The following is a 57,475-nucleotide window of genomic DNA, read 5'->3' as shown; positions in this document are numbered from 1 at the left end:
GCTCGCCCTGAGCGATACCGGTATAGAAGTTTTCCGCTCCAACCAGCTCGCGCAGCGCAAAGTTGCTTTCGATGCTGGCACGCGGGGAGCCGATACCGATCACTTTCTTCGACTGGCGCAGAATATCTGCCGCGCCCTGCATCGCCTGCTCAGCGTTCAGGGTAATGAAGTCGTCGCCACGGCGCTGAACCGGCTGACGCGGACGGTCCTTCAGGTTCACATAGCCATAGCCGAAACGACCGCGGTCGCAGAGGAAGTAGTGGTTAACGGTACCGTTGTAACGGTTTTCGATACGACGCAGCTCGCCGTAACGCTCACCCGGGCTGGTGTTACAGCCGAGGGAACACTGCTGGCAGATGCTTGGCGCAAACTGCATGTCCCATTTACGGTTGTAACGCTCGGAGTGGGTTTTATCGGTGAATACGCCTGTCGGGCAGATTTCTACCAGGTTACCGGAGAATTCGCTTTCCAGCACGCCGTCTTCCGGACGACCGAAGTAGACGTTATCGTGCGCGCCATACACGCCCAGATCCTGACCGTCTGCGTAATCTTTGTAGTAACGCACGCAGCGGTAGCAGGCGATGCAGCGGTTCATTTCGTGAGAGATGAACGGCCCCAGGTCCTGGTTACGGTGGGTACGCTTGGTAAAGCGATAGCGACGGAAGCTGTGGCCGGTCATCACGGTCATATCCTGAAGGTGGCAGTTACCGCCCTCTTCACAGACCGGACAGTCGTGCGGGTGGTTGGTCATCAACCATTCCACAACGCTTTCGCGGAACTGTTTAGCTTCTTCGTCATCAATCGAAATAAAAGTGCCTTCGGTGGCTGGCGTCATACAGGACATCACCAGGCGACCACGCGTGTCTTCCGCGTTTTGATATTGCTTCACCGCACACTGGCGGCAAGCACCGACGCTGCCCAGCGCCGGATGCCAGCAAAAGTACGGAATATCGAGGCCAAGAGACAGACAAGCTTCCAGCAGGTTGTCCGCCCCGTTGACTTCGTATTCTTTGCCGTCTACATGAATCGTAGCCATTAGCATGCTTCCAGTTGGCTCGGTCGAAACCGAGCGTTAATCAAAATTCTTGTCGTTACCAGCGCGCTTTAAGCAGGTTCGGCTGAATCCCATTGATGGCATGGGTATTGCTGAACGGCTGCTTGATGCCTGCTTCGAACTCGTCGCGGAAATATTTGATCGCGCTCTGCAGAGGTTCGACGGCACCCGGTGCGTGGGCACAGAAGGTTTTACCCGGGCCTAAGAATCGACACAGTTGCTCAAGCGTCTCGATATCCCCAGGCTGGCCTTCACCACGTTCGATTGCACGCAGGATCTTCACGCTCCACGGCAGGCCATCACGGCACGGTGTGCACCAGCCGCAGGACTCGCGGGCGAAGAACTCTTCCAGGTTACGCACCAGCGAGACCATGCCGATCTCGTGGTCGACGGCCATCGCCAGCGCCGTACCCAGACGGCTGCCTGCTTTACCAATGCTTTCGAATTCCATTGGCAGGTCAAGATGGGCTTCGGTCAGGAAGTCGGTCCCTGCCCCACCCGGCTGCCAGGCTTTGAATTTCAGGCCATCGCGCATGCCGCCAGCGTAGTCCTCAAGAATTTCACGTGCGGTGGTACCGAACGGCAGTTCCCAGACGCCAGGATTTTTAACGCGACCAGAGAAGCCCATCAGCTTGGTACCGGCATCTTTGCTTGAGGAGATGCCCTGATACCACTCCACGCCGTTGGCGAGGATAGCCGGAACGTTACACAGGGTTTCAACGTTGTTTACGCAGGTCGGTTTACCCCATACGCCGGAGCTTGCCGGGAACGGTGGCTTGGAACGCGGGTTCGCGCGGCGGCCTTCCAGGGAGTTAATCAGCGCGGTTTCTTCACCGCAGATATAACGCCCTGCGCCGGTGTGCACGAACAGTTCAAAGTCAAAGCCGGTGCCCAGGATGTTTTTACCCAGCAGGCCCGCTTCGGTGGCTTCGGCAATCGCGCGACGCAGGTTTTCCGCTGCTTCGATGTACTCACCGCGCAGGAAGATGTAGCCACGGTACGCTTTCAGCGCAAACGCGGAGATCAGCATGCCTTCCACCAGCAGGTGCGGCAGCTGTTCCATCAGCAGGCGGTCTTTATAGGTGCCCGGCTCCATTTCATCGGCGTTACACAGCAGGTAACGGATGTTCATGGATTCGTCTTTCGGCATCAGGCTCCACTTCAGACCGGTGGAGAAGCCCGCACCGCCGCGCCCTTTCAGGCCGGAGTCTTTCACCGCGTTAACGATGTCGTCCGGCGCCATGTCGCCAAGGGCTTTACGCGCGCCGGCATAGCCGTTTTTGCTCTGGTATTCGTCGAGCCATACCGGCTGTTTGTCATCGCGCAGACGCCAGGTCAGCGGATGCGTCTCAGCAGTACGAATTACAGTTTTCATTTGTACTGCTCCAGCAGGTCAGGAATCGCTTCCGGCGTCAGATGGCTGTGAGTGTCCTCATCAATCATCATGGTCGGCCCCTTGTCGCAGTTACCCAGGCAGCAGGTTGGCAGCAGGGTAAAGCGTCCATCGAACGTGGTCTGGCCCGGCTTGATATTGAGTTTTTTCTCAATCGCAGCCTGAATACCCTGATAACCGGTAATGTGGCAGACAACGCTGTCACAGTAGCGGATCACGTGGCGGCCTACCGGCTGACGGAAGATCTGGCTGTAGAACGTGGCTACGCCCTCTACGTCACTTGCTGGAATACCCAGCACTTTCGCGATCTCATAGATCGCCCCATCCGGCACCCAACCACGCTGTTTCTGTACGATTTTCAGCGCTTCAATGGACGCCGCACGCGGGTCTTCGTAGTGGTGCATCTCGTGCTCAATCGCGGCACGTTCTGCTTCACTCAGCTCAAAAGCCTCGGTTTGTGGTTGTTGATTCTCGTGCATAATTAGCGGTCCACATCTGACATAACAAAATCGATACTACCCAGATACACAATCAGGTCGGAGACCAGACTGCCGCGGATGGCGGACGGGATCTGCTGCAGGTGCGCAAAGCTCGGCGTACGCACGCGGGTACGGTAGCTCATGGTGCTGCCGTCACTGGTCAGGTAGTAACTGTTAATACCCTTGGTCGCTTCAATCATCTGGAAGGATTCTTGCGCCGGCATGACCGGACCCCAGGAAACCTGCAAGAAGTGGGTGATCAGGGTTTCGATATGCTGCAGCGTGCGCTCTTTCGGTGGCGGCGTCGTCAGCGGGTGATCCGCCTTGAACGGGCCTTCCGGCATGTTGTTGAGGCACTGCTCAAGGATGCGCAGACTCTGGCGCAGCTCTTCCACTTTCAGCATCACGCGGGTGTAGCAGTCGGAAACACCGCCGCCCACCGGGACTTCAAAGTCGAAGTTCTCGTAGCCAGAGTAAGGACGGGCTTTACGCACGTCGAAATCAATACCGGTCGCACGCAGACCTGCACCTGTCGTACCCCACTCCAGCGCTTCTTTCGCGCCGTAGGCAGCAACGCCCTGGGAACGGCCTTTCAGGATGGTGTTACGCAGCGCGGCTTTCTCATAAGACGCCAGACGTTTTGGCATCCAGTCGAGGAATTCACGCAGCAGACGGTCCCAGCCGCGCGGCAGATCGTGTGCCACGCCGCCGATACGGAACCAGGCCGGGTGCATACGGAAACCGGTAATCGCTTCCACCAGATCGTAGATTTTCTGACGGTCGGTAAAGGCGAAGAAGACCGGGGTCATCGCGCCGACGTCCTGAATGAACGTGGAGATGTACAGCAGGTGGCTGTTGATACGGAACAGTTCTGACAGCATAACGCGAATCACGTTAACGCGATCCGGCGTAACGATACCCGCCAGTTTCTCAACGGCCAGCACGTATGGCATTTCGTTGACGCAGCCGCCGAGGTACTCGATACGATCGGTATACGGAATGTAGCTGTGCCAGGACTGACGCTCGCCCATCTTCTCAGCACCACGGTGGTGGTAGCCGATGTCCGGAACGCAGTCGACAATCTCTTCGCCATCAAGCTGGAGGATAATACGGAATGCACCGTGCGCAGACGGGTGGTTTGGACCGAGGTTGAGGAACATGAAGTCCTCGTTGTCGGTACCGCGCTTCATGCCCCAGTCTTCCGGTTTGAAGGTCAGCGCTTCCATCTCCAGATCCTGCTTGGCTTTGGTCAGCTCAAACGGATCGAATTCGGTTGCACGCGCAGGGTAGTCTTTACGCAGCGGGTGGCCGGTCCAGGTCTGCGGCATCATGATGCGCGTCAGATGCGGGTGGCCGTTGAAGGTCATGCCGAACATTTCCCAGGTTTCACGCTCATACCAGTTCGCGTTCGGGAAAAGTTTGGTGATCGTCGGCAGATGCATGTCGTTTTCAGACAATGCCACCTTGAGCATGATATCCGTATTACGGTCTATTGAGATCAGGTGGTAGAAAACGGAAAAATCCGCAGCAGGGAGACCCTGGCGGTGGGTACGCAGACGTTCATCCATGCCGTGTAAGTCAAACAGCATGACGTACGGTTTTGGCAATTTCTTAAGGAAATCGACAACTTCCAGCAATTGCTCACGCTTCACCCAAACAACGGGTACCCCGGTGCGGGTAGCCTGAACAGTAAAGGCATCCGGCCCAAAACGGTTGCGCAGTTCGCCAATGACTGGGTCATCCAGATGATCCCGGGTCTGCCAGGCGGCTTCTTGCGCGGTTAAGTCGGTCATATTGTTCACCATTGCAAATGGTCCGTGGTGACTGTTGAGCCTGGCTTCGCGCTATTTGAGTAGTGATATGCGAAGGTGTTCTCCAGGCCTACAGGCGCAAATTAAATTTCGTCAGGCGTACGCAGATTGGTGACGGCAATACGTTCACCACGTTTACGCTCGCGCTCAGACTGCATGTTCGCGCGATACACACCCTGATCGCCAACAACCCACGACAGTGGGCGACGTTCTTTACCAATAGATTCCTGCAGCAGCATCAGCGCCTGCATGTAGGCTTCCGGACGTGGCGGACAACCCGGGATGTACACATCCACTGGGATAAATTTATCTACGCCCTGCACGACGGAATAAATGTCGTACATACCGCCAGAGTTTGCACATGCGCCCATGGAGATAACCCATTTTGGCTCCAGCATCTGGTCATACAGACGCTGAATAACCGGGGCCATCTTGGTAAAGCACGTACCGGCAACCACCATCAGGTCAGCCTGACGCGGGGAAGCACGGAGTACCTCGGCCCCAAAACGCGCAACGTCATGCACCGCAGTGAATGACGTCACCATTTCAACGTAGCAGCAAGAAAGGCCAAAGTTGTAAGGCCAGATGGAGTTCTTACGACCCCAGTTGACCATATCGTGCATGGCATGTTCGAGTTTGCCCATGTACACGCTTTTATTGACTTCTTGCTCCAGGGGGTCGGTTACGATCTCCTGTTTTTGCAGGGGGTAACGGTCATTCTCACCGTTAGGATCTATGCGGGTGAGCGTATAATCCATCTTATTGCCTCGCTGTTACTGCTGACGATTAGAGATACTGTTTTCCGGGTTGATGTGTTCACGACGTGAACGCGCAGGCGTCCAGTCAAGCGCGCCAATACGCACCAGATAAACCAGACCGGCCAGTAGCACTAAAATGAAAATTGCGGCCTCGACAAAGCCCACCCAACCACTTTCGCGGATGGACGTTGACCATGCGAAAAGGTAAAGCGCTTCCACGTCGAAGATGACGAAGAACATGGCTACCAGATAGAACTTGGCAGACAGGCGTAAGCGAGCGGAACCTACTGAATCAATACCTGATTCGAAAGGTGTGTTTTTGTGCCTTGCACGGGCGCGACCGCCCAGGAACCAGCCGCCGACTAACATCAGGCAGCACAGGCCAATGGCTACAATAAGAAAGATTGCGAATGCCCAGTGATGAGCGATGACTTCTGTGGATGTTGACATACTCATTGCTTACTCATCAAAAGTGATACCAACGACACTGCTCTTGCTGGCAGATGGGCATCACATCGATTCATGGGGAGGAACAAATAACCTTACACTAACTGTCAGAAATGAGACGTAGACAGCAAAATGATGGGGTTTTTTACTCCTTTCTATAACCTATTGTCAACTTTAACAAAGGTTTCTTCACATTAAATTACATCGAGCGATTCTCATTAACATTTGGTGCCCTTTAACCCTGGTGGGTGCATGACTTTCCGTCAAATGTATGTTGTTGAATCGTGTCCGTTTCGGAAGTAAAAAAAATAACCCTCCTATTTTGACAGGATTTGCCAACGATTCCTCCCCCCAAATAGGAGTATTTTCTTGATCTGCGACACGCTTTTGTTAATTCAACATGGAAAACGGCAACATATTTCCTGTTTTTTTAACATGAGAGGGATATGGGCGAAGTTAGAACGGAAAACGGACAAGTTTTAAGCAAAAGTATTCAGCTTATTGATAAATAAGAGAGTATCCTGAAAACCCTTGCGCCATAAGCGGGTATTATTGCGTAAAAAAAGCCACTGCATGTGAAAATCACACGAGTGGCTGTTTTTTACACTTACATTTTGTTACCAGAATATTGAGCTATCGATCACTCAAAATCCCCTTCGACGATCAGGGAGTCATCCCCCCCTTCGGAGGTAACGCGCTCGAATTGCCACGGGTTATGGTAGTTTTCCATCGCCTCGAACACCACTTTGGCCAACTCGTTATGGCTGGACGAATTGTGGCAGAGCAGATACTCCGTATCCGGCAGCGCAGGAAGACCGTCGGATTTCCCCAGAACGCGCAGATCGGGGCTCATCATCTCTACCGGACGGGCCGTTACGCCCAGACCGGCCTTCACGGCGGCACGAACCGCTGGCAGCGTGGAAGCCACATACGCCAGACGCCACGGAATGTTGGCCTCATTCAGCGCCGTGAGCACCATATCGCGGAACGGGCTCGGGTCATCCAGCAAGACCAGCGGAACCGGCTCCCCTTTTTGCAGCACGTACTCGGCTGCGCAATACCAGTGTGTAGGTGATGTGCGCAGCGTCAGGCAATCAAACTGCCCGGGACGATGCGTCGTCACCACAAGGTCGACTTTGTGCTCATTTAACATCTCAACCATAAAGGCATTACGTTTTACGCTAACGTCCAGCGCAAGCTTCGGATAAACCGAACTAATACGGTTGAGAAGAAACGGCAATATAGTATCCGCTGACTCATCAGATGCACCTAACGTTAGCACCCCTTGAAGGTTGCTAAACATTAATGACATACATGCTTCATCATTAAAGCGAAGAATTTTCCTGGCATAACCCAGTAGCTGAATACCGTGTTCCGTTAAGAGCTTATTACGCCCGTGACGTGCAAAAAGCTCTTTACCAACCAGTTGCTCCAGCCGCTGCATTTGCTGGCTAACGGCGGACTGAGTTCGGCAAACGGCGGCAGCAGCTGCTGCAAAAGTGTTGAGATCGGCGACCGCAACAAACGTTCTCAGCAGATCGAGGTCGAGATTCATTATCGGACGATTTGCATTTATCATATCTATTCACTTTCAGGTTGCTCGTGCGGAGCTGCCCGGGTTGAAGCTGTGTGTAACAGTTAAGCAATTCCCTCTGAAGGTTTTCCCTCGCATCCCGGCCCGGCAGACTGCCTGACAGATAGTTATTGTGCTGCTTTATATCAACAGTCAGAAAGCACGTTTCATGACGTTATTTTTATTCTCTTAAACGTTCAGGATATTTAGATGTTCGCAGGTTTATGTAAATTACATTAAAGGTATAACACCTTTTCTGCCATCTTTATCGCAGCGCTGTCAACGTAGCAGGAGATGTGCGACACATTCCAGCCAGAGATAACTCCAACAATAACAATCAATTAATTCGAAAAGTCAGTGCCAGATATACAAAATTTTTGCATCTGTCCTCTGCTTTCCTGAAAGACATCTTAACCCAAATCCACTTTATTTATAAGTCTTATTGCAATATTGAGGATTAAAGAAGAATGTTAAGCTTCTAAACTAATTTTATTAAAATTAACTAAAGTTGCATTTTATAGGTTAATAATAAATAAATTTTAATTTAGATTAAGACCATTCATTAATGGCACTTAACATTAATTTCACATGAGTAACTTTTAGCCACATTATGCTTTTACAGGAACATTTATCAAGCATTCAGGTTTTACGAAAAGTCACGCAGGGTGATTGCTACCGTTGTCAGGTTCAACACTTATTTTTACCAGCACAATATACAGAATTCTGACAAATGAATAGCACATTTAACCTATCATCGTGCCATGCGCACAACTTTAAGACAGTAAAAAAGCTAACGCACAGCGAAAAAGATTTATCAAAATTTTGCTCCAGGCACAAAATCTTCTACTGCACACCCTTCAAAACGAAGCGAGGGGGGAGTACATTATTCCGTGCTGACTTCCACGGCAGGGAGCGGCAATAATAGCGAAAAGGTTAAAGGTTCATGTCCCCTATCGAAAAATCCAGCAAGCTAGATAACGTCTGTTATGACATCCGCGGCCCGGTTCTGAAAGAGGCAAAACGCCTTGAAGAGGAAGGCAATAAGGTTCTGAAACTCAACATTGGTAACCCTGCGCCATTTGGTTTTGAAGCGCCGGATGAAATTCTGGTTGATGTGATCCGCAACCTTCCAACTGCACAAGGCTATTGCGATTCAAAAGGACTTTACTCCGCACGTAAAGCCATCATGCAGCACTACCAGGCACGCGGTATGCGCGATGTTACCGTTGAAGATATCTATATCGGCAACGGCGTTTCCGAACTGATCGTGCAGGCGATGCAGGCGCTGCTGAACAGCGGGGACGAAATGCTGGTGCCCGCGCCGGACTATCCGCTGTGGACGGCTGCCGTATCACTGTCGAGCGGGAAAGCCGTGCACTATCTGTGCGACGAGTCCTCCGACTGGTTCCCGGACCTCGATGATATTCGCGCAAAAATCACGCCCCGCACGCGCGGCATCGTGATCATTAACCCGAACAACCCGACGGGTGCAGTGTACTCAAAAGAGCTGCTGATGGAGATCGTCGAGCTCGCCCGCCAGCACAACCTGATCATCTTTGCCGACGAAATTTACGACAAGATCCTGTACGACGCGGCACAGCACCACTCAATCGCTGCGCTGGCACCGGATCTGCTGACCGTCACCTTTAACGGCCTGTCTAAAACCTACCGCGTGGCCGGTTTCCGTCAGGGCTGGATGGTACTGAACGGCCCGAAAAAGCACGCCAAAGGCTATATCGAAGGGCTGGAGATGCTGGCCTCGATGCGTTTATGCGCCAACGTGCCGGCGCAGCACGCAATCCAGACGGCGCTGGGTGGTTATCAGAGCATTAGCGAGTTCATCGTTCCCGGTGGTCGCCTGTACGAACAGCGCAACCGCGCGTGGGAGCTGATCAACGATATCCCAGGCGTCTCCTGCGTGAAGCCGAATGGCGCGCTCTATATGTTCCCGAAAATTGACGCGAAGCGCTTTAATATTCACGACGACCAGAAAATGGTGCTCGATTTCCTGCTTCAGGAAAAAGTGCTGCTGGTTCAGGGGACGGCGTTTAACTGGCCGTGGCCGGATCACGTGCGCATCGTGACGCTGCCGCGCGAAGATGACCTCGAAATGGCCATCAGCCGCTTCGGGCGCTTCCTCTCCGGATACCATCAGTAATCTTAAAATCAGGCTACTTCGGTAGCCTGATTTGCATCTTCCCTCCCCTCCCCGCACAATGAACGCCTGTCGCAGTGAAGACAAAAGGTAACCTATGAGTCAGAGTCATTTCTTCGCCCACCTCTCCCGCCTGAAACTCATCAACCGCTGGCCGCTGATGCGCAACGTGCGCACTGAGAACGTGTCAGAGCACAGTCTGCAGGTTGCCATGGTTGCTCATGCGCTCGCCGCCATTAAAAACCGCAAATTCAACGGCCAGGTTAATCCAGAGCGCATCGCCCTGCTGGCGATGTACCACGATGCGTCAGAAGTGCTGACCGGCGACCTGCCCACGCCGGTGAAATATTTCAACTCGCAAATTGCGCAGGAATATAAGGCCATCGAGAAAATTGCCCAGCAGAAGCTGATTGACATGGTGCCGGATGAGTTGCGCGACATTTTTGAGCCGCTCATCGATGAGCATCAGTACACGGAAGATGAAAAGTCTCTGGTCAAGCAGGCCGACGCGCTCTGCGCCTATCTGAAGTGTCTGGAAGAGCTGTCCGCGGGGAATAACGAATTTTTACTGGCGAAAACGCGTCTGGAAAAAACGCTGGAATCCCGCCGCAGCGAAGAGATGGACTATTTTATGCAGGTGTTTGTGCCAAGCTTCCATCTGTCGCTGGATGAGATTAGCCAGGATTCACCGTTATAATCTGTTTGCCCAGCGGCGCTGCGCTTGCAGGGCCTTCGGGTAGTAGGCCGGGTAAGGCGCAGCCGCCGCCCGGCAAAATTATCAGAACGGGAACAGGACCGGTATCAATACCACGCACACCACCATCACCAGCACGGTGAACGGCACGCCCAGCTTCACGAAATCACTGAACTTATAATTCCCGGGCCCCAGCACCAGCGTATTCACCGGTGAAGAGACCGGCGTCATAAATGCCGCGGAGGCCGCCATTGCGACCATCATCGCAAAGGGATACGGCGACACGCCCATGGATTTGGCCATCGCCAGCGCAATCGGCGCCATCAGTACCGCCGTCGCGGTATTCGAGATAAACAGACCGATGGTGGCGCACATGATGAACAGACAGACCAGCATCATGTACGGCCCATACCCGCCGCCAACGTCCATTAAGCCTTTAACAATCAGATCCACCCCGCCGGTTTTTTGCAGCGCCAGGGCAAAAGGCATCATCCCGACAATGAGGATAATGCTCGGCCAGTGAATGGCTTTATAGGCGCTTTCGGCGTCAATGCAGCGGAATTTGCCCATCAGAAGGCAGGCGATAATAGCCGCGACCGGATTGGGGATTTCATCGGTCAGCATCAGCGCCACCATCAGCACCAGACAAAAAATCGCGTGGGGCGCCTGGCTGTGCGCAGGCGACGCGTCGCTCTCCTCGACAGGCATGTTGAGCACCACAAAATCGCGCCCTTTTTGCCCGAGCTGGCTAATCAGCTTCCAGTTACCGACAACCAGGAAGATATCGCCCAGCAGGATCGGCTCATCCACCACCGCCCCTTCCATCGCTACGCCATCGCGCTTCAGCCCCACGACATTAAGGCCATAACGGGTTCGGAATCCCATTTCCCGCACGGTTTTACCCAGCAATTCCGATTCCGGGATCAGCGATACTTCGGCCATGCCGACATCCAGCGCCTGATCGGAGAAATACTCCCCGCGCAGCACCATCGGTTCCAGCAGCTGTTCGCTGCAAAACTCGCGCAGATCCACGTCCGCGGTGGACATATCAATCAGCAGGACATCCCGCGCGCGGAATTCCGACACCCCGTTAACGTTGACAATCACCCGGCGAAAACGACGCCAGCGCTCAACGCCGATCACGTTCGCGCCATAGCGCTCACGCAGCTTCAGGTCGTCAAGACGCTGTCCCACCATCGGCGAGCCGGGACGAATAGCCAGACGGCGCGCGCGCCCGGTGAGACGGTACTCTTTAATCAGATCGCGGAAGGTGCGTCGCTTCCATCCTTCTTTATTTTTGTCCTGTTTTTCACCTTTCAGGGCAAACCGGGTCAGCAGCATGTAGACCACGCCCAACACCAGAATGACCAGCCCAAGCGGGGTGACGCTGAAAAAACTGAAGCCCTGGAATCCTTCCCGGATCAGCTCGCTGTTGACGACCAGGTTCGGCGGCGTTGCTACCAGCGTCATCATTCCGCTGATCAAACCGGCAAAACTCAAGGGCATCATCAGGCGCGACGGCGAGATCTGCATCCGCATGGAGACGCTCAGCACCACCGGGATAAAGATGGCGACCACGCCCGTTGAGCTCATAAACGCTCCCAGCCCGGCGACGGTCACCATCAGGTAGATCAGCATTTTGGTTTCGCTGCTGCCCGCCACCTTCACCAGCCACGACCCCATGATGGTCGCCACGCCGGTACGCACCAGCCCATCACCAATAATAAACAGGGCGGCAATCAGGATAACGTTAGGATCGCTAAACCCGGAGAAGGCTTCCGGCAGCGTGAGCGTACCGCTCAGCACAAACGCGACGATGACAAACAAGGCGACGGCGTCCATGCGTACCTTGCCCGTTGCAAAAAGAAGGATGGCGATTAAAAGCAGGCTCAGGACCCAAATCAGTTCACCGTTCACAACATGTCCTTGTCAGTGGGAGATGAGGAATTTTGCCATAAAAAAGCCCCAGCAATGTGGGGCTATATCATGTGATTACATTTTTAGCGAGACGGTTACAACCCCGTCAGAGGCTTTCGAAACAGCCAGCGCCGTCAGTGAATCCAGCACAAAGTCTGCCTCCTCCAGGCGGGGAGATCCCGCCGGAACATTCACCGCAATAACGTGGCTTCCGGCGTTCAGCCCGGCCAGTACGCCAGCGGCCGCGTCTTCCACCACCACGCACTCTTCAGGGGCGAGGCCCAGCAGTTCAGCGCCCAGTAAAAACGCGTCGGGCTCCGGTTTACCGCGCTTTACGAGCTCCGCCGTGATAAACACTTCTGGCGTCGGCAGACCAGCCGCCTTGTGACGGGCGTGGGCGACGGGAATGGAGCCTGAGGTAACGATAGCCCACGGGATCTGCGCTTCGTTCAGATGCTCAAGCAGCTCGCGCGCGCCCGGTAAGGCTGTGATGCCGTCCGTATCCGTGGCTTCAATATGTTCCAGGTATTTGAACTCCGCCTGAATTTCGTCCTCAGAGCGTCCGGCCAGGAAGTGCCGTAGCGAGGTGATGGCCTGTTTGCCATGGATAAAATTCAGCACGTCCTGATGGTCGATGCCATGTCTGTCAGCCCAATGGCACCAGGAACGCTCCACAACCGGCAGCGAATCCACCAGCGTACCGTCCAGATCAAACAGAAAACCTCTACACTGCACACGCACCTCCGTCAGGCATTAATGATTTGTTGAATTTCGTTGCTGCTTAAATGGTACTGACGCGGGCAGGCGTGCCACGCGCTTAGCATTCGCTGATATTTATCCCACATAGGGGTCTGCGCGTTGAAGCCGTGGGTGCCCGCGTCAAAGTGGGTATAGCGCCCTTCTGTATTCACCATAAAGCGAACATAGCTCAGATAACGCGCTTCCGTTGCGGCATCAAAGCCTAAGAAGGTCACGCGGCGCTCGTCGATGGACTGCTGATCTTTGAGATTCGTCCAGGACACGTGCAGGGCGTGATACATCTCCATAATGTCGATCACGATGCGACAGGTTTCTTCTTTCAGCTCGCCAAACTCGCGGTCCAGTTCGCGCATTTGCAAACCAAAACCGCGTTCGACGATGGTTTGCAGGCGGCTGTAGCGCGCAGCGTTATCGGGATCAAGCATAGTCATCATCTTGTACTGGTTGGACAAAATCAGACGTTGAGCATGGGTCATTTCCATCTTTCGACTCCTGTAGCGCATTGCACTTAAAAAAAAGACACGGTAACTGATTGTTACTGTGCCTTCTTTTCGTCGTCGTTTCGATGATCAATCACAAATCATCGAGGAATGTTTTATCCAGTTGCTTAAAAGCGCGCTTTAACGTGTCCGCCAGCGCCTGGTAGTCCGGCTTGCCTTCGACCGGGGCGAGCGCCTGTCCGGCCTCCTCCAGTTTTCCGCGCACTTCATAAAACCAGTGTAAAATAGAAGGGGGAAGCGGAGTGATGGAGCGTTTACCTAACCACCACAGGCCCTGCATCGGCAGGCTTAAGGCGAAGAGCGCCGTCGCGACTGCAGGACCAAGCTGCCCGCCCAACGCAATCTGCCAGCACAGCGTAAAGACAGCGACAGGCGGCATAAAGCGAATCGCATAGCGCGTAGCGCGGATGGTGCGATTCTCAATGAACATTGGCGCAAGGCGCTTTTCCATCGGCCACGTCTTTGCGTAATGCTGTCCCCGACGAAACAGACTAAAGAAATTTACGGACGGGTTCTCTGGTGTCGACATGGCTGTACCTCAACTTCACATATAAAAATTAAAATTTTCGTGCAAAACCACAACAAGCTATGACAACGTTCAAAATATTTTGTCATCTCTACCCCGTATCGGGTATCCTGTGCCAGCCTGATAGGGCCTTAGACGAGAATCATTAACTCGTCAAATTATTGCATATTATGCCATTGGCTGAAAATTGTGCAAAATGGCATAAAATCATAGTTATTTCTTCCATCATGCCACAATGTTCGTTTGGCATGATGTTAATCATAAATGTCTGAGTCCTCATGCGTTACGCTGTTAGACTCACTGACGTTTTTTTAGCCACGTATCAATAATAGGTACTTCCATGTCGAGTAAGTTAGTACTGGTTCTGAACTGCGGTAGCTCCTCACTGAAATTCGCCATCATCGATGCGCTCAACGGTGACGAATACCTCTCTGGTTTGGCCGAATGTTTCCATCTGCCTGAAGCACGTATCAAGTGGAAGATGGACGGCAGCAAACAAGAAGCGGCTTTAGGTGCAGGCGCCGCTCACAGTGAAGCGCTGAACTTTATCGTTAACACTATTCTGGCACAAAAACCAGAACTGTCTGCTCAGCTGACTGCGATTGGTCACCGTATCGTCCACGGCGGCGAAAAATACACCAGCTCCGTCGTGATCGACGAATCTGTGATCCAGGGCATCAAGGACTCTGCGTCCTTCGCACCGCTGCACAACCCGGCTCACCTGATCGGTATCGCTGAAGCGCTGAAATCCTTCCCGAATCTGAAAGACAAAAACGTGGCCGTATTCGACACCGCGTTCCATCAGACCATGCCGGAAGAGTCTTACCTCTATGCCCTGCCATACAGCCTGTACAAAGAACACGGCGTACGTCGCTACGGCGCGCACGGCACCAGCCACTTCTATGTGACTCAGGAAGCCGCAAAAGTTCTGAACAAGCCGGTTGAAGAACTGAACATCATCACCTGCCACCTGGGCAACGGTGGTTCTGTTTCTGCTATCCGCAACGGTAAATGTGTTGATACTTCCATGGGTCTGACCCCGCTGGAAGGTCTGGTGATGGGTACCCGTTCCGGTGACATCGACCCGGCGATCATCTTCCACCTGCACGACACCCTGGGCATGAGCGTTGACCAGATCAACAAAATGCTGACCAAAGAGTCTGGCCTGCTGGGTCTGACCGAAGTCACCAGCGACTGCCGTTACGTTGAAGACAACTACGCAGAGAAAGAAGACGCTAAACGTGCAATGGACGTTTACTGCCACCGTCTGGCGAAGTACATCGGCTCTTACACAGCGCTGATGGACGGTCGTCTGGACGCGGTTATCTTCACCGGTGGTATCGGTGAGAACGCGGCAATGGTTCGTGAACTGTCCCTGGGCAAACTGGGCGTTCTGGGCTTCGACGTTGATCACGAGCGTAACCTGGCTGCCCGCTTCGGCAAGTCTGGCTTCATCAACAAAGAAGGCACCCGCCCTGCTCTCGTTATCCCAACTAACGAAGAACTGGTCATTGCGCAAGACGCGCACCGCCTGACTGCCTGATTCCACACCGCCAGCAATGCTGGCGGTGCTGTTTTGTAACCCGCCCAATTGCGGCGGTAACGAAAGAGGATAAACCGTGTCCCGTACTATTATGCTGATCCCTACCGGAACCAGCGTCGGCCTGACCAGCGTCAGCCTTGGCGTTATCCGTGCTATGGAACGCAAAGGCGTTCGTCTGAGCGTCTTTAAGCCAATCGCCCAGCCACGTGCTGGTGGCGATGCGCCAGACCAGACCACCACCATCGTTCGCAAGAACTCCAATCTGCCAGCGGCTGAACCGCTGAAGATGAGCCACGTTGAGTCTCTGCTGTCCAGCAACCAGAAAGACGTGCTGATGGAAGAGATCATCGCTAACTATCATGCTAACGCGCAAGACGCGGAAGTGGTGCTGGTTGAAGGTCTGGTCCCGACGCGCAAACACCAGTTTGCCCAGTCTCTGAACTTTGAAATCGCGAAAACCCTGAACGCAGAGATCGTTTTCGTGATGTCTCAGGGCACCGACACCCCAGAGCAGCTGAACGAGCGTATCGAACTGACGCGCAGCAGCTTCGGCGGCGCGAAAAATACCAACATCACCGGCGTGATCGTGAACAAGCTGAACGCACCGGTGGATGAGCAGGGACGTACTCGCCCTGACCTGTCCGAGATTTTCGACGACTCTTCCAAAGCGAAAGTCATCAAAGTTGACCCGGCTAAGCTGCAGGAATCCAGCCCTCTGCCAGTACTGGGCGCGGTGCCATGGAGCTTCGATCTGATTGCAACCCGTGCAATCGATATGGCGCGTCACCTGAACGCTACCATCGTTAACGAAGGCGACATCAACACCCGCCGCGTGAAGTCCGTGACCTTCTGTGCGCGCAGCATTCCGCACATGCTGGAACACTTCCGCGCAGGTTCCCTGCTGGTAACCTCCGCAGACCGTCCTGACGTACTGGTTGCCGCCTGCCTGGCCGCGATGAACGGCGTGGAAATCGGTGCGATCCTGCTGACCGGTGCCTACGAGATGGACCCACGCGTCAGCAAGCTGTGCGAACGCGCGTTTGCGACCGGCCTGCCGGTCTTCATGGTGAATACCAACACCTGGCAGACCTCCCTGAGCCTGCAGAGCTTCAACCTGGAAGTGCCGGTTGATGACCACGAGCGTATCGAGAAAGTTCAGGAATACGTTGCGGGCTACATCAACGCAGACTGGATCGAATCCCTGACTGCAACCTCCGAGCGCAGCCGCCGCCTGTCTCCTCCAGCATTCCGTTATCAGCTGACCGAGCTGGCGCGTAAAGCGGGCAAACGCGTTGTTCTGCCAGAAGGCGACGAACCACGTACCGTTAAAGCGGCTGCTATCTGTGCAGAGCGCGGCATCGCGACCTGTGTGCTGCTGGGTAACCCGGATGAGATCACCCGCGTTGCGGCGTCTCAGGGCGTTGAGCTGGGCGCTGGCATCGAAATCGTTGACCCTGAAGTGGTTCGCGAGAGCTACGTTGCTCGTCTGGTTGAGCTGCGTAAGAGCAAGGGCATGACCGAAGCCGTTGCGCGCGAACAGCTGGAAGACAACGTGGTGCTGGGCACGCTGATGCTTGAGCAGGACGAAGTTGACGGTCTGGTTTCCGGTGCGGTTCACACCACGGCGAACACCATCCGTCCACCGCTGCAGCTGATCAAAACCGCGCCAGGCAGCTCTCTGGTTTCTTCCGTGTTCTTCATGCTGCTGCCTGAACAGGTTTACGTTTACGGCGACTGCGCGATCAACCCGGATCCAACCGCAGAACAGCTGGCAGAAATCGCTATCCAGTCCGCGGACTCCGCGATTGCCTTCGGTATCGAACCGCGCGTAGCAATGCTCTCCTACTCCACCGGTACCTCTGGTGCTGGTAGCGACGTAGAGAAAGTACGTGAAGCGACCCGTCTGGCGCAGGAAAAACGTCCTGACCTGATGATCGACGGCCCGCTGCAGTACGACGCCGCCGTGATGGCCGACGTAGCGAAATCCAAAGCGCCGAACTCGCCGGTTGCAGGTCGCGCTACCGTGTTCATCTTCCCGGATCTGAACACCGGTAACACCACCTATAAAGCGGTGCAGCGTTCAGCAGACCTGATCTCCATCGGGCCAATGCTGCAGGGCATGCGCAAACCTGTGAACGACCTGTCTCGTGGCGCGCTGGTTGACGATATCGTCTACACCATCGCGCTGACCGCGATCCAGTCTTCGCAGCAGCAGTAATGTTAAAAAGCCCGGTGGCGCCAGCGCTTACCGGGCAACAAAAAGGCGACCACTTAACGGGTCGCCTTTTTTATTTACAGCAGCTCTCGCGCCGCCGATACAATGTCATGTGCCGTCAGGCCATACTCCTTCTGCAGGAAATCCTGTGTCCCCACCTGGCCGTAACGCTCCTTGACGCCCACCCGCCGCATCGGTACCGGGCAGGTTTCCACCAGCACCTCCGCCACCGCCGATCCCAGGCCGTTGTGAATACTGTGGTTTTCACAGGTGACGATGCGACCGGTTTTCTCGGCGTAGTTTTTCACCAGCATCCGGTCGATGGGCTTCAGGGTAAACATGTCGATGACCGCCGCGCTGACCCCCTCCTGCTCAAGCTGGCGCGCCGCTTCCAGCGCTTCTGCCACCATGATGCCGTTGGCAATCAGGGTTATATCGGTTCCTTCGCGCAGCACGTTGCCTTTACCAATGGTGAAGGTTGACTCCGGCGCATACACGCTCGGCGCCTGCTTACGGATGGTGCGTACCCAGTAGAAGCCTTCGAGGTCGATAAGCTGGCGCAGCACGTCCTCAAACATCACCGCGTCGGTCACCTCCAGCACCACCGAATGCGCCAGACCGCGTACGATGCCCATATCCTCAAACGACATATGCGTTCCGCCGTTGTGGCAGGCCGTCACGCCCGCATCCGAGGCAATCACCTTCACGTTGTTGCGCTGATAGTCCAGGGACATAAACAGCTGGTCGAAGCAGCGACGGCTGGCAAACGCGGTGAAGGTATGAACGAACGGTATACGCCCGGTAAGCGACAGCCCCGCCGCGGTGCCGATGACGTTGGCCTCCATAATGCCGCAGTTAATCACGTGCTGCGGATAATCACGCGCCACGCCGTCCATCGCCATCGAGCTCATCAGATCCGCTTCCAGGGCGATAATCTCGCTTCCCGCCTCAATCTGCTTTGCCACAAAGCCCGCGTAGACCTTACGCATCTCAACGGCGTCTTTCTCTCCTGCCGGTGCAACCTTAATCATGTGAAGCCTCCAGTTGGCGAATCGTCTCGTTGAGGGCCGCTTTGCTCTCCGCGGTCAACCGCAGGTGGTGCGAGTTGCTGAGCTGTTCCAGGTACGGCACCCCCTGCCCTTTGATGCTGTCGAGGATGACGACTATCGGACGCGCGTCGGCAGCCGGGACCCGCGACGTCACCGCCAGCAGTCCCGGGATGTCGTCGCCCTTCACCGTCGCCACGTCAAAGCCAAAGGCGCGGAATTTCCCCTCCAGGTCGAACGCGCTGATGATTTCGTCCAGCTCGCCGTCGAGCTGCTGTTTGTTCCAGTCCACGAACACCGTCAGGTTGTTAAGGCGATGATGAGCGATAAACTGGAAGGCTTCCCAGCACTGCCCCTCGTTCAGCTCGCCGTCACCGACAATGCAGAAGACCCGATTCGGTCGCCCCGCCAGCCTGTGCGAGAGCGCCATACCGCCGGCAATTGAGATCCCCTGCCCCAGCGAACCGGTGGTGGCGTCCACACCGCGCGTTTTCAGACGGTCCGGGTGGCTTGGCAGGCGCGTGCCGTTCTGGTTCAGGGTGCTCAGCTCTTCCACAGGGAAGTAGCCCTTGATCGCCAGCGTGCTGTAGAGCGCCGGGCCCGCATGGCCTTTCGACAGAACAAAATAGTCTCGCTCCGGCCAGTCCGGATCCGCCGGGTCGATTTTCATCACCGCACCGTACAGCACGGCCAGGGTTTCAACCACCGACATACTGCCGCCATAGTGTCCAAAGCCCAGCTGCGTCAGGGATTTCAGCGTCTCAAGACGGATCTGACGCGCGAGTTCGGTTATCTCTTTCTCATTCATGATTTGGCTCCGGTGTTTTCCTGCGCGTTACCGCCCGCAGGTTTGTTTTTCGCGAAGATGTTGTACGCCACCAGCAGCGCGAACAACGCCACAACCAGTCCGGTGATGGCAAGCGGCGACAGGAAGCGCGCCAGGTTGCCGAGCACAATCCCGACCGCGCCAAAGTCGGCGTCCGAGAAGGTAGTGTTGGCAAAGCCAATGGCGCCCAGCACCGGCAGCAGCAGAACCGGCAGGAAGGTGATCAGCAGGCCGTTAGCAAAGGCGCCAATCATTGCCCCGCGGCGTCCGCCGGTGGCGTTACCGAACACGCCCGCCGTTGCGCCGGTGAAGAAGTGCGGCACGACGCCCGGGAGGATCAGCACCCAGCTAAACTGACCGCAGATGAACAACCCTACAATCCCGCCGAGGAAGCTGAACAGGAAGCCAATCAGCACCGCGTTTGGCGCATAGGGATACACCACCGGGCAGTCCAGCGCAGGACGGGCGTTCGGCACCAGTTTTTCCGAGAAGCCGGTAAAGGCCGGAACGATCTCCGCCAGAATCAGGCGCACGCCCTGCAGGATGATGAACACGCCCGCCGCGAAGGTGATCGCCATGATGATGGCGTAGACCAGGTAGTTCTGACCGCCGCTGAAGGTAGCCTCCACGTACTCACGTCCGGCGCTCACCGCCATGATCAGGTAGATAATCATCATGGTCAGGGAGATCGAGATCGAGCTGTCGCGCAGGAAGCTCAGGTTCTTCGGCAGGTTCATCTCTTCGGTTGAGCGAGAGCCTTTGCCGACCTTGCTGCCAATCCAGCCGGACAGCACGTAGCCCAGCGTGCCAAAGTGGCCGAATGCAATCTCATCGTTGCCGGTAATGCGCTTCATGTAGCGCTGGGCAATCGCCGGGAAGAAGGCCATGATCAGGCCGAGGATCAGCGAGCCGGTAAAGACCAGCCCCACGCCCTCAAAGCCCGCTACCGTCAGGATCACGCCAATCATGCACGCCATATAAAACGTGTGGTGCCCGGTCAGGAAGATGTACTTCAGGCGGGTAAAGCGCGCGACGATAATATTCGCCACCATGCCGAAGGCCATAATAAGCGCGGTCGCTGCACCGTATTTTTCCAGCGCAATTGACACAATCGCTTCATTGTTTGGAATAATGCCCTGAATCGTAAAGGCGTGCTCAAACATACCGCCCAAAGGATTTAATGACCCCACCAGCACCGTGGCGCCGCCGCCCAGCACAATAAAGCCGAGAATGGTTTTAATCGTCCCTTTCACCACGTCCGAAAACGCTTTTTTCTGCGCAACCAGACCAATTAGCGCAATTAAACCGACCAGCACCGAAGGGACTTTTAAAATATCAACAACGAAATTCAGCGTTTCAAGGATAAACATATCCACCTCGCCTTATCAGGGTTATTGTCTTTCGAACCAGGCGCGCAGCTGCGCTTCAAGTTCGTTGATGTCGATGATGTTGTTAATCACCACCAGCTGGCTTTCCGGCACGCTGGCGCTGGCCGCAATGTCTTTTGCCATCACGAACAGATCGGCCGCGCCCGGCGTGGCCGAGGAGAGATCGGAATGTTCAACCTCAGCCTCAACCTCCAGCTTTTTAAGCACCTTTTTAATATTCATTTCGACCATAAAACTGCTGCCCAGGCCGGAGCCGCAAATAGCCATGATTTTCATTGTTGTCCCCTTATTTTGAGTAGAGCACGCCCCATCACGCTGTCGCGTAATGTTGTGAATAATCGGATTAAAGAATTAAATCAGAAGCGGTCAATAACCGTTTTAATTTCCTCCAGGGTATTCGCCTGATGCAGTTTCTCCATATCCTCGTCGCTGGAAAATAATTCTGCGAGTGCGGATATCATTTCGATATGGCTATGTTTATCCGGTGCCGCGAGCATAATAATGACATCGACAGGGTCAAACTCACCGGCACCAAACGAGACGCCCTGTTTTAGTTTTAATAAAGACAACCCCAGTCCTTTGGCGCCTTCCTCCGGCCGCGCGTGCGGCATCGCCAGCCCTGGTGCCAGCACATAATAGGGTCCTAACGTGTGGTGCTGCTGGATGATGGCCGTGACGTATTCAGGCTCAATCACCTGCAAATCCAGAAGCGGCTTCGCGCACAGCTCCAGCGCCTGCGGCCAGTTTTCCACGCTGTCCTGCAGCGTGATGGTTGTATCATATATCCATTTTTTGAGCACTTTTCACTCCCGCTACACGCTAAAGATGAGCAAACTTTATTCAACACATCGCTGAATGACTGCGATCGCGATCACAAAGATAGCGCTACCAACCGTTAACATGCAGAAATGTGATAGCGCTATCAAATTGCGATCACGGTGCTAAATCACAGCAAAAAAAGGGATTTAAGGCGTATACTGCCTGTCACGTGAAGCGAAGGAAATGAAGAACGCGTCTGGTCAGCAGGAAGGTGTATGTCTCTAACCCGAAAACGGCGCAGTACCGGTAAAGTGACACTCGCCGATGTCGCACAGCTTGCCGGTGTGGGCACGATGACCGTGTCCCGTGCACTCCGCACGCCCGAACAGGTTTCCGATAAACTACGTGAAAAAATTGAAGCTGCCGTGCAGGAGCTGGGTTATATGCCTAATCTTGCCGCCAGCGCGCTGGCCTCGGCGTCGTCATGGACGATAGCCATGGTGGTGCCTAACCTCTCCGAAGCCGGATGCTCGGAGATGTTCGCCGGACTACAGCAGGTGCTACAGCCTGCCGGGTATCAGATCATGCTGGCTGAATCCCAGCATCGCCTGGAGCAGGAGGAGAAATTGCTGGAGACGCTGCTGGCATCGAATATTGCCGCCGCAATCCTGCTCAGCGTTGAACATACCGACACCGTTCGCCACTGGCTGAAAAACGCCTCCATTCCGGTGATGGAGATGGGGGCCATGCGCGCCGACCCGATTGATATGAATATCGGGATTGATAACGTAGCGGCCATGTATGAACTCACGGAAATGGTGATTAAGCGCGGCTATCAAAATATTGGCCTGCTGTGCGCCAACCAGGAGCAGTGGATTTTCCAGCAGCATTTGCAGGGCTGGTACAAAGCCATGCTTCGCCACCATATGTCGCCGAACCGGGTTATTAACGCGGCGATGCCGCCGAGCTTCTCGACCGGCGCGGCACAGCTGCCAGAATTCCTGCTGGCGTGGCCGGAGCTGGATGCGCTGGTATGCGTCTCTGACGAGCTGGCCTGCGGCGCGCTGTACGAGTGCCAGCGCAGGCGAATCAAGGTGCCGGACGATCTGGCGGTGGTAGGCTTTGGCGATAGCGACGTGAGCCGCGTCTGTCAGCCGCCGCTGACGACGATGGCGGTGCCGCATCGTAAGATTGGAATTGAAGCCGGGAAAGCGCTACTGGAGCGTCTGAATGACGGGGACTGGCGCGATCAAAAGCCCATCGCGTCCAGTCTGTGTCTGAGAGAGAGTTGCTGACGCTTACTCAGCTTCTTCCTCTTTCTCTGATTTGGTCGATTCGTTTTTGGCGTTGCGGGTCATCCACAGCGCCAGCGCTTTTAACGAATCCGGCGTGAACTCGTCGCAGCGCGCGGTGACCTCTTCCGGCGTCATCCAGCTGACTTCACTCACCTCTTCTTCCTGCAGAGCGAACGGGCCGTGGGAGACGCAGCTAAACAGCCCGCCCCAGACGCGGCAGTTTTCGTCTTCGAAATAGAACTGACCGTGCTCGGCAAACGGCACACCGGCGATGCCTAACTCTTCTTCTGCTTCGCGACGTGCGGAATCCAGCAGCACTTCATCTGCCTGAACAACACCGCCAGCGGTGGCATCCAGCATACCCGGGAGAAAATCTTTGGTGTCCGTGCGGCGCTGGACCAGAATTTTGCCCATACCGTCGTGCACAACGATGTATGTTGCGCGGTGGCGCAGACGCTCCGCACGCATTTGTTCGCGGCTGGCCTGCGCGATCACTTCATTCTCTTCGCTGACAATGTCAACCCACTCTGTACTTGCCAAATGACTCTGCTCCACCATCGGGAAACCTTCTCTTCTAAGCGCTCTTTCGGCGCGTTTGCAGTTGAGGTGTAACTTACGGATTAATCGCTACCTGCGCAATAACTTGCTGATCATTAAGTGCGATAACGCTCAGGGTATTTCCATCCAGCATGCCATAGCTCGCAGGATAACCGCCTTTCGGTATGCTGACCGAACCCGGATTGAAGTGATAAATCTCACCGCGTTTTTCAGCAACCGGAATATGAGTATGACCGTAAACCAGGACATCGCCAGCCGCGAGCGCCGGGAGATTATCCGGGCTAAAAAGATGCCCGTGCGTCAGGAACAGGCGGCTTTGTTCCAGCAGCACCTGTTGCCATGGCGCGGTAAGGGGAAAATGCAGCAGCATCTGGTCCACCTCGCTGTCGCAGTTGCCGCGAACGGCAATGATGCGCGAGGCGTACGGGTTGAGCTTTTCCGCGACCTGCGCCGGGGCGTAGCCCTCCGGCAGCGCGTTGCGCGGGCCGTGGTTGAGGACATCCCCCAGAATAATCAGCCACTGCGCGCCGCTTTGTGCAAACAGGGAAAGAACACGCTCGGTAGCGGGCAGCGATCCATGGATATCCGACGCAAACATCAGTTTCATCAGTCACTCCTCGGGAAAACAGACTGCCCCCATCATACCTGAAGCGTCAGGGCTTATCAGCCCGCGCGCCTGGCAGATAGTGCCACATAGCGCTGCACGGAGGCGCGTTGCCACTGAAACGCGGCATAATCCACCAGCAGCTGCGGCACCTCATCGCCGTTGAGGATCAGGCGGTTTAGCATCAACGCCAGATCGGCGTCGGCGATGCACCACTCGCCGAACAGGTTCGGGTTGCCGTGTGCGAGGAGCGAGGTGGCGGTTTCAATCAGTTTTTGCGCGCTTTCACGGCCTTCTGCGCTGAGCGCTGGCTTTTTGACCCCGGCAAACACGACGTCCGTTGAGCGTTCCACGCGAATTGGCACCAGATCGCTACGCAGCCACGCCTGGATCTGCCGCGCCCGCGCGCGTTTTTGCAGGTCGTGAGGATAAATGCGCTCCCACTCAGGCGGCGCGAACCGATCTTCCAGATATTCATCAATCGCCGACGATTCGCTCAGGGCAAAACCGTCGATCTCCAGCACCGGCACGCGTCGGGTCAGGTCGTAACCCTGCCACTGTGGCTTGAGATGCTCACCGCCGTCGAGATCAACGGTCTTCAGCGTAAAAGTGAGTCCTTTTTCGGCCAGCGCAACGTATACGCTCATAACATAGGGAGAAAAGAAATTCGCATCGGACCACAACGTGATTACGGGCTGGTTCATAACATCCTCATCGGCTGATCGGGTTTTTACTCAACATATAATCTCTTTGCCTCGCTGTCACTTGATGAAAACTCACGATTTACAACAACCACCTATACTCATTTGTCATGGCACCACTATTCGCATGGACAGGAGTTGAGAATGATCGACCTTTATTACGCCCCTACCCCAAACGGCCATAAGATCACCCTCTTTCTTGAAGAAGCCGAGCTGGATTACAGGATCATTCGCGTGGATATCAGCAAAGGCGAACAGTTCAGCCCTCTCTTTCTGGCTATCTCGCCGAATAATAAAATCCCGGCCATTATTGATAACCAGCCGGCGGACGGGGGCAGGCCGCTGAGCCTGTTTGAATCCGGTGAAATTTTGCTCTACCTGGCGGAGAAAACCGGCAAACTGCTGAGCGGCGAACTGCGCGAGCGTCACCATACCCTGCAATGGCTCTTCTGGCAGGCGAGCGGGCTGGGGCCCATGCTGGGGCAAAATCATCATTTTACCGCTTACGCCCCGCAGCCCATTCCCTACGCGATCGAACGCTATCAGGTTGAGACTCAACGGCTGTATGACGTACTGAACCGTCGGCTGAAGAAAACGCCGTGGCTCGGGGGCGATCATTACAGTATTGCCGATATCGCCTGCTGGCCTTGGGTGAATACGCATGAAAAACACCGAATTGACCTGGCCGCTTACCCGGCGGTGAATAACTGGTTTGAGCGCATTCGGACCCGCCCGGCCACCGAGCGGGCGATGCAAAAAATCCAGCAGATTTAACCCGCTATGAGGCTGGGTGCCCGCGAGCCTCTCATGTATGATGAGCGTGAAATACTGACACGGAGAAGACCTGCAATGTCACAGCCAGACGCTATTATTCGTATAAAAAATTTACGCTTGCGTACCTTCATCGGTATCAAAGAGGAAGAGATCGCCAACCGTCAGGATATTGTCATTAACGTGGTAATTCACTATCCCGCAGACAAAGCGCGGGCCAGCGAAGACATCAACGACGCGCTGAACTACCGCACAATAACCAAAAACATCATTCAGTACGTGGAGAATAACCGCTTCTCTCTGCTGGAAAAATTAACTCAGGATGTGCTCGATATCGCACGCGAACATCACTGGGTCACTTATGCTGAAGTTGAGATCGATAAACTTCACGCCCTGCGCTACGCCGATTCCGTCTCCATGACGCTAAGCTGGCGACGCCAGGCGTAACCCTGGAGGTTGTATGAAGATTTTGCTGACCGGCGGCACGGGCCTTATTGGTCGTCACCTCATTGCGCGTCTGCAGGCCTTGCATCACGACATCACCGTGGTCACGCGCAGCCCGGAGAAGGCGCGCCAGGTGCTCGGGGCGGGTATCGATATCTGGAAAAATCTGGCCGAGCAGCAAAATCTGGACGGCTTCGACGCCGTCATTAACCTCGCGGGGGAACCCATCGCCGATAAGCGCTGGACGGAAGAGCAAAAACAGCTTTTATGCAGCAGCCGGTGGAATATTACCGAAAAGCTGGTCGAGCTGATCCGCAATAGCCACACGCCGCCTTCGGTGCTGATTTCAGGTTCAGCGGTAGGCTATTACGGCGATCTCGGTGAGGTAGTGGTGACCGAGGAAGAGCCACCGCATAACGAGTTTACCCACAAGCTTTGCGCCCAGTGGGAGCGTATCGCCTGTGCGGCGCAGAGCGATCGCACCCGCGTCTGCCTGCTGCGGACCGGCGTTGTGCTTGCGCCGAAGGGCGGTATCCTGGCGAAGATGCTTCCCCCTTTCCGGCTTGGGCTCGGCGGCCCCATCGGCAATGGTCGTCAGTACCTTGCGTGGATCCATATCGACGATATGGTCAACGGTATTCTCTGGCTGCTGGATAACGATCTGCGCGGGCCGTTTAACATGGTTGCGCCGTATCCGGTGCGTAACGAACAGTTTGCCCACGCGTTGGGGCATGCCCTGCACCGCCCGGCGATATTGCGCGTGCCTGCCACGGTCATTCGCCTGATGATGGGTGAAGCGTCTGTGCTGGTATTAGGCGGACAGCGGGCGATGCCAAAACGGCTGGAAGCGGCCGGCTTTGCGTTCCGCTGGTATGAATTAGAAGAGGCGCTGGGGGATGTGGTGCGGTGAATATGTTACAGTGACAGGCCATGTTCCGAAGATATGGCGTAACAATGGCAACGATCACCACTCCCCGGCTTCACCTCACTCCTTTCGAACCCACTGACTGGGCCTTCTTCCGTTCGCTGCGTGAAGATCGCAGCATCATGCGCTACATGGCCGCCATCGCGCCGGAAAAAGAGACCCGACGCACGTTTGCCGCTCGGCTCACTGCTGCCCATGTGTTTGTTATTCGCTTGCGGGATGATGATACGCCGCTTGGCGATATCGGCCTGCAAATCAGCCCTGAGAATCGTGAAGAGGCCGATATCGGCTACACGGTTGTGCCTGCCGCGCAGGGAAAAGGGATTGCCAGCGAGGCGCTGCGCGCGGTGTGTGATTACGCGTTTAACCAGACCAGCGTGAAAGCGATTAACGCGTACGTGCTGGCAGATAACGGCGGTTCGGTGCGCGTGCTGGAGAAAGCCGGGTTTGTGCGTACGCAGGTGCTGGAAAAGGCGTATGAAATTGACGGCGTGCGCTATGACGACTGGGTGTATCGGCTGGAGTATGCCGGCCGGCATCGGAATTAGTTGGCCCGGTAAGCGAAGCGCCACCGGGCGATTGGCTGCACTGCGGGCTGATGCCCTCACCCCAACCCTCTCCCACAGGGAGAGGGAGAACACCCAGTCCGTAGGCCCGGTAAGCGAAGCGCCACCGGGCGATTGGGCTGCACTGCGGTCTGATGCCCTCACCCCGCCCCTCTCCCACAGGGAGAGGGGGAAAGGCAAAACCTACTTCAACGACCCTTTCAGGAACTGCTGCAGGCGCGGGCTTTGCGGGTTCGCCAGCACCTCGTCCGGGTGGCCCTGCTCTTCAATTTTCCCCTGATGCAGGAAGATAACGTGGTTCGAGACGTTACGGGCGAAGCCCATCTCGTGCGTCACCACCACCATCGTTTTGCCCTCTTCGGCCAGCTTCTGCATGATGCGCAGCACTTCGCCAACGAGTTCCGGGTCCAGCGCGGAGGTCGGTTCGTCGAACAGCAGCACCTCCGGTTCCATCGCCAGCGCGCGCGCGATGGAGACGCGCTGCTGCTGACCGCCGGAGAGATGCACCGGGTATTTCATCTGCTGGCGCTCGTCGATACCCACTTTCGCCAGGTATTTCACCGCGCGCTCGCGGGCTTCCTGCTTGCTCAGGCCCAGCACCTGAATCGGTGCTTCCATCACGTTCTCCAGCACCGTCATGTGGCTCCAGAGGTTGAAGTGCTGGAACACCATCGTCAGGCGCGTACGCAGCAGTCGCAGCTGGTGCTTATCCGCGACCTTCAGCTGGCCGTCTTTATCACGGACCAGGTTAATATTCTGCCCGCTCACCACAATCGAGCCTTCGCTCGGCTTTTCGAGGAAGTTAATGCAGCGCAGGAAGGTACTTTTACCCGAGCCGGATGAGCCGATGATACTGATCACGTCGCCCGCATTCGCCTGCAGCGACACCCCTTTCAGCACTTCATGTTCGCCGTAGCGTTTGTGCAAATCAATAACGTTTAATTTGTTCTCAGCCATCATCTTTCTCAGTGCGTCGAAGAAGGTTTTATATGCTGCAACCAGCGTTTTTCAGCCTTACGGAACAGGCTAATCAGAACATAAGAGATAATTAAATAAAGCACCGCCGCAATGCCAAATGCGGTAAACGGCTGATAGGTCGCGGAGTTAATATCGCGCGCGATTTTGAGCAGATCCGGCACCGTCGCGGTAAAGGCGAGCGCGGTGGAGTGCAGCATCAAAATCACTTCGTTACTGTACGCCGGTAACGCGATACGCAGTGCCGACGGCAGAATAATGCAGCGATAAAGTTTCACTGAGGAAAAGCCGTACGCGCGCGCCGCTTCAATCTCACCGTAAGGGACAGAGCGAATTGCCCCGGCGAAAATCTCGGTGGTGTAGGCGCAGGTGTTGAGCGTCAACGCCAGCACCGTACAGTTCAGACCGCTGCGGAAGAACGCATTCAGCATCTCAGTGCCTTTTACGATCTCAAGCGTATACATCCCCGAATAGAACACCAGCAGCTGCACGTACAGCGGCGTACCGCGAAACACGTAGGTAAACAGCCAGATCGGGAACTGGATAAATTTATTGTTCGACACGCGGCCAATAGCAAGAAACACCGCCAGAATGCCGCCCATCACCACGGAGGAGATCAGCAGCCAGAGCGTAATCGCCACGCCGGTAAAGCGGTAGCCATCCGTCCACAGCAGCGATTTCCAGTATTCCTGAATAATCTCAATCACAGGTCAGCCCTCTTCACACCCACGGAGTAGCGACGTTCAAGCAGAAGCAGCACACCATTGGAGGCGGTCGTAAAGACCAGATAAATCACGCCGCAGACCACCGCAAAGTAGAACGGCTCCCAGGTGCTCTTGCCCGCCAGCTGAGTCGCTTTCACGACGTCTTCCAGACCGAGCAGCGAGACCAGCGCTGTCGCTTTGAGGATAACCTGCCAGTTGTTGCCGATACCCGGCAGCGCATAGCGCATCATGGCCGGGAACATAATCCGACGAAACGTTTGTGAAGAGGTAAAACCAAATGCGGTTGCCGCCTCAATGTGGCCTTTCGGCACGGCCATGTAAGCGCCGCGGAAGGTTTCGGTGAAGTAGGCACCGTAGATAAAACCGAGGGTAATAATACCGGCCACCATCGGGTCGATATCAATTTGTCCCATGCCCATCGCGTCCGTTACGCTGTTCAGCGCAATCTGCAGACCGTAAAAGATAAGCAGCATCAGCACCAGATCGGGAACGCCGCGAATAAGCGTGGTGTAGCCTTCAAAAATTAGCGCCAGCGGTTTGTTAGCCGAAAGCTTCGCCCCTGCGCCTGCCAGACCTATCAGCACCGCCAGCACCACGGAGCTGATAGCCAGCTCAAGGGTGACAAGCGCGCCCTGTAAAATAACGCCAGAAAATCCGTACAGCATACCGCGAGCCCTGTCGTATCGTGAGTGGTGGAACCGTGTCTTTTCCCCTCCCGCATCGGGAGGGGCCGCACGTTATTTGACGGGGCGATTAGCCGCCGTAAACATTAAAATCAAAGTACTTTTTCGCCAGCTTGTCATAGGTGCCGTCAGCGCGCATTTCAGCAAACGCTTTGTTCAGCGCCTCACGCAGCTCGTTGTCTTCTTTGCGCAGGCCCATGCCGGTACCCACACCAAACAACTTCACGTCCTTAATGGACGGGCCGCCAAACTTGTAATCTTTACCCACCGGCGTTTTCAGGAAGCCTTCGCTTGCCGCGACTTCATCCTGGAATGCCGCATCAATTCGGCCTGCCGTCAGGTCAGCGTAGATATTTTCCTGGCCCTGATAGGAGACGATTTCAATCCCCTTCGGCGCCCAGTGTTCGTTGCCGTAGGTTTCCTGCGTGGTGCCCTGCAGCACGCCGACGCGTTTGCCTTTCAGGGACTCCAGCGTTGGCTGAATGTCAGAAGCTTTAGCCACCACCAGACGAGAATCGGCCGCGTAGAGTTTGTCGGTGAAGGCAATCTCCTGCTGGCGTTTTTCGGTGATGGAGAGCGAGGACATAATCACGTCGATTTTTTTCGCTTTCAGGGACGGGATCAGCGCATCCAGCGGGTTCTCAACGTAGGTACACTGTACTTTGATGCGTTTGCACAGCTCATTGGCCAGATCGATGTCAAAACCGACCAGTTCACCCTTTGAATTCTTCGATTCGAACGGCGCATAGGTTGGATCGGTACCAATCCGAATTTTCTGCGGAATGGCTGCGAATGCCGCGGTGGCGCTGGAAAAGGCCAGCACCAGAGATAGTGACAACACGAGTTTTTTCATATTTGTCCTCAACAAACTGTCTTCATACGGGATTTTTACGACGACGGGGTGGTGCTAATGTGCCATTAATCCCCTCTTTCAGGCAAAGACTAATGCCCTTCAGGCGGGAATTTTTGCATTATAAATGCGTAAGTATGCACAAAGCGATCCAATACGGTGCAACAAATGCACCGCATTGGGTCAACCGCTCCTGTAACGCACCTTTGCGGTGCGTTAGCGCCAGGTATTATTCACCGTATACGTTGAAGTCGAAGTATTTCTTCGCCAGTTTGTCGTAAGTACCGTCTTTACGCAGCTCTGCAAAGGCTTTGTCGAAGGCGGCTTTCAGCTCGGTATCATCCTTACGCAGGCCAATACCGGTGCCGTCACCAAAGTATTTTTTGTCTTTTACCGACGGGCCAGCAAACGCATAGTCTTTACCCGCAGGCTGTTTCAGGAAGCCTTCGCTCGCGGCGACTTCATCCTGGAATGCCGCATCCAGACGGCCTGCGGCCAGGTCAGAGTAAATCAGATCCTGGTTCTGGTAAGCCACCACGTCTACGCCCTTCTCACGCCAGGTCGCGTTGGCATAACCTTCCTGCGTCGACCCCTGAAGCACGCCAACATGCTTGCCTTTCAGCGAGTCGATGGTGGGCTTAATCGGGGAGCCTTTCGGCGCAATCAGGCGAGAATCCGCGGCGTAGAGCTTGTCAGAGAAGGCAATCTCCTGCTGGCGTTTTTCGGTGATGGAAAGAGAAGAGATAATGGCGTCGATTTTCTTGGCTTTCAGCGACGGGATTAACGCGTCAAAGTCGCTGCCCACCCATGTGCATTTCACCGCAATGCGTTTGCACATTTCATTTCCCAGATCGATATCAAACCCCACGAAATCGCCTTTCGCATCCTTGGAAGAGAATGGCGCGTAGGTTGCGTCTGTACCGATACGAACCGTCTGTGGAAGCGCTGCGTAGCTACCTGCTGCCGCACTTAACCCCACGAGCAAAGACAGAGCCAGAACCGTCTTCTTCATACATTTACCCTCAAGTACCGTGATTTTATTATGTATTGTGTTGTGTGTTGTGTTGCAGGCTTCATCTTGCAGGTCTTATGCCACATTGCCGTCTGGTCAAAACTTCGACGTTAAATATGTTAATAAAACGTTGCGATATTGCCTTAATGGTGAAAGATAGCAGGTCTGCCGAACGAACCGGAAAGAGAAAAAGGGAAAAAACGAATTAAATGTCGAGGATATGATCGCCGTTGCATAATTGCCCTGAAACAGGGCAACGTCTCTTTTCATGCACTCTGTTTGTGCACAGAATCAGGCCCCTTGCCAGCGGGTGAAGAGATCTTCAGGCAGGTCGATGTCAAACTGATCCAGCACGCGGTTAACGGTCTGATTAATCACGTCGTCCAGCGAGGTCGGGCGATGATAAAACGCCGGAACCGGCGGCATGATGATGGCCCCAAGCTCGGCGGCCTGGGTCATTAAACGCAGATGGCCGAGATGCAGCGGCGTTTCCCGCACGCAGAGCACCAGAGGACGACGCTCCTTCAGCACCACATCCGCCGCGCGCGTCACCAGGGTGTCGGTATAGCTGTTCACAATGCCGGAGAGCGTTTTAATTGAACAGGGCAGGATAACCATGCCGGCCGTTTTAAACGAGCCTGAGGAGATGCTGGCGGCGATATCACGGGCATCGTGAACCACGTCCGCCAGTGCCTGAACATCGCGCAGGGAGAGATCGGTTTCCAGAGAGAGGGTTTGCCGCGCCGCCTGGCTCATCACCAGATGGGTCTCGACTTCCGCCACGTTACGCAGAACCTGTAACAGACGTACGCCGTAAATCGCGCCGCTGGCGCCGCTAAGCCCAACAATGAGTCGTTTCATGATTTTCGCCCTTACTGATTTCAGGGCAGACTGTGCAGGATTTTGCGGGGAGTTGCAAGTGAGGGCGTTCGCCCTCACCTGCCGGACCATCAACCTTCGTTGTGCATCTCTAAGCTTTCAAGATCGTTCTGCATCTGCACGGCTTTCGCATCGTCGTTGCGCAGAGAATCAAGATAGTCGAGGTACTGCTGGTCAACGTCTTTGGTCACGTAAATACCGTTGAACACGGAGCATTCAAACTGCTGAATTTCCGGGTTCTCGGCACGCACCGCGTCGATGAGATCGTTCAGATCCTGGAAAATCAGGCCGTCGGCACCGATGATCTGGCGAATTTCATCCACTTCACGCCCGTGAGCGATCAGTTCGTTGGCGGTTGGCATATCGATGCCGTACACGTTCGGGAAGCGAATCTCCGGCGCAGCAGAGGCCAGGTAGACTTTCTTCGCACCCGCTTCGCGCGCCATCTCGATAATCTGCTCAGAGGTGGTGCCGCGAACGATGGAGTCATCCACCAGCAGAACGTTCTTGTCGCGGAATTCCGCGCGGTTGGCGTTCAGCTTGCGGCGCACGGACTTACGGCGCAGGTGCTGGCCCGGCATGATAAAGGTGCGGCCAACGTAGCGGTTCTTCACGAAGCCCTGACGGTATGGCTTGTCCAGGATGCGGGCGATCTCCAGCGCGATATCGCAGGAGGTTTCCGGAATAGGAATAACCACGTCGATGTCGAGATCGTCCCACTCGCGGGCAATCTTCTCGCCCAGCTTGGTGCCCATGTTGACGCGCGCGCTGTAGACGGAAATCTTGTCGATGAAGGAATCCGGGCGGGCGAAGTAAACGTATTCAAACAGGCACGGGTTGCTGACCGGGTTATCGGCACACTGGCGGGTAAACAGCTGGCCCTTCTCGGTGATATAGACCGCTTCGCCCGGCGCAACGTCACGCAGGAACTCAAAGCCCAGGGTATCCAGCGCCACGCTCTCAGAGGCAACCATATATTCGGTACGGCCATCGCCAAGGTCGCGCTTGCCGAGCACCAGGGGACGAATGCCGTTTGGATCGCGGAAGGCCACCATGCCGTGACCGATAATCATCGCTACGCAGGCGTACGCGCCGCGGATCTGGCGGTTGGTCGCGGCAATCGCAGCAAAGATGTTGTCTGCTTCCAGCGGGTAGTGACGGAAGTTATCCAGCTCGCTGGCGAACACATTGAGCAGGATTTCAGAATCAGAGGTGGTGTTAATGTGGCGACGTTTCTCTTCGAACAGCTTTTTACGCAGCTCATGCGCGTTGGTCAGGTTGCCGTTATGAGCAAGGGTGATGCCATACGGTGAGTTGACGTAGAAAGGCTGTGCCTCGGAGGCGCTGGAACTGCCAGCAGTAGGATAACGAACGTGACCGATCCCCATATTACCTTGCAGACGCTGCATATGGCGGGCTTCAAACACATCGTTTACCAGGCCATTCGCCTTGCGTAAACGGAAGCAGTTGTTTGCATCAATGGTGATGATACCCGCAGCATCCTGCCCACGGTGCTGAAGCACCGTTAACGCGTCATAAATCGACTGGTTTACCGGCATGAAACCGGCGATACCGACAATACCGCACATTCGTCTTTTCCTCGTTAAGCCACATCTCAGGGTTTATGCCCTGGGCAAAAAACTCGACGAGCTTTGCAGATAGTCAAAGAACCATCTGATGATGAAGCTGAACTCTGGAATGAGCTGCGATTTCTGCCAGTCTTCGCTTTTGGAGAACCCGGTGAAGGTATCCAGGAAGAACAGGATCGCGGCCACAATCAGCACGCCTCGTAACGCCCCGAAACAGATCCCGAGCACCCTGTCCGTTCCTGACAGACCGGTTTTCTCGACCAGCTGACCTATCACGTAATTCACGATAGCGCCGACAATCAGCGTTGCGATAAACAGCACCGCGATGGCAATTCCGTTTCGGACCAGTTCATCTTCAAAGCCCGTGAACCAGACAGACAGGTAAGTGTAGTAATGACTGGCAACAAAGAAAGCACAACCCCAGGTTACCAGCGATAACGCTTCACGAACAAAGCCACGGATCAGGCTAACCAGACAGGAAAAACCAATCACCGCAATGATGGCGTAATCAATCCAGACCATATGTGTCCCACGATTTAACGCCCTGTCATCCAGTTCGGGGCGAATTCTAACAGAAAAAGAAAACGTTTGCGTAGGGATTTCCTTCCCGCGCGTAAATAAAAAAGGCGCTGAAAAAATGTTCAACGCCACGGTCCATTTGACGTCTCTGTGGACGTCTGCTCCCCCTCACCCCGGCCCTCTCCCTCAAGGGAGAGGGAGCAAACCACTCCGAGGTTGGGTAAGATCTTATCAGTTCGCGCTGTAGCCCATCACCACGCCGCTCAGGCCGGAGATCTGCTTCAGCTCGCCCAGCGAACCCTTAAGCTTATCTTTGGACGCTTCTGGCCCCACGAGGATACGGGTAATTTTACCCTGCACCGGCGTGGAAGGTGAAGTGTAAACACGATATCCCGCACTGCGCAGTTTGCTCACGACCTCGTTAACTTTGTCGGCGTTTTTCAGCGCGCCGAGCTGCACAACGTACGCTTTTCCGGTCGGTGCCGCGTCTTGTTTTGCCGGCGGTAGGGTTTCTGATGCGGCAGCCAGCTGCTCTGCGGCTTTATCCCGCTGCGGTTTCGGCTGCGGCTTCTCAACCGGCTTCGGTTTTTCAACGGGTTTAGGCTGCTCTACCGGCACCGGATCGATATCGCTGCTGCTCGCTGCCGCCAGACGAGACGGATCGAGCGACGGGGCGGCGGCATCGCCTGCACGCACCTCTTCCGCCGCACCTTCCGGCGGCTGGGCAGGCAGCGCCTGCGTCGCCGCTGGCAGCATATCCGGCTCATCGCGGTCACCCGGTTTCGGCACCAGCGGAATAGCGGCAAACTCGTCCTGATAATGCTTTTTCTGCCCGTCGAGCAGACCCGGGAGAATAATCACCCCGAGCGCGACCAGCACAATGGTTCCTGTTAAACGGTTCTGAAACTTACTCGCCACCGGTTCTCCCCGCGTCCATCACTTCCATGACATGTGCCACCGTGTGGAATGAACCACACACCAGCACGGTATCTTCTGGTTTAGCATCCGCCATCGCGGCATACCAGGCCTGAGCCACGCTACTATAGATTGCGCCTTTGCCGAGATGTTCCATCAGCTGCTCAGCCGTCGCGCCGCGCGGCCCCTCCAGTGGAGCACAATACCAGCTATCGACCACAGTCTCCATGCAGGCCAGCGTACCGCCGATATCTTTATCATGAAGCATACCGATAACCGCCAGCACGCGCCCGGTTTTTGGTAACGATTTGAGACGTCCCGCGAGATACGCCGCCGCATGCGGGTTATGCGCCACGTCCAGAATCAGGCGCGGTGACTCGCTGACAATCTGGAAACGCCCGGGCAGAATTGCGCTCTGAATGCCGTCGCGAATTGCCTGCTCGCTGACCGCTAATCCGCTGGCGCGCAGTGCCGCCAGCGCGGTGGCTGCGTTCGGCTGCGGCACCTGCGGCAGCGGCAGGTTGTCCAGCGCGCCCTGGGCATCGCTGAAGCGCCAGCCGTTATCCTGAACCTCATACTGCCAGTCAACGCCGCGGCGCAGCAGACGCGCACCCTTCTCGTTTGCCACGTCAGCAATGGTGTGCGGCATGTCCGGCTCGCCGACCACGGCGGGTTTATTCGCCCGGAAAATACCGGCCTTCTCGCGGCCAATGCTTTCACGATCCGGTCCCAGCCAGTCGATATGGTCCAGCGCGATGCTGGTGACCACCGCCACGTCCGCATCCACCATATTGGTGGCATCAAGACGTCCGCCGAGGCCGACTTCAAGGATCACGACATCCAGCTGCGCCTGTTTGAACAGCCACAGCGCCGACAGGGTGCCGTATTCAAAATAGGTTAATGAGATCTCACCGCGTGCGGCTTCAATTTCCGCGAACGACGCCGTATGCGCCGATTCCGGCAGCTCGCTGTTCTGCACGCGAACCCGCTCGGTGTAGCGGACCAGGTGTGGAGAGCTGTACACGCCAACTTTGTAACCCGCGGTCATCAGGACAGATTCCAGCGTGCGGCAGGTAGTGCCTTTACCGTTGGTGCCCGCGACGGTGAACACAAAAGGTGCCGGTTTGAGCACATCAAGACGCGCGGCGACCTGGCTTACGCGCTCAAGCCCCATATCAATGGTTTTACTGTGCAGGTTTTCCAGATAAGAAAGCCACGCGGCCAGGGGCGACGTGGCTTGGGGAATGCTTTTATTTTCCATAATGCCCGGTTGTCATTAACAGATTAGAAAGCAAAAGGGCAGCGCCAACCGGCCCTGCCCTTTTCAGTTATCAGGCCTCGGGTTCCTGATCCGGTACCACCACGCCTTCGCGCGGCTCATCCGGGTTCGGCGCTGGCAGATTCATCAGCTTCGCCAGAATGCTCGCCAGCTTCAGGCGCATTTCCGGACGGCGGACGATCATATCGATAGCGCCTTTCTCAATGAGGAACTCACTGCGCTGGAAGCCCGGCGGCAGTTTTTCACGAACGGTTTGCTCGATAACGCGAGGACCCGCAAAGCCGATCAGCGCTTTTGGCTCAGCGATGTTCAGGTCGCCCAGCATCGCGAAGCTCGCGGAGACGCCGCCCATGGTTGGGTCGGTCAGCACGGAGATGTACGGAAGACCGCGCTCCTGCATTTTCGCCAGCGCAGCAGAGGTTTTCGCCATCTGCATCAGCGACATCAGCGCTTCCTGCATACGCGCGCCGCCGGAGGCAGAGAAGCAGATCAGCGGACAGTTGTCTTCCAGCGCCTGCTCAACGGCACGCACGAAGCGCGCACCGACCACGGAGCCCATTGAGCCGCCCATAAAGGAGAACTCAAAGGCAGCGGCGACAACCGGCATCTCATGCAGGGTGCCTTTCATGACGATCAGCGCGTCTTTCTCGCCGGTCTCTTTCTGTGCAGAGGCCAGACGATCTTTGTATTTTTTGGAATCGCGGAACTTCAGCACGTCTTTTGGCTCAAGTTCGCTACCCAGCTCTACCAGAGAGCCTTCGTCCAGCAGGCTATGCAGGCGGTTGCGCGCCGACATACGCATATGGTGGTCACACTTCGGACACACCTCAAGGTTGCGCTCCAGCTCTGCGCGATACAGAACCTGACCGCAGCTATCACACTTCGTCCATACCCCTTCAGGAATGCTCGCTTTGCGCGTTGGGGTAATGTTGCTTTTAATTCGTTCAATCCAGCTCATTGATAACCTTTCTGCCTGAACCTGGTCGTATGCCAGTTTTGCTATAAGAGGCGAATAATGCCATTTTTGCCTCCAACAGACCATGAATGTTGCACATTAAAACATAACAGCCCGAAACTTTGGATAAAAAAGTGGTCGAACCGCCAGTGTGCATTTACTTCGCTTGTTTTGCCGCCGCACGTTTGTGGCGAATGATTTCGATAACGCCAGGCAGTACGGAAAGCACAATAATCGCTACAATCAGTAACTTAAGGTTTTCCTGCACCACCGGAAGATCGCCAAACAGATAGCCTGCGTAGGTAAACAGCAGTACCCACAGCAGCGCGCCAACCACGTTGTATGCCGCAAAATGACGATAGGACATATGCCCCATTCCCGCCACAAACGGTGCAAATGTGCGCACAATAGGCACAAAACGCGCAAGGATAATGGTTTTCCCGCCATGGCGTTCATAAAACGCATGGGTTTTGTCTAAATAGCTGCGACGGAAAATTTTCGAATCAGGATTGCTGAAAAGCCGCTCACCGAACACCCGTCCAATCGTATAGTTGACCGCATCACCGACAATGGCGGCAATCACCATCAGCACAACCATAAGATGCACGTTCAGATCGTTAGTGGGTAACGCCGATAGCGCCCCGGCAACGAACAGCAGTGAATCCCCTGGCAGGAATGGGGTAACGACCAGACCGGTTTCACAAAACAGAATGAGGAACAGAATGGCGTAAACCCAGACGCCATACTGCGCGACCAGCTCTGCCAGGTGAACATCAATATGCAGAATGAAATCAATCAGAAAACGTATTACGTCCATATTGTCTAAGCCCTAATTGCACCTTTGTTTAGTCCGCTAAAAACAGCGGGCCCATTGGCGGTTTCGGCAGGTCAAATCGATCCGGATAGTCTACTGAGACCAGATACAATCCTTCCGCTTTCGCCGTGGCTGCCGCAAGCGTTCTGTCCTTCGCTGCCAGCAGGTCTGCAATCCAGCTCTCCGGCTGGTGTCCGGCACCCACTTCCATCAGGCTGCCCACAATATTCCTAACCATATGATGTACAAAGGCATTGGCTTTGATATCCACCACCACATACGCGCCAAAACGGCTGACGTTTATGTGCATGACGTTGCGCCACGGCGTGCGGGACTGACACTGCACCGCACGAAACGACGTAAAGTCATTTTCACCAATCAGACACTGCGCCGCGCGATGCATACGTTCTGCATCAAGCGGTTCATAAAAATGCGTGACGCCCTGGCTTAACACCGCCGGACGCAGGCGCTGGTTGTAGATGACATAACGGTAGCGACGCGCCGTGGCGCTGAAGCGCGCGTGAAAATCATCCGGCACAGCTTTTACCCAACGCACCGCAATGTCACCAGGCAAATTCGCATTTACACCCAGCGTCCAGGCGGCATCCTTACGCACGGCGGTGGTTTCAAAGTGCACCACCTGCCCCGTGCCGTGAACTCCCGCGTCCGTACGTCCCGCGCACAGGACGTTAATCGGCTCGTTTGCCACCTGAGAGAGCGCTTTCTCCAGCTTCTCCTGGACGCTGCGCACCTCGTTCTGACGCTGCCAGCCATAATATTTACTGCCATCGTACTCAATTCCGAGAGCAATTCTATGGACCGGCTTTTGTTCCACGTCTGACATCAGTACAGGTACTCCTGCACCAGTTTTTCAGCGATTTTGACCGCCATCAGCGCGCCGCCGAAGCGAACGTTATCGGCAACGGACCAGAACTGAACCTGTTCCGGCATGCCGTAATCGTTACGCACGCAGCCAACGGAAAGATGCGCGCTGCCGGTGGCATCGCCAACCTGGGTCGGGAACTCGCTCTCTTCGGAGAGCACGATGTCTTCACCGCGGCCAAACGCGTCGCGCGCCTCTTCTGCCGCCAGCGGACGCAGGGCTTCAAAGCCAACCATCTGCGCGTGGCCGTAGAAGACTGGAGACTGCACGACGTTCGCGGAAATCATCAGGCCATCGTCCTGCAGAATTTTGCGCACTTCATCGACGATACGACGCTCTTCGCGTACAGACCCTTCGCGGTCCGGCAGCAGCGGCAGCATGTTGAACGCCAGCTGGCGGCCAAAGAAATCATCTTCGTCAATCGGGATACCGTTCAGCAGCTTCGCGCTCTGCCCGGCCAGGGCGTCAACGGCCTTTTTGCCGTTCGCAGACGCGGACAGCAGGCTGGTGACGGTAATGCGCGACAGGCCGCCGTCGTCGATCAGCGGTTTCAGCGCGGTCAGCAGCTGGCTGGTGAGGCTGTTCGGAACCGCAATGACGTTACGGTTGCGGTAGTCAGCCAGCACAAACGGGTTCACGTCCGGCACCACCAGCGGCACATCCGGCTCCATTGAGAACAGACCGCTCAGGTCGATCACCAGGCAGCCAGCGTTGGTCGCCTCTTCAACGTACGCAGCCGTCGCTTCAGCCCCCGCGGCGAAAAACGCCAGCTGCGCCTGCGTCCAGTCGAACGCGGCCGCGTCCTGGACCATGACGGATTTACCGTTAAAACGCAGATGCTCACCTGCGCTGTCGGTACGGGCCAGCGCATAGATATCGCCCACCGGGAACTGACGCTCAGCAAGGGTTTCGAGCAGGGCTTCGCCCACGGCACCCGTGGCACCTAAAATGGCAATGTTCCAGCCTTCAGACATGGTGGTTTACTCCAGAAATAAAAAAGCGTCCCTGTCGGAGTATCCGACAGGGAGCATTAAGAAGACATTAATGCGCCGGGTGATGAACGGCGTTAAATCCCAGCTTATGCAGCAGCGTCGCCGACGGGGCGTCGTCGCATATTACATACAGGGAAGACCACTCGCGGCGCTCAACGTAGTTCTTGCGCAGCTTATCAAACTCACCCGGGATCCCCGCCACTTTACGCAGCAGCGCATCATCGCGGCGCACATCATACACCAAATGCACCAGCCTTTTCAGCGTTGCCTGATCGAGCGGGCCGTGCAGGGTAATGCGGCCAAACTCAGGCGCGGGGAGTAAGGTATCCAGCGCTACCTGCTGCGGATGGCCGATAAAAGCGCTGTAGGCTTCGAAGACCTGCGTCGTGCCGCGCGCTTTCCCCTCGAGGGTATAACCGGCGATATGCGCCGTGCCCACGTCTACCTTGTTAAGCAGCTCAACGTTGAGATCCGGCTCCGGCTCCCAGACGTCCAGCACCACGCTGAGGTCTTGTCCTTCGTTCAGGCATGTCAGCAGCGCGGCGTTATCTACGACCGGACCACGGCAGGCATTTATCAGAATAGTGCCAGCCTTCAGACGGCGGATCAGCGCCTCGTCAGCAAGATGCAGCGACTTATACGGCCCCTCTTTAAACAGCGGCGTGTGGAACGTCAGCACGTCACACTGTTCAACCAGCTCATCCAGCGAGCGGAAATCCCCGTCATCGCCGTTATCTTTACGCGGCGGATCGCACAGCAGCGTGCGGATCCCTAACGCTTCAAGGCGCTTTTGCAGGCGCCCGCCGACGTTACCCACGCCGACAATCCCCACGGTGCGGTCCTTCAGCGCAAACCCGTCGCGCTCGGCCAGCATCAGCAGGGAGGAGAAAACGTATTCCACAACGGCAATGGCGTTACAGCCCGGCGCGGCGGAAAAACCGATTCCGGCCTGCTTCAGCCATTTATCATCCACATGATCGGTCCCTGCCGTTGCGGTTCCGACAAACTTAATCGCTTTACCGGCGAGCAACGCCTCATTTACTTTAGTCACCGAGCGCACCATCAGCGCGTCTGCGTCATCCAGTTCGTTGACCGGGATCGGGCGACCAGGGACAGCCTTAACGTTACCCAGGCGGCTAAAAAGCTCACGGGCGTAAGGCATATTTTCATCAACGAGGATTTTCACGTCTGAGTACCTGTTTGAGAGGAAGAAAACCTGCCAAGTGTGCCATAATCTGGCCGCCAGGCATATATGTATGCCTGGTTTACGCTGAGTTTTGACTTTAAGGATTTTTGACGATGCAGCCCATTTCAGGTACGCCGCCACGCCCTCCGGGTGAAGGCCCCGTCACGCCAAACGTTGCCGGTGAACAACCGCTATCCACGCAACAGCGCACCGTGCTGGAGCGACTGATCACGCGCCTGATTGCGCTGACTTCACAGCAAAACGCGGAAGTCTGGGCCGGGGTAAAGCATGATTTAGGCGTGAGGAACGACGCACCGCTGCAGTCGCGCCATTTCCCTGCGGCCGAGCAAAACCTGAACCAGCGTATTAATACCGCGCAGCAGAACCACACCACGCGCCAGATTGTCGCTCAGCTGACCGAGCTGCTGGGCCAGGGCAATAACCGGCAGGCGGTGAGCGATTTTATTCGCCAGCAGTATGGTCAGACCGCGCTGGGCCAGCTGACGCCCGACCAGCTCAAAACCGTGCTGACCCTGCTGCAGAACAACGAGCTGTCTATCCCGCAGCCTCAGGTGCGCCCGGCGACCGAGCGTCCGCTGCTGCCTGCCGAGCACAACACGCTCAAGCAGATGGTGACGAAGCTGGCTGCGGCCACCGGCGAACCGACGAAGCTTATCTGGCAATCCATGCTGGAGCTGTCCGGCGTGAAGGCGGGTGAGCTGATCCCGGCCAAACAGTTTACGCATCTGGTGACCTGGCTCCAGGCGCGCCAGACGCTCAGCACCCAGAATGCCCCAACCCTGCATACCGTCCAGGCGGCACTAAAGCAGCCGCTTGAGCCGCACGAGTTTGAAGTCATTCGGGATTACGCCCAGCAAAACTGGCAGGCCACGCCGCAAACGGTTCTGACCACCGCGCAGGTGCAGGATCTGCTCAATCAAATCTTCGTTCGCCGCGCCGAGCGCGAGGGCGGCGTGCCGGAGGTGAGAAACATTCAGCCGATCTACAGCCCGCTGTTTGCGCCAGTCGTGGAGACGTTCAGAACGCTCTCTGCGCGTCCGGGATTGATGTTTATTGCGTTACTGATTGCGCTGGCGATTTTCTGGCTGGTTGCTTAACACTGCCGGGTGGCGGCTTCACCTTACCCGGCCTACGGCTAGTGCGATTGTAGGCCCGGTAAGCGAAGCGCCACCGGGCAAAAACTACGATCTGCGAAACGCCACCAGCGTCACCACGATCCCAACCACCGCAGAAACCGCACCGGCCAGAAAGACGGACGGATAACCAAACGAGGTGGCTAACACCCCGGCCAGCGGCCCGGTTACCCCGTATGAGATATCCTGAAAGGCCGCATAGCCGCCCAGCGCCGTACCGCGCACCTGTGGGGCCACGCGCTTCACCACTTCAACGCCCAGGGCCGGGAAGATCAGTGAACAGCCGCACCCGGTCAGCGCCGCACCAAGCAGCGCAACGGAGGCCACGGGTGCATTCCACAGCAGCAGCAGACCGATGGTTTCAATCACCAGCGACGCCACCGCTACCTTCACGCCGCCAAAGCGATCCGGCATCCAGCCGAAGAAAACGCGCATCAGCACAAACGCGCCGCCAAACGCGGTGAGCGTAAAACCGGCCATCGCCCAGCCGCGGCTCATAAAATAGAGCGAGACGAAGGTACCAATCACCGCAAAACCCACGCCCTGCAGCGCCAGGCCAAGACCCGGCTGCCAGATTTGGCCAACCACGCTCCACAGGGAAGGACGCTCGCCTTTGTGCGCGGGCACTTTACGCACCGAGCCGTTAAACGCCCACGCCAGCAGGGGTAAAGCCATGGTGGTGGCAGCCAGCGTCGCAAACCCAAACTGGCTATTGATCAGCAGCCCAAGCGGTGCGCCTGCGGCCAGCGCGCCATAGATGGCCATACCGTTCCAGGACATCACCTTGCCGGAGCGTGCCGGCCCCACCAGCCCCATTCCCCAGGTCAGGGTGCCGGTCAGCAGCTGGCTTTCACCGAATCCAAGGATTAAACGGCCCAGCACCAGCAGCGCGAATTTATACGCGGCGTCTACCGGCAGCAGAGCAGCCAGCAGCCATGCGCCGCCCGCCAGCCCACAGGCAAACATCCCCTGTAGCGCCGAGCGTTTTGCACCGTGTTGATCCGCCAGCCGTCCGGCGTAACCGCGGGTCAATACCGTGGCTAAAAACTGAATGCCCACGGCAATGCCGACCATGGTGTTGCCATAGCCCAGCTCCTGATGAACGAACAGCGGGATCACCGGCAGCGGCAGGCCAACGGTCATATAGGTCAGAAATACCGCGAAAGCGATACGGAACAGCGAGACGTTCGCTGAAGGGGTTGTTTCTGTTTGAGTTACTGCAGTCATGCTTTACTCCGAAATGAAGAGTAAGGCGGGGAAATGCCACGCCCCCTCTACCTGATTATCAGGATTAAGGTGCGTTGGTTGACGTTAAACGCTTACGCATTATCGTGAGGATAATGTTGAGGGGTGAAGTTTGCCTGTGAGATCAGCCGCTTGTCAATGCATAAAAAAGGGAGCCTTATGGCTCCCTTCCGGAATCAAACGTAAAACTTATGCTTTCAGCTTACGCATAACCAGCGTGGCGTTGGTGCCACCGAAGCCGAAGCTGTTTGACATGACGGTGGTCAGCGTCGCTTCCGTTGGTTTGGTCACGATGTTCAGGCCAGCAGCCTGCTCGTCCATCTCATCGATGTTGATGCTTGGCGCGATAAAGCCGTTTTCCAGCATCAGCAGAGAGTAGATCGCTTCCTGCACGCCAGCCGCCCCCAGAGAGTGACCGGTCATGGCTTTGGTCGCGGAGATTGCCGGGCTGTTGTCGCCGAAGACTTCACGGATCGCACCCAGCTCTTTCACGTCGCCTACCGGAGTAGAGGTACCGTGGGAGTTCAGGTAGTCGATTGGGGTGTCAACGCCGTGCATCGCCATCTTCATGCAGCGCACCGCGCCTTCGCCGGATGGCGCAACCATGTCGGCGCCGTCAGACGTTGCACCGTAGCCCACGATTTCAGCGTAGATGTGCGCGCCACGTGCCAGGGCATGCTCCAGCTCTTCAACCACAACCATACCGCCGCCGCCCGCGATAACGAAACCGTCACGGTGCGCATCATAGGTACGGGAGGCTTTATCCGGGGTTTCATTGTACTTGGTGGACAGTGCGCCCATCGCGTCGAATTCACAGGCCATTTCCCAGCCCAGCTCTTCGCCGCCGCCAGCAAATACGATGTCCTGTTTACCCAGCTGGATCTGCTCAACAGCATTACCGATACAGTGTGCGGAAGTCGCACACGCGGAGCTGATGGAGTAGTTCACACCGTGGATTTTGAATGGGGTCGCCAGGCACGCGGAAACCGCAGAACCCATGGCTTTGGTGACCACGTACGGACCTACAGCTTTCAGACCACGCGGGCTACGCATTGCGTCAGCGCCGAATACCTGCGCTTTTGATGAGCCGCCGGAACCGGCGATCAGACCCACGCGCGGGTTGTTCTGATAAACCTCTTCGCTCAGGCCGGAATCTTTGATCGCTTCCTGCATGGAGAGATAAGCATAAATAGAGGCATCGTTCATGAAACGAACCACTTTGCGGTCAATCAAACCGGTGGTGTCCAGTTTGACGTTACCCCATACGTGGCTACGCATACCTGAATCTTTAAACTCTTCAGAGAAAGTGATCCCGGAGCGTCCTTCACGCAGAGATGCCAGGACTTCCTGCTGGTTATTACCGATGCTGGAAACAATGCCCAGGCCAGTAATCACTGCACGTTTCATTCAATACCTCTGTAAGTCGCACTATAGTAAGTTTCGAGTCGCACAATAGCGTACACTTGTACGCCGAACAAGTCCGATCAGACATTTTCTGCGGAAATTTGCACCGATGGACTCACATCGTTAAGATCGTGCCACTGCCTGTCAGACGAGTAACTTACGTGAAACAAAACGCTATACAACCCGCCAACCTCGAATTCAACGCTGAGGGTACACCTGTTTCCCGAGATTTTGATGACGTCTATTTTTCTAATGATAACGGACTCGAAGAAACTCGCTATGTTTTCCTCGACGGAAACCAGCTCAGCACCCGCTTCCCGGAGCATCCGCGGAGCCTGTTCGTTGTAGCGGAAAGCGGATTCGGTACCGGGCTCAATTTTCTGACCCTCTGGCAGGCGTTTGACCAGTTTCACGCTGCCCACCCTGAGGCTACGCTACAAAGATTACATTTCATCAGTTTTGAAAAATTCCCGCTCACCGCGCACGATCTACGGCTCGCTCATCAGCGCTGGCCAGAGCTTGCAGCCTGGGCGGAGCAGCTTCAGGCGCAGTGGCCACCCCACATTGGCGGCTGCCACCGTCTGATTCTGGACGGCGGACGCGTGACGCTGGATTTATGGCTTGGCGACATCAATGACCTGACCGATACGCTCGATGATTCGATGAATCAGACGGTGGACGCGTGGTTCCTTGACGGCTTTGCCCCCGCCAAAAACCCGGACATGTGGAGCCAGCATCTGTTTAGCGCGATGGCGCGGCTGGCGCGCCCGGGCGCAACGCTTGCCACCTTCACCTCGGCAGGCTTTGTCCGCCGCGGGCTGCAGGAGGCGGGCTTTACCATGCAGAAGACCAAAGGTTTTGGCCGCAAGCGCGACATGCTGGTCGGCAGAATGGAGCAGACGCTGGATATCCCCGCAAGTGCCCCCTGGTTTGCACGCGGCGCCAGCGCATCCCGTGAAGTGGCGATAGTCGGGGGGGGGATCGCCAGCGCTCTGCTGTCTCTCGCGCTTCTCCACCGCGGCTGGCAGGTCACGCTCTACTGCGCTGACGATGCGCCAGCAAGCGGCGCGTCCGGCAACCGCCAGGGGGCGCTCTATCCGCTTTTAAGCGCGCACGACCCGGCCCTTTTCCGGTTTTTCCCGGCGGCGTTTACCTTCGCTCGTCGCCTGTACGACGCCCTGCCGGTGGCGTTCGAGCATGACTGGTGCGGCGTGACGCAGTTCGGCTGGGATGAAAAGAGCCAGCAAAAAATCACGCAGATGCTGTCGCTGGGTCTGCCTGACGAGATTGCCCGTGCGGTAAGTGCGCAAGAGGTGGCAGACACCGCTGGCGTGGAAACCGGCTGTGGAGGCATTCAGTATCCGCTCGGCGGCTGGCTGTGCCCGGCTGAACTGACCGCGGCGGTCATTGCGCTGGCGCAGTCGCGCGGGCTGACGGCGCATTATGCTCACAAGGTTGAATCGTTGAGCCGGACAGAACGCTGGAATCTGCGGTTTGCTGATGGCAAAGAGGCAAGTCATGCCAGCGTTGTGCTGGCAAACGGGCATAACATCAGCCAGTTTATCCAGACAGAGTCATTGCCGGTTTATCCGGTCGGCGGCCAGGTAAGCCATATTCCTTCCGCGCCCAAACTGAGCAAACTGCGTCAGGTGCTGTGCTATGACGGCTATCTGACGCCGCAAAATCCGTCTAACGGCCACCACTGCATCGGGGCCAGCTATCATCGTGGCGAGACGGATATGCGCTACAGCGAAGCGGATCAGGCCCAGAACCGCCAGCGCCTGATTGACTGTTTCCCGGATGCGGCGTGGACGAAAGAGGTTGACGTCAGCGAGGGTGACGCGCGCTGCGGCGTGCGCTGCGCCACCCGCGATCATCTGCCGATGGCGGGAAATGTGCCGGACTACGACGCGACGCTTGAGGCCTATCAGGATCTTGCTGATAACCGGGATAACGCGGTAAGCGCGCCGGTTTATCCGGAGCTGTTTATGCTGGGTGGATTAGGATCTCGCGGGCTCTGTTCCGCACCGCTACTGGCAGAAGTGTTAGCCGCACAAATGAGCGGCGAGCCGATGCCGCTGGACAGGGTTACGCTTGCAGGGCTGAATCCGAATCGCTTGTGGGTACGAAAACTGCTGAAGGGGAAGAAGGTTAAGTAAGGTGCGGTCTGGTGCCCTCACCCTAACCCTCTCCCACAGGGAGAGGGTGGTGAAACACTTACTTGGCTTTCGCCTGCTGGAACAAAGTGTCCCACATGCCTAACACCAGAGACTGGTCGCGCGGCGAGAGCTCCCCAGCCAGAATGGCTTTTTCCAGGCTGCGAGTGACTTCAGCGTGAACGGCGTCGGCAGAGTGATCGTCCCCCGCTTCCAGCTCGGCTACCGCGAGCGTCAGGTGACCACGCAGATAACCGCTGGCGAACAGCTCATCATCACTGGCGTGTTCCACCATGTCATCAATTAACGCCAGAATGCGTGATTCAAATTCTGCGATCATCTTCTTTCCTCTGTTAAAGATCTTCCGGCCAAGGGAAGCATTCCGCCGTAATAACCGGCGTGTGGTAATAATTCTGTAAGGCCTCGATCAGGCGTGCCGGACGTTCCGGGATGCCTTTCTCAAGATATTCCATCACCTGCGCGTGAACGCGGCGCTGGAAGACGATACGGTCTGGCTCGAAGTCGCCTTCGAGGTTGTCACAGCTGACGTTGAACGGGAAACCCGCCGCGACGCAGAATAGCCATTCCAGCGCCTGCGGCTTCACTTCCACATCTTCAAACTGGCCCTGAGTGGCGGCATCACGTCCGTCCGGGCAGTACCAGTAACCGAAGTCCACCAGCTCGCGCCGCGCTTTCCCCGCAATGCACCAGTGCGAAATCTCGTGCAAGCCGCTGGCATAAAAGCCGTGGGCAAAGACGATGCGGTTATACGGAACCTCCGCATCAGCAGGAAGATAGATCGGTTCGTCGTCGCCTTTAATCAGACGGGTATTAAAATCGTCAGCAAAACAGCCGTCGAAAATCTCAATCAGCTGTTCGTATTTATGCGTACTGTTCATTAGTGCATCCCCAACCAGGTGAGGATCTCCTGTCCATGGCTGTCATAAAGAAGTTTGGCGCTCATTACGGCCGAGACGATGACGATCATCGGGCGAATAAGTTTTTGTCCTTTGCTTAATACCAGACGCGAGCCCGCGCGCGCGCCCAGGAACTGCCCTGCCATCATCACAAATCCGGTTGCCCAGATAACCTTGCCGCCGATGATAAAGAGCAGCAGGCCGCCGACGTTTGAGGTCGCGTTGAGCACTTTGGCATGGGCGGTGGATTTGGCGAGGTTAAACCCGGCCAGCGTCACGAACGCCAGCGCATAAAATGAACCCGCCCCCGGTCCGAAGAAACCGTCGTAAAAACCCACGCTGCCCCCGGCAATCAGGGCAAACGGCAGGCCGTACAGGCGACGCTGGCGATCTTCTTCACCGAGCTTTGGCATCAGCAGGAAGTAAAGCCCGATGCAGATGACCAGAATCGGCAGGATCTGGCGCAAAATATCGGACTGCACGTGCTGAACCAGCAGCGCGCCCGACGTGGAGCCGATAAAGGTCATCAGTATATTGAGCTTCTGATCGGCAAGGCTCACCACCTTGCGGCGGATAAAATAGAGCGACGCCGAGAGCGAACCGCCGCATGCCTGAAGCTTATTGGTGGCAAGCGCCTGCGCCGGGCTCATGCCCGCCGCCAGCAGCGCGGGCACGGTTAACAACCCGCCGCCGCCCGCGAGCGCGTCGATAAATCCGGCCAGCATGGCCACAAAGAACAGCACCACCAGCAGCAGCGGCGACACCATAAACAGATCGACGAAATTATCCATTAAAGTACATGCTCATCCAGTAGCGCCTGGCAGGAAGGCGGCAACGGAGGCGGTGTCTTCTTCTCAGGCTTAGAGGTTCCAGGTTTTGCCGGCTCAAACCAGCTTTGCAGTTCCGCACCGCAGCCATCGCCTGGCGGAGGTAGCGGCTGATCTTCACATTCCAGGCTATTCGCCGGGCAGCGCAGACGAACGTGCATATGCGCACGATGCTGGAACCACGGGCGCACTTTGCGCAGCCAGTCGCGATCGGTTCCGGCATCCAGGCAGAGCTGCTGCTTGATGGCCGGGTTAACGAAAATCCGCGTGACGTCGTTATCTTCCGCGGCCAGCTTGATCATGCTGGATACGTCCCGCGTCCACAGGGACGGCACCACGCGCTTACCGTCGCTCGCCACCAGATCCAGCGCCTGCGGTTTCAGCAGCTGGGCGGAGGTCCAGCGCGTTTTCGGCAGCTGCAGGAAGATATCAACATCCAGTCCGGTCTGGTGGCTGGCGTGTCCGCCGTTAAAACGCCCGCCGGCAGGCATCCCCATATCGCCAATCAGCATCGTGCCCAGCCCCAGGTTATGCACCTGATTGCCCAGACGCTGGATGAACAGCACCAGATCCGGGTGGCCGAAATAACGCCGCTGATCGGTGCGCATCACCTGATAGGTATCAGACTGGAGAGGAAGCTCCTGGGCACCGACGATACAGCCGTTGGAAAAGGCGCCAATGGACTGCGCGCTCCCCGCCACCGGGTGGGTGATTTTTTGCCATGGCGTCGCGGCCAGACTGGCTCCACTGGCAAGCAGCGCCAGCAGAGCAATTGCGGTTTTTTTCATGTTTACCAGCGTGGAATGGTGGTCGTCACATCCGCATTCTGCGCGCGCTGGCGCAGGAAGTGATCCATCAGCACGATCGCCAGCATCGCTTCTGCGATCGGCACCGCGCGGATCCCCACGCACGGATCGTGACGTCCTTTGGTGATCATCTCAACTTCTTCGCCATCGCGGTTAATCGTGTGGCCCGGCACGGTGATGCTGGAAGTTGGCTTCAGCGCGATGTTGGCAACAATCTGCTGCCCGCTGCTGATACCGCCCAGGATGCCGCCCGCATGGTTGCTCTGGAAGCCCGCTTTCGTAATCTCATCGCGGTTTTGGCTGCCGCGAAGCTGAACCACGTCAAAGCCGTCGCCAATCTCTACGCCCTTCACCGCGTTGATGCTCATCAGCGCATGGGCAATGTCGGCGTCGAGACGGTCAAATACCGGCTCGCCCCAGCCAGCCGGGACGCCGTCGGCCACCACGGTCACTTTCGCGCCAATGGAGTCGCCCTCTTTTTTCAGGCCACGCATCAGTTCGTCCAGCGCCTCAAGCTTGTCGGCATCGGCGCAGAAGAACGGGTTTTGTTCAACCTGATCCCAGTCTTTGATCGCCAGCGGAATGTCGCCCATCTGGGTCAGACAGCCGCGGATAACGATGCCAAATTTCTGCTGCAGGTATTTCTTAGCAATCGCCCCTGCCGCCACGCGCATCGCGGTTTCACGCGCGGAAGAACGTCCGCCGCCGCGATAGTCGCGGAAGCCGTACTTTTGTTCGTAGGTGTAGTCGGCGTGGCCCGGACGGAAGACGTCTTTGATGGCGCCGTAGTCCTGGGAGCGCTGATCGGTGTTTTCGATCAGCAAACCGATGCTGGTCCCGGTGGTGCGGCCTTCAAAGACGCCGGAGAGAATTTTGACCTGGTCCGGCTCGCGACGCTGCGTGGTGTAGCGAGAGGTGCCCGGGCGACGACGGTCGAGGTCGTGCTGTAAATCGGCTTCGGTCAGTTCGATGCCTGGCGGTACGCCATCAACGATACAGCCCAGCGCCAGCCCGTGCGATTCCCCAAAGGTGGTCACGCGGAATAACTGTCCAATACTGTTTCCTGCCATCACGGCTCCGATGTTGTAGTTTGTGTTTGAGCGTTGTGAAACGGGCCGAAGCCCGCTGGATTAATCTTTATAGATGCTGAAGTGTTCGCGCGCGTCGAGCAGCTGCGCTTTGGTCAGCATAAAGACGCCGTCACCGCCGTTGTCGAACTCAAGCCAGGTGAACGGCACATCCGGGTACTGCTCTATCAGATGTACCATGCTGTTGCCCACTTCACAAATCAGAACGCCGTCGTCGGTCAGGTAATCCGGCGCGCAGGCCAGAATACGGCGCGTCAGCTTCAGGCCATCAGAGCCTGACGCCAGACCCAACTCCGGCTCGTGACGGTATTCGTTCGGCAGATCGGACATGTCTTCCGCATCGACGTACGGCGGGTTGGTGACGATCAGATCGTACTGCAGCGTCGGCAGATCGCGGAACAGGTCGGAGCGAATTGGCGTAACGTGATGGATGAGCCCATGCTCTTCAATGTTCTGCTCGGTCACGGCCAGCGCGTCGGTGGAGATATCGACGGCGTCCACTTCCGCTTCCGGGAAGGCGTACGCGCAGGCAATCGCGATGCAGCCGCTGCCGGTACACATATCGAGAATGTGCTGCGGCTGATGGCCAATCAGACCGTCAAAGTGGTTGTTGATCAGCTCGCCAATCGGCGAGCGCGGCACCAGCACGCGTTCATCGACATAGAACTCGTGGCCGCAGAACCAGGCTTTGTTGGTCAGATAGGCGACCGGAATGCGCTCGTTCACGCGGCGGATCACGCGCTCAACGATGCGGTGTTTTTCGCTGGAAGTCAGGCGCGCGGTGCGCATGTCTTCCGGAATATCCAGCGGCAGGTAGAGAGACGGCAGCACCAGCTGTACGGCTTCATCCCACGGGTTATCGGTACCGTGACCGTACCAGATATTGGCGGCGCTGAAGCGGCTAACCGACCAGCGCAACATGTCCTGTATGGTATGCAGCTCGTTTACTGCTTCATCGACAAATATTTTATCCACTCTTTCCTCCAGGGCATGCTCGCATAATTTTCGGCGGCTAGTTTGCCATGAAGACGGCGATAAATCAGCAATGACGCGTCGCGCTTGAGGTTAAAAAATGCGTTTAGTCGGGTACACTGTCGGAAATACGAGATGAGAATGACGAATGAAAAAGAAAACATCGCTCAGCGAGGAGGATCAGGCGCTCTTCCGTCAGCTGATGACCGGGACGCGTAAAATCACGCAGGACACCATCGTCCATCGCCCGCTGCGTAAAAAAATCAGCGAAGTACCGGTCAAGCGTCTTCTGCAGGAGCAGGCCGATAACAGCCACTATTTTTCAGATGAATTTCAGCCGCTGCTCAACACGCAAGGGGCTGTGAAGTACGTACGCGAAGACGTCAGCCATTTTGAGCTGAAAAAATTACGCCGCGGGGATTATTCGCCGGAGCTGTTTCTCGATCTGCACGGTTTAACGCAGATGCAGGCGAAACAGGAGCTGGGGGCGTTGATCGCCGCCTGTCGCCGTGAACATGTTTTTTGCGCCTGCGTGATGCACGGCCACGGTAAACATATCCTCAAGCAACAGACGCCGCTGTGGCTGGCTCAGCACCCACACGTCATGGCTTTTCATCAGGCACCGAAAGAGTACGGCGGAGATGCCGCGTTGCTGGTGTTGATTGAAGTGGAAGAGTGGCAGCCGCCAGAGTTGCCCTGACAGAATGGCGGGAAGCACATTGCGCCCCGCCATATCGCACGTCACGTCAGATAGCTTTTGCCATCTTCAGGTTGCACGGACTCATTTGCCAGTTGAAGACACCTTTGCCCGTTTCGTCGAGAGAAACATTGGCAATGGCGGATGTCGTGAACATCGGCGGGGTCTCGCCCGGGCACAGCTCAGAAACCAGATAGCCAACCAGTGGCAGGTGGGAAATGACCAGCGCGGAAGCGACACCTTCATTGCACAGCGCCTGAAGATAAGCGCTGACAAGGCCTACATCGCCACACGGGGTGAGTTCAGGCAGAACATCCACACTGGTCGGCAGGTTCATACACTCCCCTACCACATCCAGCGTCTGTTCTGCACGCAGGAACGGACTCACCAGAACGCGTTCGATGTCCACTTTTTGACCGTTAAGCCAGGTCGCCATCAGACGAGATTCGTCGCAGCCACAGACGGTCAAAGGACGTACTGAGTCACTGGCGGCATCGAGTGCCGCGTCGCCGTGACGCATGATAAAAACTTGCATATTGCACCGCTTTTGTTAACCAGAATCACCGGCGTTAACTACCCGCGATAAATGCTAAGAGGTAGAAAACCCGATGGCCGGGCATTGTGCCTGATCCATTCGGTGAATGAAACGCTGTTTTTTACCTCAATGGCGTAAGTATAGTCAATCTCTGTTTACAAAATCGCCAGAACAGGTCCATTCACTTCAGGATTTACCCTTCTTTGACCTCAGCTTACGAGGACAGTTTCCCTTGCAGGCCAAAATGTCTGGCCGCGTTCCGCCATCTGCAATAATTCGTCACACGGTGTAAACCGTGGACCATATTGCGAAGCCAGACGTTGCAGGATAGCAACCACTTCACCCGCGCCGAGCGTATCCATGTAACGGAACGGGCCGCCAAGGAACGGCGGGAAACCAATGCCAAATACCGCGCCGATGTCACCATCGCGTGCACTCTTAATCACCTGCTCATCAAAGCAGCGCGCCGCTTCATTGAGCATCATCATCACGCAGCGCTCAGCGCACTGAACGGCGGACAGTTTTCCCTGACCTGTGGTCGAAATGAGTCCATATACCGAAGGGTCGACCTGTTTCCTGCTTTTACGCCCTTTCGCGCCGTAAAGATAGAAACCGCGTTCATTTTTTCTGCCTTTGCGATCGTCCTTCAAAATCGCAGAAACAATGTTTGCAGGTGGGCTAAAACGATCGCCATATGCAGCTTCCAGCACTGGTATAATTTTAGTGCCGGTGTCTATTCCCACCTCATCCAAAAGTTGGATTGGGCCAACGGGGAAACCAAACTTTACCAGCGCCTCGTCGACGTGCTCAATCTTCTCCCCTTCCGTCAGCAACCGCATTGCTTCATTAATGTAGGGAGCCAGAATGCGGTTGACGTAGAAGCCAGCTTTGTCCGCTACCACAATCGGGGTTTTGCCCTGTTTTTTCGCCAGCTTCACCACGGTGGCAACAGTTTGCGGGCTGGTAGTCGCGTGCGGAATAACTTCCACCAGCGGCATTTTTTCGACCGGGCTAAAGAAGTGCAGCCCAATCACCTGCTCAGGACGCGCGGCTTTCGCCGCGATATCGCCAATCGGTAATGACGACGTATTGGAGGCAAAAATGGTATGCGGGGCGCAATGTTGCTCAACGTCTTCCACCATCTGCTGCTTAAGCGCCAGATCTTCAAACACGGCTTCAATCACCAGATCGCGGTGAGCAAAACCGCTGTAATCCGTCGTACCGGATATCATCGCCAGGGTTTTATCGCGCTCGCTTGCCTTGATATGGCGGCGCTTGACCTTTTGATCAAGGTTCTGCCAGCTGTACTGCAGCGCGTGGTTGATCCCCTTAGGATTAATGTCTTTGATTCGTACAGGCAATTTGCCTTTGCTGGCGGTAACAAAAGAGATTCCGCCACCCATGAGCCCCCCACCCAGTACGCCAATCGCACGCAGCGGCGCAGGCTGCGCCTCGCTGCCCGGATCCTTTTTCACGTCCGTGCTGGCGAAGAAGATGCTGCGCAGCGCCTGCGACTGCGGCGTCATCGCCAGTTCGCCAAAGGCTTTGGCCTCCGCGGCATAGCCGCTGCTGCTTCCCTGCGACAGCCCGGTCTCGATCACTTCGAGGATCCGCTTTGCCGCCGGGTAATTGCCTTTGGTTTTTTGTTCGGTCTTTTTGCCCACCATGTTGAACAGGAGCGTTCTTCCCAGCGGGCCGGCCAGCACGCGCTCACGTACCGGCAGGGGACGTTTTGCCTGACGCCCTTTCAGCGCAAGCTCAACGGCGGCCTCCAGCAAAATGGACTGCGGCACGACGTCATCGACCAGACTGGCTTTCAGCGCCTGACGGGCGCGTAGCTGTTTACCGGTTAAAATCATCTCCAGCGCCGTGCTGACGCCGACCAGGCGCGGCAGCCGTTGCGTTCCGCCGGAGCCAGGCAGCAGGCCCAGCTGCACTTCCGGCAGACCCAGAATCGTTTTCGCATCGTCGGTGCAAATCCGGCTGTGACAGGCCAGCGCCAGCTCAAGCCCGCCGCCCAGACAGGCACCGTGGATCGCGGCAATAACCGGGATCGGCAGACCGTTGATCTCCGCCATCACCTGCTGGCCCTGACGCGCCAGCTCTTCGGCTTCCAGAGCGCTTTGCGCCCGGGCGATCATGTTGATATCCGCGCCGGCGATAAAGTTATCCGGCTTGGCAGAGATAAAGACCAGACCACGAATCGCTTTGTTGTCGCGGATCTGCTTTAGCATCGCGCGCACCTGAACACCAAATTCGGCCTTCAGGGTATTCATCTTTTCATCAGGCACATCAATAGTGATAACGGCCACGTTATCGAGGCGAACCGTCAGATTAAATGCAGATGGCATATCCATTATTCAGCCTCCAGAACCATTGCTGCGCCAAGGCCACCCGCCGCACAGGCGGTAACGAGGCCAAACCCGCCGCCACGGCGACGGAGTTCATGTAAAGTTTGCGTGATCATCCTCGCCCCTGTGGCGGCAAATGGATGACCGTAGGCGATAGAGCCGCCCAGCACGTTGAATTTACTTTGATCCACTTCGCCTGTGGCATGGGCGCGGCCCAGCACATCGCGCGCGAAACGCTCGCTTGCCAGCAGCTGTACGTTTGCCAGGGTTTGCGCGGCAAACGCTTCATGCATATCAATCAGGGTTAAATCAGCCAGCGTCAGCCCCGCGCGCTCCAGCGCCAGCGGCGTGGACCACGCCGGACCTAACAGCATGTCCTGCCAGACATCAATGGCGGTGAAGGCATAGCTGCGTAGATAGCCCAGGGGAGTGATGCCCAGCTCCTTCGCGCGGGATTCGGTCATCAGGATCACGGCGGCGGCGCCATCCGTCAGCGGCGTACTGTTCGCCGCCGTCACCGAGCCGTGTTTGCGGTCAAACGCCGGGCGCAGTTTGGCGTAATCCGCCAGCGTTGAGGTGCCGCGAATATTGTTATCTTCCACAAACGGTTCACGGTAGGGGGGAATATAGGCGGTCATGACCTCGTCGGCCAGCTTGCCTTCCGACCAGGCTTTTGCCGCAAGCTGATGCGAGCGATGCGCCAGAGCATCCTGTTGTTCACGCGTAATGCCGTACGTTTTTGCCATCTGCTCGGCGGTATCGCCCATGCGCAGGCCGGTGGAGTATTCCGCGACGGCAGGTGGTACAGGCATGAGGTCGCGCAGGCGTAAACGCGAGAAGAGTTTGAGTTTCTGACCCGTCGTGCGGGCTTTATTGGCATCCACCAGGATGCGCGCCAGCTTTTTACTGACCCCAATTGGCAGCACCGAAGAGGAGTCCGCACCACCCGCAATCCCGGCGCGAATCGTGCCCGCCATCAGGCTTTCAGCGACGTTAGCCACAGCCTGGAAGCTGGTTGCGCAGGCGCGGCTGACGCTGTAGGCATCGGTATGCACGTTCATCCCGGTACCGAGGACGATTTCACGCGCAATATTGGGGGCTTCAGGCATCTGCACGACCTGACCGAATACCAGCTGTTCGATGACCTCAGGCGGAATTTCGCTGCGAGCCAGCATCTCCCCCACTACCATTTTCCCCAGGTCGACGGCCGGTATGCCATGAAACGCCGTTGCCTGACGCGCAAATGGCGTGCGCAATCCACTGACTATGGCAATGCGATCGCCCTGACGGGTAATAAGCGGTAATGCCTGACTCATAACACTCCCCTGTAAAAAATTTTCGCAAACATAAAGTGGTCTGA

General features: G+C 56.3%; 57 protein-coding genes (1 of these 57 cut by a window edge). 12 read left to right on the top strand and 45 right to left on the bottom strand.

The annotated features are described in order from the left end of the window. The 7 genes from nuoG to lrhA all read right to left on the bottom strand — a co-directional run. Positions 1-1,036 carry the 5' portion of an NADH-quinone oxidoreductase subunit NuoG gene (gene nuoG / locus M2422_RS21065; protein WP_069303116.1) on the bottom strand. Its footprint begins 1,688 nt before the window's first position, so only the first 1,036 of its 2,724 coding nucleotides appear in the window; the start codon lies at positions 1,034-1,036; its stop codon lies beyond the left edge, outside the window. A gap of 55 nt (positions 1,037-1,091) precedes the next feature. Continuing rightward, the gene (gene nuoF, locus M2422_RS21060) at positions 1,092-2,429 is read right to left on the bottom strand and encodes an NADH-quinone oxidoreductase subunit NuoF (protein ID WP_064672888.1); all 1,338 of its coding nucleotides are present in this window, start codon (positions 2,427-2,429) and stop codon (positions 1,092-1,094) included. Then, positions 2,426-2,926: an NADH-quinone oxidoreductase subunit NuoE gene (gene nuoE, locus M2422_RS21055; protein ID WP_006176513.1), complete on the bottom strand. Its 501-nt coding sequence runs from the start codon at positions 2,924-2,926 to the stop codon at positions 2,426-2,428. The genes nuoF and nuoE overlap by 4 nt, the downstream gene beginning before the upstream one ends. A gap of 2 nt (positions 2,927-2,928) precedes the next feature. Beyond that, positions 2,929-4,731 carry an NADH-quinone oxidoreductase subunit C/D gene (gene nuoC, locus M2422_RS21050; protein ID WP_074399140.1) on the bottom strand — a complete coding sequence of 601 codons (1,803 nt, stop codon included), beginning with the start codon at positions 4,729-4,731 and terminating at the stop codon, positions 2,929-2,931. 89 nt (positions 4,732-4,820) lie between these two features. Then, on the bottom strand, positions 4,821-5,495 hold the full coding sequence (nuoB, locus tag M2422_RS21045; protein ID WP_003861482.1) for an NADH-quinone oxidoreductase subunit NuoB: 675 nt from the start codon (positions 5,493-5,495) through the stop codon (positions 4,821-4,823). Positions 5,496-5,510: 15 nt separating this feature from the next. After that, a complete protein-coding gene (gene nuoA, locus M2422_RS21040) occupies positions 5,511-5,951 on the bottom strand; it encodes an NADH-quinone oxidoreductase subunit NuoA (protein ID WP_014171000.1) in 441 nt (146 codons plus the stop codon). 631 nt (positions 5,952-6,582) lie between these two features. Continuing rightward, positions 6,583-7,521 (bottom strand): transcriptional regulator LrhA, encoded by a 939-nt coding sequence (lrhA, locus tag M2422_RS21035; RefSeq protein WP_029741933.1) that lies wholly within the window; start codon positions 7,519-7,521, stop codon positions 6,583-6,585. A 937-nt stretch (positions 7,522-8,458) separates the two neighbouring features. On the opposite strand from lrhA, the gene alaA reads away from it, so the two are divergent. Further along, complete coding sequence (alaA, locus tag M2422_RS21030; protein WP_008500204.1) at positions 8,459-9,673, top strand: alanine transaminase AlaA; 1,215 nt, start codon at positions 8,459-8,461, stop codon at positions 9,671-9,673. Positions 9,674-9,767: 94 nt separating this feature from the next. Beyond that, positions 9,768-10,367: a 5'-deoxynucleotidase gene (gene yfbR / locus M2422_RS21025; RefSeq protein ID WP_023312539.1), complete on the top strand. Its 600-nt coding sequence runs from the start codon at positions 9,768-9,770 to the stop codon at positions 10,365-10,367. Positions 10,368-10,448: 81 nt separating this feature from the next. On the opposite strand, the gene M2422_RS21020 is transcribed toward yfbR, so the two are convergent. The 4 genes from M2422_RS21020 to yfbV form a co-directional block, all read right to left on the bottom strand. Beyond that, positions 10,449-12,281: an SLC13 family permease gene (locus M2422_RS21020; protein ID WP_047060609.1), complete on the bottom strand. Its 1,833-nt coding sequence runs from the start codon at positions 12,279-12,281 to the stop codon at positions 10,449-10,451. A 75-nt stretch (positions 12,282-12,356) separates the two neighbouring features. Then, positions 12,357-13,016 (bottom strand): sugar phosphatase, encoded by a 660-nt coding sequence (locus M2422_RS21015; protein WP_064672889.1) that lies wholly within the window; start codon positions 13,014-13,016, stop codon positions 12,357-12,359. An 11-nt stretch (positions 13,017-13,027) separates the two neighbouring features. Then, on the bottom strand, positions 13,028-13,522 hold the full coding sequence (locus M2422_RS21010) for a YfbU family protein (protein WP_008502874.1): 495 nt from the start codon (positions 13,520-13,522) through the stop codon (positions 13,028-13,030). Positions 13,523-13,613: 91 nt separating this feature from the next. Next, positions 13,614-14,069: a terminus macrodomain insulation protein YfbV gene (gene yfbV, locus M2422_RS21005; RefSeq protein WP_023312543.1), complete on the bottom strand. Its 456-nt coding sequence runs from the start codon at positions 14,067-14,069 to the stop codon at positions 13,614-13,616. Between the two features lie 337 nt (positions 14,070-14,406). Here yfbV and ackA point away from each other — a divergent pair, with 337 nt between their 5' ends. Together ackA and pta are read left to right on the top strand one after the other, a co-directional pair. Next, positions 14,407-15,609: an acetate kinase gene (gene ackA / locus M2422_RS21000; RefSeq protein WP_033146081.1), complete on the top strand. Its 1,203-nt coding sequence runs from the start codon at positions 14,407-14,409 to the stop codon at positions 15,607-15,609. A gap of 76 nt (positions 15,610-15,685) precedes the next feature. After that, entirely contained in the window at positions 15,686-17,827 is a 2,142-nt protein-coding gene (gene pta, locus M2422_RS20995; RefSeq protein WP_023312545.1) for a phosphate acetyltransferase, read from the top strand. Positions 17,828-17,901: 74 nt separating this feature from the next. Here pta and M2422_RS20990 read toward each other — a convergent pair whose 3' ends face one another. The 5 genes from M2422_RS20990 to M2422_RS20970 form a co-directional block, all read right to left on the bottom strand. Continuing rightward, complete coding sequence (locus M2422_RS20990) at positions 17,902-18,855, bottom strand: transketolase family protein (RefSeq protein WP_064672890.1); 954 nt, start codon at positions 18,853-18,855, stop codon at positions 17,902-17,904. Beyond that, entirely contained in the window at positions 18,848-19,678 is an 831-nt protein-coding gene (locus tag M2422_RS20985; RefSeq protein WP_033146083.1) for a transketolase, read from the bottom strand. The genes M2422_RS20990 and M2422_RS20985 overlap by 8 nt, the downstream gene beginning before the upstream one ends. After that, entirely contained in the window at positions 19,675-21,066 is a 1,392-nt protein-coding gene (locus M2422_RS20980; protein WP_047174242.1) for a PTS ascorbate transporter subunit IIC, read from the bottom strand. Before M2422_RS20980 ends, M2422_RS20985 begins: the two co-directional genes overlap by 4 nt. A gap of 21 nt (positions 21,067-21,087) precedes the next feature. After that, positions 21,088-21,360, bottom strand: coding sequence for a PTS sugar transporter subunit IIB (locus tag M2422_RS20975; RefSeq protein ID WP_063450399.1), 273 nt, complete (start codon positions 21,358-21,360; stop codon positions 21,088-21,090). Positions 21,361-21,440: 80 nt separating this feature from the next. Continuing rightward, complete coding sequence (locus M2422_RS20970; protein ID WP_033146084.1) at positions 21,441-21,884, bottom strand: PTS sugar transporter subunit IIA; 444 nt, start codon at positions 21,882-21,884, stop codon at positions 21,441-21,443. A gap of 234 nt (positions 21,885-22,118) precedes the next feature. On the opposite strand from M2422_RS20970, the gene M2422_RS20965 reads away from it, so the two are divergent. After that, positions 22,119-23,138 carry a LacI family DNA-binding transcriptional regulator gene (locus tag M2422_RS20965; protein WP_029741925.1) on the top strand — a complete coding sequence of 340 codons (1,020 nt, stop codon included), beginning with the start codon at positions 22,119-22,121 and terminating at the stop codon, positions 23,136-23,138. A 3-nt stretch (positions 23,139-23,141) separates the two neighbouring features. Here M2422_RS20965 and yfcD read toward each other — a convergent pair whose 3' ends face one another. Genes yfcD through yfcF form a run of 3 tightly spaced genes read right to left on the bottom strand, consistent with a single transcriptional unit; the run spans position 23,142 to position 25,004 of the window. After that, positions 23,142-23,696 (bottom strand): NUDIX hydrolase YfcD, encoded by a 555-nt coding sequence (gene yfcD / locus M2422_RS20960; RefSeq protein ID WP_064672891.1) that lies wholly within the window; start codon positions 23,694-23,696, stop codon positions 23,142-23,144. A 55-nt stretch (positions 23,697-23,751) separates the two neighbouring features. Beyond that, complete coding sequence (gene yfcE / locus M2422_RS20955) at positions 23,752-24,303, bottom strand: phosphodiesterase (RefSeq protein WP_032659187.1); 552 nt, start codon at positions 24,301-24,303, stop codon at positions 23,752-23,754. A 56-nt stretch (positions 24,304-24,359) separates the two neighbouring features. Beyond that, the gene (yfcF, locus tag M2422_RS20950; RefSeq protein ID WP_023312553.1) at positions 24,360-25,004 is read right to left on the bottom strand and encodes a glutathione transferase; all 645 of its coding nucleotides are present in this window, start codon (positions 25,002-25,004) and stop codon (positions 24,360-24,362) included. A gap of 141 nt (positions 25,005-25,145) precedes the next feature. On the opposite strand from yfcF, the gene yfcG reads away from it, so the two are divergent. From yfcG to M2422_RS20930, 4 genes are all read left to right on the top strand, one after another. Beyond that, positions 25,146-25,775, top strand: coding sequence for a GSH-dependent disulfide bond oxidoreductase (gene yfcG, locus M2422_RS20945; protein ID WP_023312554.1), 630 nt, complete (start codon positions 25,146-25,148; stop codon positions 25,773-25,775). A 75-nt stretch (positions 25,776-25,850) separates the two neighbouring features. Further along, entirely contained in the window at positions 25,851-26,219 is a 369-nt protein-coding gene (gene folX / locus M2422_RS20940; RefSeq protein WP_023312555.1) for a dihydroneopterin triphosphate 2'-epimerase, read from the top strand. Between the two features lie 13 nt (positions 26,220-26,232). Beyond that, complete coding sequence (locus M2422_RS20935; RefSeq protein WP_064672892.1) at positions 26,233-27,126, top strand: TIGR01777 family oxidoreductase; 894 nt, start codon at positions 26,233-26,235, stop codon at positions 27,124-27,126. A 44-nt stretch (positions 27,127-27,170) separates the two neighbouring features. After that, positions 27,171-27,689 (top strand): GNAT family N-acetyltransferase, encoded by a 519-nt coding sequence (locus M2422_RS20930; protein ID WP_064672893.1) that lies wholly within the window; start codon positions 27,171-27,173, stop codon positions 27,687-27,689. Positions 27,690-27,890: 201 nt separating this feature from the next. On the opposite strand, the gene hisP is transcribed toward M2422_RS20930, so the two are convergent. From hisP to pdxB, 15 genes are all read right to left on the bottom strand, one after another. Further along, positions 27,891-28,664: a histidine ABC transporter ATP-binding protein HisP gene (gene hisP / locus M2422_RS20925; protein ID WP_023312558.1), complete on the bottom strand. Its 774-nt coding sequence runs from the start codon at positions 28,662-28,664 to the stop codon at positions 27,891-27,893. A gap of 8 nt (positions 28,665-28,672) precedes the next feature. Continuing rightward, positions 28,673-29,389, bottom strand: coding sequence for an ABC transporter permease (locus M2422_RS20920; RefSeq protein WP_008502590.1), 717 nt, complete (start codon positions 29,387-29,389; stop codon positions 28,673-28,675). After that, a complete protein-coding gene (locus M2422_RS20915) occupies positions 29,386-30,072 on the bottom strand; it encodes a histidine ABC transporter permease HisQ (RefSeq protein WP_023336422.1) in 687 nt (228 codons plus the stop codon). The genes M2422_RS20920 and M2422_RS20915 overlap by 4 nt, the downstream gene beginning before the upstream one ends. Before the next feature lie 88 nt (positions 30,073-30,160). Then, positions 30,161-30,943, bottom strand: a complete 783-nt coding sequence (hisJ, locus tag M2422_RS20910) for a histidine ABC transporter substrate-binding protein HisJ (RefSeq protein ID WP_064672894.1) — start codon at positions 30,941-30,943, stop codon at positions 30,161-30,163. Between the two features lie 226 nt (positions 30,944-31,169). After that, complete coding sequence (gene argT / locus M2422_RS20905; RefSeq protein ID WP_023312560.1) at positions 31,170-31,952, bottom strand: lysine/arginine/ornithine ABC transporter substrate-binding protein ArgT; 783 nt, start codon at positions 31,950-31,952, stop codon at positions 31,170-31,172. A gap of 291 nt (positions 31,953-32,243) precedes the next feature. Then, a complete protein-coding gene (locus M2422_RS20900) occupies positions 32,244-32,813 on the bottom strand; it encodes a UbiX family flavin prenyltransferase (RefSeq protein ID WP_029740194.1) in 570 nt (189 codons plus the stop codon). Between the two features lie 89 nt (positions 32,814-32,902). Beyond that, complete coding sequence (purF, locus tag M2422_RS20895) at positions 32,903-34,420, bottom strand: amidophosphoribosyltransferase (RefSeq protein WP_024908947.1); 1,518 nt, start codon at positions 34,418-34,420, stop codon at positions 32,903-32,905. A gap of 33 nt (positions 34,421-34,453) precedes the next feature. Further along, positions 34,454-34,942 carry a colicin V production protein gene (cvpA, locus tag M2422_RS20890; RefSeq protein ID WP_000262116.1) on the bottom strand — a complete coding sequence of 163 codons (489 nt, stop codon included), beginning with the start codon at positions 34,940-34,942 and terminating at the stop codon, positions 34,454-34,456. 228 nt (positions 34,943-35,170) lie between these two features. Further along, entirely contained in the window at positions 35,171-35,857 is a 687-nt protein-coding gene (gene dedD, locus M2422_RS20885; RefSeq protein ID WP_064672895.1) for a cell division protein DedD, read from the bottom strand. Continuing rightward, positions 35,847-37,115, bottom strand: a complete 1,269-nt coding sequence (gene folC, locus M2422_RS20880) for a bifunctional tetrahydrofolate synthase/dihydrofolate synthase (RefSeq protein ID WP_064672896.1) — start codon at positions 37,113-37,115, stop codon at positions 35,847-35,849. Before folC ends, dedD begins: the two co-directional genes overlap by 11 nt. Before the next feature lie 70 nt (positions 37,116-37,185). Beyond that, positions 37,186-38,091, bottom strand: a complete 906-nt coding sequence (gene accD, locus M2422_RS20875) for an acetyl-CoA carboxylase, carboxyltransferase subunit beta (RefSeq protein ID WP_003861408.1) — start codon at positions 38,089-38,091, stop codon at positions 37,186-37,188. 154 nt (positions 38,092-38,245) lie between these two features. Next, positions 38,246-38,905, bottom strand: a complete 660-nt coding sequence (locus M2422_RS20870; RefSeq protein ID WP_039263236.1) for a DedA family protein — start codon at positions 38,903-38,905, stop codon at positions 38,246-38,248. Between the two features lie 28 nt (positions 38,906-38,933). Beyond that, entirely contained in the window at positions 38,934-39,746 is an 813-nt protein-coding gene (truA, locus tag M2422_RS20865) for a tRNA pseudouridine(38-40) synthase TruA (RefSeq protein ID WP_023312566.1), read from the bottom strand. Then, entirely contained in the window at positions 39,746-40,759 is a 1,014-nt protein-coding gene (locus M2422_RS20860) for an aspartate-semialdehyde dehydrogenase (RefSeq protein ID WP_039263237.1), read from the bottom strand. The genes truA and M2422_RS20860 overlap by 1 nt, the downstream gene beginning before the upstream one ends. Before the next feature lie 67 nt (positions 40,760-40,826). Further along, positions 40,827-41,963 (bottom strand): 4-phosphoerythronate dehydrogenase PdxB, encoded by a 1,137-nt coding sequence (gene pdxB, locus M2422_RS20855; protein WP_064672897.1) that lies wholly within the window; start codon positions 41,961-41,963, stop codon positions 40,827-40,829. Positions 41,964-42,076: 113 nt separating this feature from the next. On the opposite strand from pdxB, the gene flk reads away from it, so the two are divergent. Continuing rightward, positions 42,077-43,081: a flagella biosynthesis regulator Flk gene (gene flk, locus M2422_RS20850; RefSeq protein ID WP_029740201.1), complete on the top strand. Its 1,005-nt coding sequence runs from the start codon at positions 42,077-42,079 to the stop codon at positions 43,079-43,081. A gap of 84 nt (positions 43,082-43,165) precedes the next feature. Here the strand turns inward: flk and M2422_RS20845 are convergent, their stop codons facing one another. Both M2422_RS20845 and fabB read right to left on the bottom strand, forming a co-directional pair. After that, positions 43,166-44,344: an MFS transporter gene (locus M2422_RS20845; RefSeq protein ID WP_064672898.1), complete on the bottom strand. Its 1,179-nt coding sequence runs from the start codon at positions 44,342-44,344 to the stop codon at positions 43,166-43,168. Positions 44,345-44,551: 207 nt separating this feature from the next. Further along, positions 44,552-45,769 carry a beta-ketoacyl-ACP synthase I gene (gene fabB / locus M2422_RS20840; protein ID WP_023336433.1) on the bottom strand — a complete coding sequence of 406 codons (1,218 nt, stop codon included), beginning with the start codon at positions 45,767-45,769 and terminating at the stop codon, positions 44,552-44,554. 158 nt (positions 45,770-45,927) lie between these two features. On the opposite strand from fabB, the gene mnmC reads away from it, so the two are divergent. After that, positions 45,928-47,925 carry a bifunctional tRNA (5-methylaminomethyl-2-thiouridine)(34)-methyltransferase MnmD/FAD-dependent 5-carboxymethylaminomethyl-2-thiouridine(34) oxidoreductase MnmC gene (mnmC, locus tag M2422_RS20835; protein WP_064672899.1) on the top strand — a complete coding sequence of 666 codons (1,998 nt, stop codon included), beginning with the start codon at positions 45,928-45,930 and terminating at the stop codon, positions 47,923-47,925. Between the two features lie 58 nt (positions 47,926-47,983). On the opposite strand, the gene M2422_RS20830 is transcribed toward mnmC, so the two are convergent. The 6 genes from M2422_RS20830 to prmB are packed head-to-tail and all read right to left on the bottom strand — an operon-like array spanning position 47,984 to position 52,535. Continuing rightward, positions 47,984-48,262: a YfcL family protein gene (locus M2422_RS20830; protein ID WP_029740204.1), complete on the bottom strand. Its 279-nt coding sequence runs from the start codon at positions 48,260-48,262 to the stop codon at positions 47,984-47,986. Positions 48,263-48,275: 13 nt separating this feature from the next. Continuing rightward, positions 48,276-48,821: an elongation factor P hydroxylase gene (locus M2422_RS20825; protein ID WP_033146101.1), complete on the bottom strand. Its 546-nt coding sequence runs from the start codon at positions 48,819-48,821 to the stop codon at positions 48,276-48,278. Next, the gene (locus M2422_RS20820; RefSeq protein ID WP_038417370.1) at positions 48,821-49,630 is read right to left on the bottom strand and encodes a sulfite exporter TauE/SafE family protein; all 810 of its coding nucleotides are present in this window, start codon (positions 49,628-49,630) and stop codon (positions 48,821-48,823) included. Before M2422_RS20820 ends, M2422_RS20825 begins: the two co-directional genes overlap by 1 nt. Beyond that, a complete protein-coding gene (gene mepA, locus M2422_RS20815) occupies positions 49,630-50,454 on the bottom strand; it encodes a penicillin-insensitive murein endopeptidase (protein ID WP_024908935.1) in 825 nt (274 codons plus the stop codon). The genes M2422_RS20820 and mepA overlap by 1 nt, the downstream gene beginning before the upstream one ends. 2 nt (positions 50,455-50,456) lie before the next feature. After that, entirely contained in the window at positions 50,457-51,542 is a 1,086-nt protein-coding gene (gene aroC / locus M2422_RS20810; RefSeq protein ID WP_029742149.1) for a chorismate synthase, read from the bottom strand. Positions 51,543-51,602: 60 nt separating this feature from the next. After that, complete coding sequence (gene prmB, locus M2422_RS20805; RefSeq protein WP_064672900.1) at positions 51,603-52,535, bottom strand: 50S ribosomal protein L3 N(5)-glutamine methyltransferase; 933 nt, start codon at positions 52,533-52,535, stop codon at positions 51,603-51,605. 145 nt (positions 52,536-52,680) lie between these two features. Here prmB and smrB point away from each other — a divergent pair, with 145 nt between their 5' ends. After that, positions 52,681-53,232: an endonuclease SmrB gene (gene smrB, locus M2422_RS20800; RefSeq protein ID WP_033146105.1), complete on the top strand. Its 552-nt coding sequence runs from the start codon at positions 52,681-52,683 to the stop codon at positions 53,230-53,232. A 46-nt stretch (positions 53,233-53,278) separates the two neighbouring features. Here smrB and sixA read toward each other — a convergent pair whose 3' ends face one another. The 3 genes from sixA to fadI all read right to left on the bottom strand — a co-directional run bounded on the left by sixA (position 53,279) and on the right by fadI (position 57,431). After that, a complete protein-coding gene (gene sixA / locus M2422_RS20795; RefSeq protein WP_032659231.1) occupies positions 53,279-53,764 on the bottom strand; it encodes a phosphohistidine phosphatase SixA in 486 nt (161 codons plus the stop codon). A gap of 209 nt (positions 53,765-53,973) precedes the next feature. Continuing rightward, positions 53,974-56,121, bottom strand: a complete 2,148-nt coding sequence (fadJ, locus tag M2422_RS20790) for a fatty acid oxidation complex subunit alpha FadJ (RefSeq protein WP_064672901.1) — start codon at positions 56,119-56,121, stop codon at positions 53,974-53,976. Then, a complete protein-coding gene (gene fadI, locus M2422_RS20785; RefSeq protein ID WP_064672902.1) occupies positions 56,121-57,431 on the bottom strand; it encodes an acetyl-CoA C-acyltransferase FadI in 1,311 nt (436 codons plus the stop codon). Before fadI ends, fadJ begins: the two co-directional genes overlap by 1 nt. Positions 57,432-57,475 lie beyond the last annotated feature (44 nt).

It is taken from the genome of Enterobacter sp. SLBN-59, assembly GCF_024807915.1.
Classification (GTDB): Bacteria; Pseudomonadota; Gammaproteobacteria; order Enterobacterales; family Enterobacteriaceae; genus Enterobacter; species Enterobacter asburiae_B.
This window is presented reverse-complemented; position numbering and strand designations above follow the sequence as displayed.

Excerpts from the sequence above, each read along its gene's own strand:
- yfbR (WP_023312539.1), top strand. The coding sequence starts at position 9,768 with ATGAGTCAGAGTCATTTCTTCGCCCACCTCTCCCGCCTGAAACTCATC.
- yfcG (WP_023312554.1), top strand. The coding sequence starts at position 25,146 with ATGATCGACCTTTATTACGCCCCTACCCCAAACGGCCATAAGATCACC.
- nuoA (WP_014171000.1), bottom strand. The coding sequence starts at position 5,951 with ATGAGTATGTCAACATCCACAGAAGTCATCGCTCATCACTGGGCATTC.
- M2422_RS20870 (WP_039263236.1), bottom strand. The coding sequence starts at position 38,905 with ATGGACGTAATACGTTTTCTGATTGATTTCATTCTGCATATTGATGTT.
- M2422_RS20980 (WP_047174242.1), bottom strand. The coding sequence starts at position 21,066 with ATGTTTATCCTTGAAACGCTGAATTTCGTTGTTGATATTTTAAAAGTC.
- M2422_RS20975 (WP_063450399.1), bottom strand. The coding sequence starts at position 21,360 with ATGAAAATCATGGCTATTTGCGGCTCCGGCCTGGGCAGCAGTTTTATG.
- yfbV (WP_023312543.1), bottom strand. The coding sequence starts at position 14,069 with ATGTCGACACCAGAGAACCCGTCCGTAAATTTCTTTAGTCTGTTTCGT.
- M2422_RS20860 (WP_039263237.1), bottom strand. The coding sequence starts at position 40,759 with ATGTCTGAAGGCTGGAACATTGCCATTTTAGGTGCCACGGGTGCCGTG.
- fabB (WP_023336433.1), bottom strand. The coding sequence starts at position 45,769 with ATGAAACGTGCAGTGATTACTGGCCTGGGCATTGTTTCCAGCATCGGT.
- nuoE (WP_006176513.1), bottom strand. The coding sequence starts at position 2,926 with ATGCACGAGAATCAACAACCACAAACCGAGGCTTTTGAGCTGAGTGAA.
- folC (WP_064672896.1), bottom strand. The coding sequence starts at position 37,115 with ATGGAAAATAAAAGCATTCCCCAAGCCACGTCGCCCCTGGCCGCGTGG.
- fadJ (WP_064672901.1), bottom strand. The coding sequence starts at position 56,121 with ATGGATATGCCATCTGCATTTAATCTGACGGTTCGCCTCGATAACGTG.
- sixA (WP_032659231.1), bottom strand. The coding sequence starts at position 53,764 with ATGCAAGTTTTTATCATGCGTCACGGCGACGCGGCACTCGATGCCGCC.
- truA (WP_023312566.1), bottom strand. The coding sequence starts at position 39,746 with ATGTCAGACGTGGAACAAAAGCCGGTCCATAGAATTGCTCTCGGAATT.
- hisJ (WP_064672894.1), bottom strand. The coding sequence starts at position 30,943 with ATGAAAAAACTCGTGTTGTCACTATCTCTGGTGCTGGCCTTTTCCAGC.
- ackA (WP_033146081.1), top strand. The coding sequence starts at position 14,407 with ATGTCGAGTAAGTTAGTACTGGTTCTGAACTGCGGTAGCTCCTCACTG.
- M2422_RS20930 (WP_064672893.1), top strand. The coding sequence starts at position 27,171 with ATGGCAACGATCACCACTCCCCGGCTTCACCTCACTCCTTTCGAACCC.
- flk (WP_029740201.1), top strand. The coding sequence starts at position 42,077 with ATGCAGCCCATTTCAGGTACGCCGCCACGCCCTCCGGGTGAAGGCCCC.
- nuoB (WP_003861482.1), bottom strand. The coding sequence starts at position 5,495 with ATGGATTATACGCTCACCCGCATAGATCCTAACGGTGAGAATGACCGT.
- hisP (WP_023312558.1), bottom strand. The coding sequence starts at position 28,664 with ATGGCTGAGAACAAATTAAACGTTATTGATTTGCACAAACGCTACGGC.
- yfcE (WP_032659187.1), bottom strand. The coding sequence starts at position 24,303 with ATGAAACTGATGTTTGCGTCGGATATCCATGGATCGCTGCCCGCTACC.
- yfcF (WP_023312553.1), bottom strand. The coding sequence starts at position 25,004 with ATGAACCAGCCCGTAATCACGTTGTGGTCCGATGCGAATTTCTTTTCT.
- M2422_RS21010 (WP_008502874.1), bottom strand. The coding sequence starts at position 13,522 with ATGGAAATGACCCATGCTCAACGTCTGATTTTGTCCAACCAGTACAAG.
- mepA (WP_024908935.1), bottom strand. The coding sequence starts at position 50,454 with ATGAAAAAAACCGCAATTGCTCTGCTGGCGCTGCTTGCCAGTGGAGCC.
- M2422_RS20965 (WP_029741925.1), top strand. The coding sequence starts at position 22,119 with ATGTCTCTAACCCGAAAACGGCGCAGTACCGGTAAAGTGACACTCGCC.
- M2422_RS20990 (WP_064672890.1), bottom strand. The coding sequence starts at position 18,855 with ATGATTAAGGTTGCACCGGCAGGAGAGAAAGACGCCGTTGAGATGCGT.
- M2422_RS20900 (WP_029740194.1), bottom strand. The coding sequence starts at position 32,813 with ATGAAACGACTCATTGTTGGGCTTAGCGGCGCCAGCGGCGCGATTTAC.
- aroC (WP_029742149.1), bottom strand. The coding sequence starts at position 51,542 with ATGGCAGGAAACAGTATTGGACAGTTATTCCGCGTGACCACCTTTGGG.
- lrhA (WP_029741933.1), bottom strand. The coding sequence starts at position 7,521 with ATGATAAATGCAAATCGTCCGATAATGAATCTCGACCTCGATCTGCTG.
- yfcD (WP_064672891.1), bottom strand. The coding sequence starts at position 23,696 with ATGGTGGAGCAGAGTCATTTGGCAAGTACAGAGTGGGTTGACATTGTC.
- nuoC (WP_074399140.1), bottom strand. The coding sequence starts at position 4,731 with ATGGTGAACAATATGACCGACTTAACCGCGCAAGAAGCCGCCTGGCAG.
- M2422_RS20830 (WP_029740204.1), bottom strand. The coding sequence starts at position 48,262 with ATGATCGCAGAATTTGAATCACGCATTCTGGCGTTAATTGATGACATG.
- M2422_RS20935 (WP_064672892.1), top strand. The coding sequence starts at position 26,233 with ATGAAGATTTTGCTGACCGGCGGCACGGGCCTTATTGGTCGTCACCTC.
- nuoF (WP_064672888.1), bottom strand. The coding sequence starts at position 2,429 with ATGAAAACTGTAATTCGTACTGCTGAGACGCATCCGCTGACCTGGCGT.
- fadI (WP_064672902.1), bottom strand. The coding sequence starts at position 57,431 with ATGAGTCAGGCATTACCGCTTATTACCCGTCAGGGCGATCGCATTGCC.
- M2422_RS20915 (WP_023336422.1), bottom strand. The coding sequence starts at position 30,072 with ATGCTGTACGGATTTTCTGGCGTTATTTTACAGGGCGCGCTTGTCACC.
- cvpA (WP_000262116.1), bottom strand. The coding sequence starts at position 34,942 with ATGGTCTGGATTGATTACGCCATCATTGCGGTGATTGGTTTTTCCTGT.
- folX (WP_023312555.1), top strand. The coding sequence starts at position 25,851 with ATGTCACAGCCAGACGCTATTATTCGTATAAAAAATTTACGCTTGCGT.
- M2422_RS20845 (WP_064672898.1), bottom strand. The coding sequence starts at position 44,344 with ATGACTGCAGTAACTCAAACAGAAACAACCCCTTCAGCGAACGTCTCG.
- smrB (WP_033146105.1), top strand. The coding sequence starts at position 52,681 with ATGAAAAAGAAAACATCGCTCAGCGAGGAGGATCAGGCGCTCTTCCGT.
- M2422_RS20825 (WP_033146101.1), bottom strand. The coding sequence starts at position 48,821 with ATGAACAGTACGCATAAATACGAACAGCTGATTGAGATTTTCGACGGC.
- M2422_RS20820 (WP_038417370.1), bottom strand. The coding sequence starts at position 49,630 with ATGGATAATTTCGTCGATCTGTTTATGGTGTCGCCGCTGCTGCTGGTG.
- accD (WP_003861408.1), bottom strand. The coding sequence starts at position 38,091 with ATGAGCTGGATTGAACGAATTAAAAGCAACATTACCCCAACGCGCAAA.
- M2422_RS20985 (WP_033146083.1), bottom strand. The coding sequence starts at position 19,678 with ATGAATGAGAAAGAGATAACCGAACTCGCGCGTCAGATCCGTCTTGAG.
- argT (WP_023312560.1), bottom strand. The coding sequence starts at position 31,952 with ATGAAGAAGACGGTTCTGGCTCTGTCTTTGCTCGTGGGGTTAAGTGCG.
- purF (WP_024908947.1), bottom strand. The coding sequence starts at position 34,420 with ATGTGCGGTATTGTCGGTATCGCCGGTTTCATGCCGGTAAACCAGTCG.
- alaA (WP_008500204.1), top strand. The coding sequence starts at position 8,459 with ATGTCCCCTATCGAAAAATCCAGCAAGCTAGATAACGTCTGTTATGAC.